Here is a 57,671-nt window from a genome sequence, read left to right as displayed (position 1 = left end):
GTCCGGGACACGAAGGAGCCGCGGGTTGCCCGCGGGCCGGGTGCTGCGTCCGGGTCCAGAAGATAGCCGCCCGGGACGCCGGGGCTGGCACCTGGCCCGGGGGAGGACCGCCGCGGGGGCCGGGCCGGCGGTGCGGGCAGCACCCGGGTGCGTTCTTCGGCGAGGAGCCCGGGTAGTGACTCGGGCGAGACCAGGGCATGCCGCAGCGCCACTTCGAGGTCCGCGGCGGACGGCCGGTCCAGGGGGTCCAGTGCTGTCATCGCCCGGATCAGCTTGGCCCATTCCACGGGCACGGTATCGGGGATGGCCGGGGCGCGGTGCAGTCTCGCGACGGCGGATTCCACAGCACTGCCGGGGTATTCGATCTCGCCCTTGATGCATTCGAGCAGGACCAGCCCCAAGGAATAGATGTCGCTGGCCGGGCCCAGGTCGGCGCCCCGGGACTGTTCCGGGCTCAAATACGCGGCGGTGCCCACCATGGTTCCTGTAGCCGTCAGCCGGGTCCCGTCCATGATGCGGGCGATCCCGAAATCGGTGAGTTTCGGCCGCAGCGGTTCCCCGGGGCGGACGGGGACAAGCAGGATGTTGGCCGGCTTGATGTCCCGGTGGACGATGCCGAGCGAGTGGACGTAGGCCAGGGCGTCGGACACGCCGGCGCCGATGACCGCGATCTCATCCAGCGGCAGCGGGCTGTGCCGGATCCGGGCCCGGAGGTCTTGCCCGTCGACCAGTTCCATGGTCAGGAACGGCCGGGGTTCCCCGGGGATCCGGGTGTCTGTGCCGGCATCGAAGAGGGTCACCAGGCTCGGATGGTTCAGGGTGGCGAGGAGTTCAATCTCGGCTTCCTGACGCCTGAGTTCGTCGGGGTCGGCGGACTGTGGGGCAAAAAGCTTGAGTGCGACGTCGCGGCCGAGGTTCGTGTCCTTGGCTGAATAGACGGAGGCCATGCCGCCCCGGCCGATCACTTCCCCCAGCCGGTAGCGGCCGCTCAAGAGCTCCACCGTGTCGCTATTGGGCGAACTGTCCACGCTTGTCCCCGTCCTTTTCCCCCGGCGCCACGGCGGCGCCTCTGAAGAATGATACCGGGACGGGTATTGGCTCCCCGCACTGCGGCCGCGGACCGACGGCCGCCGTGCGGGTAGATGCTGTACCGGAGCCTGCGTCGCCGTTGGATCCCCCAGCGGACCCAACGACTGAATGCTGTACCGGAGCCTGCGTCGCCGTTGGATCCCCCAGCGGACCCAACGACTTCACTCCGGCGTCACAAGACCTTTGCTTGGCGGCGGCGCCCCTAGGGTGGGCGCTCCTCGTGGTGCGGCATGGGTTTGCGGCGCGCCGGTGGTCCCGACGGCCGGGCCGCCGCAGGGCGCAGCGCCGCGGGCGCCGAAGGCGCGGGTCCCTTGACGGGTACGGCGACAGGGGAAAAGGGGGTGCCGGAACACCGGCGGCGGACGGTGGCGTCCATCGGGGATCTCCTGAATGACTGTTGGCGGGCGCTCAAGGCAGCCCGATTGGCCGTGCTCTGTGGAGGGCAGAGACGGCTAACTAGTCAGGAGAAGAACCGGGGTCAGCTGCGACGGCAGGGTGCACGTGCTGCAGCGGGCCACGGATTGGATCAGCACCGGCGGTGGGAATCACCAAATACGGGCTGGGAAGCCAGGCAGCCCCACCTGCGGGGCCACCGGACGAGAGGGTGTTTCCGGATCCGGAGCCGGGAGCTGCAGGCAGGGCATCGGGAGCGGGCAGACCTGTCCCGTTGGGCCACGGGTTGCGGTGGTCCTTGCCGCCGGGCGCTGCCGGTGCAGTGCCCCCGGAGGCAGAGCCTGCCGGAGGAGCGCTGCCGGTCTGCAGGGCGTCGGCTTTCGGGCGGACAGCGGTATCCAGGGCAGGGAGATACAGTGCGCCGCCAAAGACATCGGCGGCGGGCACGGGCGTGGCCTCCTGCAAGGCGGCAAGAACGGCGTCGGTGACGCGGCAGTCCGGGGGGACTCCGGATTCTGCGGCGATGACGGGGTCCGGAGGAACAGGACCCGGCCCAGGGAGCGCCCCGGCAGGGAGCGCCCCGTCAAGCAGGGCCAGGTCTGGAGCCGCTGGTTCGGCCGGCGGAACCGTGGCCGCGGGGTCCGCCGGCAACGGGTCCGCCACCACCGGGTCGGCAGGCGCCGGTGCCGGGAGCGCCGGATCGAGGACCGGCGCCGTGGGGTCCAGGACCGGGCCGGTTGCGGGCATCGTTGGCTCAGGCGCGACGACGGGTGGCGTGGAATCCGGGGCGGGAGCCGGGTAGGTCACTTCCGGGTCCGGAGCGGGCGACGGCGTAGGGTCCGGGCGGGTGGGTGTTGGAGACGGTGACGGTGCCGGGTTGGTGACCGGCTCGGGCGTGGGTTCCGCAGCGGGCGGAGGGGCCGGCACTGCTGTGGGCTCGGGCTCGGGCGCGGGCGCCGGAACCGCAACCGGCGGGGGAGCCGGCACAGCGGTGGGCTCGGGGGCAGGTTCGGGAGCCGGCGGGGGAACAGCAGCCGCGGGCGGGGGGACAGGAACACCGGGGCCGGGGGCCGGGCCCGCGGTAGGGTCAGGGACCGGAACAACGGACCAGGGCGTTCCCCCCGGCATGGAGCCCGTCCCGACAGCCGCCTCGACAGCCGCGGAAGCTGGCGGCGCTGCGGCAATGAGGGCTGGGACGGCGTCCGCGGGAACCGTGATGACAGTTGCGGCCGTGGCGCCGGCCGTCGGGCCGGGAGTGGCGGCGTCGTCCGCGCTGGCAGCTGCCGCGGAGAGGGCCAGCCAGGCGATTCCGGCGACGCCTCCCAGAATGACCCGCCGGAGTGGTCGGCGCGCGCGCAACGGGACTGATGCTGGGTCCACGCGCACACCCCATTTCCCCGGAAAGCTCGACGGTTGCCTATAGGGTAAGTCCGCGCGCGTGGGCGAGTCCAGAGTGAACCGTAAACTCGTGGGGTTCAGGAGGCGGAATCCCGGGTCACCGGGCGTCGTTCGGGTAGCTCACACCCAGTTGGGCGCGCACGCCGTCGAACAGCCGCATGGTGTTGAGGGAGTCTTCGAGCGGCATCACGGGGCTCTCGGTGAGTCCTTGCTGGATGCAGCGGGTCACCTCGCGCAGTTCATAGCTGTAGCCCCGTCCGACGACGTCGAAGGACTCGCTGCGGGGCTCGTCGAAGCCAACCCGAATGTGGAGTTCCTTGGGGTTGTTGATCGAACCGATGGCCTGCAGGAACCCCTGGCTGCCGGCCACGGTGGCGGTCCGGGGACCGTGCGCCAGGAGGGATGAGGTCAGTTGCGCCTGGGCGCCGTGGTGGTAGCCGAGGGTCAGCGCGTTCTGGGCGTCGACGCCATCGTCGTTCAGCCAGCCGGTGGCACTGACGGTCTGCGGGAAACCCAGGGTGCCGAGCGCCCAGAGCAGCGGGTAGACGGTGAGGTCCAGCAGGGCGCCGCCGCCGTCCTTCGGTGCCCAGAGGCGTGAGGTGGGCGAATACGGCGCCGGGAAGCCCAGGTCCGCCCCTACCCACTTGACCTCGCCGATCTCGCCGGAGGCAGCGATCTGGAAGGCGCGCTGCATGCTGGGCAGGAAGCGGCTCCACATGGCCTCCATGAGGAACAGGCCCTTGGCCCGGGCCAGGGACACGAGCTCGGCGGCCTCGCGCGCATTGACGGTAAGCGCCTTCTCGCACAGCACGTGCTTGCCGGCGGTCAGGGCCGCCAGCGCGATTTCGTGGTGGTGGGCGTGCGGCGTGGCGACGTAAACGACGTCGACGGCGTCATCGGCGAGCAGCCGTTCGTAGCCGCTCTGCCCGGCCAGGTCACCGTAGGCCCGGGCGAAGCCGAAATCGGCGGCGAACGCATCGGCTGCCGCCTGGGTGCGCGAGCTGACAGCGTAGAGCTCGGCGTCGGCCAGGAGCTCCAGGTCGCGGGTTACGGACGCCGCAATGCCTCCCGTGGCGATGACCCCCCAGCGCAGCCTGGCGCCGGTGGCAGTGCGGGGATCGGGGTCCGGCTGGCTGGACAACCAGGGCGTGGCGATGTGGGCGGTCATGGAGCCATCTTCTCACCCGGTTGAGGGAGCGTCGGGGTGTTGGCCGCGGAAGCCGGGGGCGGGTTGAGGAGGGAGCCCCCGGCTTCCGCGGCGTCTGTGGGGCGGGGCGCTACGCGGGGGACCCGGCCGCGACCCGGCCGCGCGCCGGCTCCGACGTCAGCCGGCCCTGCTGGAGCCGGAACCGCCGGTCGGTCTTATTGGCCAGCGGGCGGTCGTGGGTGACGACGAGGATGGTGGTGTTGTGGTCCCGGCTGAGCGAGCTGAGCAGTTCGATGATGTGCTCGCCGGTCTGTTCGTCGAGATTTCCCGTCGGCTCGTCGGCGAGGATCAGCTTGGGGGAATTGGCCAGCGCGCGGGCGATCGCCACCCGTTGCTGCTCGCCGCCGGAAAGCCGGTTGATCCGCCGCACATGCTTGTCCGGATCGAGCTGCACCTGCTCGAGCAACTCCCGGGCACGCTCCAGGCGGCCGGCTTTCCGGACCCCGGCAAACTCCATCGGCAGCATCACATTGTCCACTGCGGAGAGGTTCGGGATCAGGTTGAACTGCTGGAACACAAAGCCGATGTCCCGGCGCCGGTATTCGGTGAGCTTGCTGTCCGGCATGCCGGCCAGGCTCACCCCGTTGACGAGCACATCCCCGCTGGTTGGTTTGTCGAGGGCGCCGAGCAGGGACAGGAGGGTGCTTTTGCCGCTGCCGCTCTTGCCCACGATCGAGGCCAGGGTGCCCTGCTGGAGCTCGAAGCTGACGTCGTTGACCGGCTTGATCGTGCGGTCGCCGGATTTGAACGTTCGGACCAGGTTCTTGACTTCGATCATGGCTACTCTCCTCGGAGGACTTCGATGGGGCGGATGCGGGCGGTGAGCAGGGCCGGAACCAGCGCCCCGATGATGGCGACGCCGAACACGGCAGCGATGCCGGCGGCAATCACGCCGGGGGACGCGCTTGCGGTCACGGAGGTCAGCAGCTGGCTGGCCCCGCCGAGCGGGTTCCCGCCCGGGAAACCGGCACCCCCGGCCAGGCCCGCACCCGGGCCGCCGGGGACACCGCGCTGGCCGGCCACGGTGGCGGCGGTGGCGGTGTTGGAGCTGATCAGCGCGGAGGCTATACCGCCGCTGGCGAAGGACGCGACGGCGGCACCCACCACGCTGCCCATGGCCACAAGGACCAGCGCCTCCAGCACGAACTGCAGGCCGATGGTGCGGTTCGGGGCGCCGATCGCCTTCAGGACACCGATTTCCCGGCGGCGCTCGCGGACCAGCATGACCATGATCAGCAGGATGATCAGGCCCGCGGTGGCCAGGGCCGCCACGAAGGCAATGAAGGAGATGTTCTTGACGCTGCCGAGTGAGCTGACCGCGGTTTCAAGGTTGCGCTGGCCCTGGCTGACGTCGGCCTTGTCGGTGCCGAGCGCTGCCTGCAGCGCCGTCTTGGCGGCGTCGACGTTCTCCATGGAATTGACGGTGACGATCATGGTGGACAGTTCCCCAGGGAGTTCCGCAAGTGTCTGGGCCGTGGGGAGCGTGAGGTACAGGGCATTGTTGCCGAAGGCCGTGCCGGCGTCAAACAGTCCCGCCACGGTGAAGCTCTGGTCGTTGATGGTGAACGTGGAGCCGACGGTGAGGCCGTTCTTCTCGGCCAGAGTGGTGCCCAGCAGGGCACCGGTGGAGGCCGACGTGTAGTCGCCCAGCCCCGTGCCCGCGGTCAGCCCAAGCGCCTTGCCGGTGGTGTCCACCTCGGCACCGATCCCGGTGGCCGTGATGGGCACGGAGAACGCCGGTGCCGGCGCAGCGGTTCCGGAAGTGCCGGTGGCTCCCGTGCTGCCGGTCGCGGACTGGTTGCGGTTGCCGAGCGTGCCGGCGTCGACGGCGGCCGTGAGGCTCGTGGTCACAGTGGTGGCTGATTGGCCGCCGGGACCTCCTGGACCTCCCTGCGCGCCCGGTCCTCCCTGCGCGCCCGCTGCGGTCTGCGCTGCGGCCGCAGCGGCGTTGCGCAGCCGCAGTGCCTTGGTGCCGACGACGGTGCTCACATTGGGGACGGCGGCCGCCGTCGTGGCCTGGTCTGCGGTGAGCGGCTCGCCGCCGCCTTCAAAGCCCTGGCCGCCGGCGGGATTGACGGTGAGCACCGTGCCCACCGAGGCGTGCAGTTCCGCGACCTTCCCCGCGACAGCCTGGTTGGCCACCAGCATGGCCAGCGCGAGGCCGATGGCAACCGCCAGAACGGCCACCACGGCCGCTGTCCGGACCTTGTTTCTGAAGGCGTTGCCTATACTCCGGGCAAGGACGCTCACGTGACTCCTAGGGATCTCAGGCCGGCCGGAATGGCCGGCGGCTGACACCACACTGGTACGGGCTGCTGTGCGGACCGCTGTCCGGCCTTGCACGCCTCCTGGCGGGCAGCAAAAAGCCCCGGCCCGCCAGGAGGCGGAGCCGGGGCCCTTTGGTGTCTGGGACGAAGGAACTACTTGGTCAGCGGTCCGAGTACCGGATCGTTGACGTAGGCCGTCTTGACGTTTTCCTTGGTCACAATGACCGGCTCCAGCAGGTACGCCGGAACAACCTTGACGGTGTTGTTGTAGGACTTGTCATCGTTGATCTCAGGCTTCTTGTTGGCCTGGAGGTCCTTGACCATGGTGATGGCATGCTCCACGAGCTTGCTGGTGTCCTTGTTGATGGTGGAGTACTGCTCGCCGGCCATGATGGACTTGACGGACTCAACTTCGGAGTCCTGGCCGGTGATGACCGGAAGCGGCTTGCCGGCGGCCTTGACCGACGTCAGGACGGCGCGGGCCAGGGTGTCGTTCGGGGACAGCACACCATCGAGTGTTGCGCTGCCGTAGCTGCCGGTCAGCAGGGTGTCGGCACGACGCTGCGCGTTCTCTGCCTTCCAGCCCTGGGTCACGGCCTGTTCGAACGTCGTCTGGCCGGAGAGTACCTTGAGGGTGCCGTCGTCGATCTTCGGCTTCAGGATGCTCATGGCGCCGTCAAAGAAGACCTTCGCGTTGGCGTCATCGGGGGAACCGGCGAACAGTTCGATGTTGTACGGGCCGGACGGCTTCTTGGCCTTCATTCCGTCCAGCAGCGCCTGGCCCTGGAGTTCACCGACCTTGAAGTTGTCGTAAGCCACGTAGTAGTCCACGTTGGCGGTGTTCAGGAGCAGACGGTCATACGCGATGATCGTGGCGCCGGATTCCTTGGCCTGCTGCAGCTGGGTACCCAGCTGCGCACCGTCGATGGCGCCGACGATGATGACCTTGGCACCCTTGGTGATCATGGCGCTGATCTGGTTCTGCTGTTCCGACACGCCGCCGTTGGCGAACTGTACGTCCGGCTTGAAGCCGGCGGACTTGAGGCCGTCGTTGAAGAGTTTCTCCGCCAGGACCCAGTTTTCGCTGGTCTTCTGCGGGAGCGCGACGCCGATCATGGAGTCCTTCGGGAACGCTTCCCCGCCGGAGGAGGAACCGCCGGTGGTGCCGGTGTCGCTGCGGCCGCAGGCTGTCAGCGCCAGTGCCGCAATAGCAGCGATTGCTGCTGCCTTTCCTGCTTTACCAATCATTCGCATTGCTTGGTTCACTTTCTTTAGATGGAGCGGAAACTCGGAGAAATGAGGACAGGGAACGGATCAGGGAGCGAACTAGGCGCCCTTGGAGATGACCTCTTTGGTGGACGTGGTCTCGTCGGGCTTCAGCTCGCTGCTGCGGCCGAAGTTCTTGAACATCAGGCCAATAATCGATTTCTTGCCCTGAGTCTTGTTGTAGACGTCGAACGCGACGGCGATCAGGAGCACCAGGCCCTTGATGATCTGGGTGAGGTCGGCGCCGACGCCGAGGAGCTGCAGGCCGTTGTTCAGCACGGCCATCACCAGGCCGCCGACGATCGAGCCGATCACGGTGCCAACGCCGCCGGTGACGGCGGCGCCGCCGATGAACACGGCCGCGATGGCGTCCAGTTCCCAGCCGACGCCGTCGAACGGTCCTGACGCGGTGGAACGGCCGACGAAGATCATGCCGGCGAGGCCGGCCAGGACGGACATGTTCATCATGACCAGGAAGTTGACCTTCTTGGACTGGACGCCGGAGAGCTCTGCGGCGTGCCGGTTGCCGCCGACCGCGTAGATGTGGCGGCCGATGACGGTCTTGGAGGAGATGAAGCCGTAGATGAGCACGAGGGCTGCCAGGATCAGGCCCGGGATCGGGAAGGACGTCCCCGGCCGGCCGGTGGCGAACAGGTACGTCGCGTAGAGGATGGCGCCGCAGATCAGGACCAGCTTGGTGATGCTGACCCAGGCCTCAGGTACCTCTGCGCCCAGGGCCTTGGCGTTGCGGCGGGAACGGATCTCACTGAAGATCACGAACGCCGCGCCGAGCAGGCCCAGCAGCAGGGTGAGGTTGTTGTAGCCGGTGCTCGGGCCGATCTCAGGCAGGTAGCCGGAGCCGATCTTCTGGAAGTCGGCCGGTACCGGGATGGTGTTGGACTTGCCGACGTACTGGTTGGCGCCGCGGAAGATCAGCATGCCGGCCAGGGTGACAATGAACGCCGGGATGCCGACGTACGCCGTCCAGAACCCTTGCCAGGCGCCGATCAGGACGCCCAGCAGCAGCCCCAGCAGGACACCCAGGTACCAGGGGATGCCCCAGTCCCGGATGAAGAGGGCCACGCAGACGCCCACGAACGCCGCTACCGAGCCGACGGAGAGGTCGATGTGGCCGGCAATGATGACCAGGACCATGCCGATGGCGAGGATCAGGATGTAGGAGTTGCCGTTGAAGAGGTTGATGACGTTGCCCGGGGTGAGCGTGCGGCCATCGGTTGCAATCTGGAAGAAGATGATCAGTGCCACCAGGGCGAAGATCATGCCGAATTGGCGGGTATTGCCGCCAAAGAGCTTCTTGAGCGCGTTCATTGTTTCAGTCCTTGTTTCCGGAGTGTTCGGAGGGTTCGGAGTCTTCGGAGCAGCTGGCCCCAGCGGATCAGGCGGTCTTGCGTGCCGAGGTCATAAGCTTCATAAGGTTTTCCTGACTTGCTTCGTCCTTGTTGAGCACGCCGGTGATGGCGCCTTCGAAGATGGTGTAGATGCGGTCCGAGAGGCCCAGCAGCTCGGGCAGTTCCGAGGAGATGACGATGACGCCCTTCCCCTGGTTGGCCAGCTGCTGGATGATGCCGTAGATCTCGTACTTGGCGCCGACATCGATCCCGCGGGTGGGTTCGTCCAGGATCAGCAGCTCAGGGTCGGTGAACATCCACTTCGCCAGCACCACCTTCTGCTGGTTGCCGCCGGAAAGTTTGGCGACACCCTCCTCCACCGACGGGGCCTTGGTCCGCAGCGATTTGCGGTACTGCTCGGCGACGGTGAAGACCTTGTTGGCGTCGATCACGTTGTGTTTGCTGACCTTTTTGAGGTTGGCCGAGACCGTGGTGGCTTTGATGTCATCGAGCAGGTTCAGCCCCAGGGACTTGCGGTCCTCGGTGACGTAGCCCAGGCCCGCGTCGATGGCGTGCTTGACGCTCTTGAGCTCGATCTCCTTGCCGTTCATGTAAATCTGCCCGGAAAGGAACCGGCCGTAGGAGCGGCCGAAGACGGAGCGGGCAAGCTCGGTGCGTCCCGCGCCCATCAGCCCGGCGAAGCCGACGATCTCGCCGCGCCGGACGAAGAAGTTGGAGTTCTTGCAGACCAGGCGGTCCTGGACCTGCGGGTGCCCCACGTTCCAGTTCTTGACCTCGAAGAAGACCTCGCCGATCTTCGGCTCGTGGTCCGGGAAGCGGGATTCCAGGGTCCGGCCCACCATGCCCTTGATGATGCGGTCCTCGTCGACGCCGTCGGCCTTGACGTCCAGCGTCTCGATCGATTTGCCGTCGCGGATGATGGTGATGGAGTCCGCGATCTGCTCGATCTCGTTCAGCTTGTGGGAAATGATGATGGAGGTGATGCCGCGGCCCTTCAGGCCGAGCATCAGGTCCAGCAGGTGCTGGGAATCGGATTCGTTGAGGGCCGCCGTGGGCTCGTCGAGGATGAGCAGCTTCACCGACTTGTTCAGGGCCTTGGCGATTTCGACGAGCTGCTGCTTGCCAACGCCGATTTCCTTGATCGGGGTTTCCGGGTCCTCCCGGAGTCCGACCCGTGCCAGCAGTTCGGTGGAGCGGACCCGGGCCTCGGCCCAGTCGATCACCCCGCGCCTGGTGGGCTCGTTGCCCAGGAAGATGTTCTCCATGATGGACAGTTCGGGGATCAGCGCGAGTTCCTGGTGGATGATCACGATGCCGGCGTGCTCGCTGGCCCGGATGTCCTTGAATTGCTGGACTTCGCTTTGGTAGACGATGTCGCCGGTGTAGGTGCCGAAGGGGTAAACCCCGGAGAGCACCTTCATCAGGGTGGACTTGCCGGCGCCGTTCTCACCGCAGATCGCGTGGATCTCACCGGCCTTCACCCGCAGGTTCACCTCGGCCAATGCTTTAACGCCGGGGAATTCTTTGGTGATGGAGCGCATCTCGAGAATTATCGGATCGCTGTGCGTGTTGAGGGACGTCATCTGCCCTTACGCCTCCAATGCATGACTTCGTTGTCCGCCCCTGCAAACCGCAGGGCCGTCTGATGGAAAAGTAAACTGGATCACAGGCCTTGTCGTCAAGTCTTTAACGCAACGGGCCGATAACGAAAAACTCAGTCGCGCCTGATTCCGGCATGCTGGAAGACCAAAGCGGTGGCGCCGAGCGCCTCCGCGCGGTCCCCCAGGGAGGACATTGTGAGCGTTGTGGTCTCGCCGATCACGGGCACCGCGTGCCGGACGAGGCCCCGGCGGATCGGGTCCAGCAGCAGCTCCCCGAGATCCGCCAGCGGGCCTCCCACCACGATCACTTCGGGGTTGATCAGGTTCGCCACATTGCCGAGGGCGCGTCCGACGGCGAGTCCGGCGTCGTCCACCACGCGCAGGGTCGCGGAGTCCCGGGCGAGGGCCTTGCGGACGATGTCCTCCGGGGTCAGCGGCTTGTCCTCGCCGCGGCTCAGGAGCTCGATCATAGTGGTCGTCGAGGCGATGGTTTCCAGGCAGCCGCGGTTCCCGCAGCGGCAGACCAGCCCGTGCTCATGGATGGTCGCATGGCCGATTTCGCCGGTGATTCCCACGTTGCCGTAATAGGGCATGCCGTTCAGGATCAGGCCCGCGCCGATGCCGGAGCCGATCTTGAGGAACATCAGGTTGCTGATGCCGGTATGGGGCCCCCAGGTGACCTCGGACAGGGCGCCGAGGTTGGCGTCGTTGTCCACGAAAACCGGGAGATCCAGCGCTTCCTCGAGGCGTTGCAGGATGTTGATGCCTACCCATTCGGGCAGGATCGCTCCCTGCGCCACCGTCCCCGTGCGCCGGTCGATAGGGCCCGGGATGCCGACGCCGGCGCCGACCACCGCGCTGCGTTCCACGCCGCTGCCGGCCAGGAGCCGGTCCAGCAGTCCGACGGCGGCGCTGATCCCCTCCTCGGCGTGGTGGCCCAGGGGGAGCAGGACCGATTCCTCGGCGATGACGTGGTAGCTGAGGGAGGCCAGGACGACGCGCAGGTGCCGGCGGCCGAAGTCGATGCCGACGGCGACGGCCCCGTTGCTGTTGAGCCGGACGTTCAGGGCCCGCCGGCCGGAGCTGGTGATCGGTTCGGTGGAGGCCAGTCCGGCGTCCTGCATGATCTTGACGATGTTCGAGACCGTGGCCGTCGAGAGGCCGGTCTGCCGGGCGAGTTCCGCCTGCGTGGAAGGCCCGGCGAGAAGGCATTCAATGATCCGCTGCTGGTTCAGATGCCGGAGTGCGGATTGTGATCCGGGGTTCTTGGTTCGGCTCCTCGTTGAGCGCGTTGGTGAGGGCATGCAATGAAGAGTGCCCCATTCGCGTCTTGTAGTCAAGAAATTAACGCAACGTGGGTGGGGAAGTCCGCTGCCGGGCCCGGCGCGGGCCCGGCGCCGGCCCGGCCGCGGGGTCCGTGGGCGAGTCCTCGGGGGAGGGCGGGACATTCCGCCCTGCTGCGGCCACGGCCGGGCGGAAATGCACCGGGACGGCGTGGGTGCCGCGTGGCTAGGCTGGAGGGGCGGGAGTCCGCCGCCAAGGGCGGACCCTAAGGATGCTGAGGTGGTAATGGTGCTACTGGCCCTGATGCAGGCGAACGCCGTCGTGCTGGACATCGAAGCCAATTGCGGTGCGGTGGATGCCGCCGCTGCAACGGCTGCTGCAGCCGGTGCCCAGCTGCTCCTCACCCCGGAGCTCTTTCCGGTGGGGTATGCGCCCCTTCGGCTGCGGGCGGAGCTTGACCCGGCGGCGCTTGCCACGATCCGTCGGGCCCTGGCGGGTATTGCCCGCACGAACGGCATCGCCCTGGTCTACAGCCTCCCCGCCGTCACCGCAGCAGGGGAGTGGCAGATAACGGCCACCCTCGTCGACGAGCGCGGGGACGAGCTCCTCAGCTACGCCAAGGTTCACCTCTTCGGCCCGGAGGAACGCCAGGCGTTTGTCCCGGCCGTGGCCAGCCCCGGCGTGGTGGACTTCCACGGAGTCAGGACCTCCATGGTGATCTGCTACGACGTGGAGTTTCCCGAGTCAGTCCGCGCCGCCGCGCTGCGCGGCGCCGAACTGCTGCTCGTCCCGACTGCCCTCGGCGAGGGGTTTGAGGCCGTGCCGCAGGTGCTGGTCAGGGCGCGGGCGCTGGAGAACCACCTGACGGTGGCCTACGCCAACCACTCCGGGACCGAGGACGGCGGCGACTTCCTGGGCGGCAGCGTCGTTGCGGCCCCGGATGGCCGCCTCCTGGCCTCGGCTGGACCCGGGCCCGAGCTGTTGTTCGCCGAGCTGCCGGCGCCCGGGCCAGCCGGGCACGACGTGGCTTATCTGGAGGATCTCCGGCCGGAGATCTACCGCTCCTGGGGCAGCTGAACGGGCAACTGAACGGGCAGGAGGGTGCCGGAATCCGGGGACGCCGGAGCCGACGCCCGCATCCCGGGCAGCTCGTCCGTGTACTGCAAGGCAATCCAGAGCTCCGCCCGGGCCTGCGCCTGGTTGAGATCAAGCTCCAGCAGCTCCGCGAGGATGCCGATCTGCCGGCGGATGCTGTTGCGGTGCAGTCCCGTGGATTTGGCCGTCGCATCCCAGCTGCCGTTCTCGGCGAGCCAGGCGCGGAGGATGCCGAGCAGGGCGTCCCGCCGCTCCGGCTCCAGTGCCAGGACAGGGGCCAGCAGCCGGGCTGCCAGCATGGTGCCCGCGTCCTTGCCGAGCAGCCCGGCCACGGACCACGTCACCTCATCAACCCGGACGCTGCGCCCGGTGGCCACAACGCGGCCGCGAAGGGACCAAGCCCGCTGGTAGGCCTCCGCCAGGCCGGAGAGTTCGGTGGGGCTCCCGATGACGAGGCGCCAGCCGAGCCGTTCAACGCCGGCCAGCACGGCGTCGTCGACCTTCAGCCGGGTGATGGCGGCAAAACCGTCATCGGTGATCTCCACCAGCTTGGTATCAAACATCCGGCGCCATTCCAGCAGCTCCCGGACGGGACCGTCGCCGGTGCGGCCGGCGCGGCCCGGGGCTGCGGTGCCGGCAGGCGCAATGCTGCCGGCAGCGCCAGCTGGGGTCCCGGCAGCGTCGGGGCGGATGCCCAGGAGCACGCGCAGCTGCCCCGACCGGGTGGAGGAAACGCTCTGCGCCAGCAGGTCCTTGAGTCCGTTGAGATGACGGGTGCCCCCCGACACCAGGCTGTCCGGATGCAGCAACAGCGCGGTGGCGAGCTGGCTGGGCGCCAGTGAGCCGCTGGTCCGCTGCCGCACCAGCAGTTCCAGCAGTCCGACAGCGGTGGAGACGACACTGTTCTGTGCCGGGGTCAGCGGGGCATCGGTCCCAAGGATGAGGGCACCGAGGTTGGCGTCGCGGGTGCTGCGCAGGGGGTACCCGAAAACCAGTGCCGAACCTGCCGCGCCGAACGAGTCCATCTCCACGCGGGGGCCGCTGCCCGAGAGCAGCCTCGCCAGCAGGGGCTGCAGCGTTGCCAGGTCCACGCCCGGCATTGCGGGTTCCCCGGGGGCGCCGGCGGTTCCGCGGGCCCGCAGCCGTCCGTCGGCACCCACGAGCACCGCCCAGACCGGAACCCGCTGCGCGAGGGCGGCCAGGAGCTCGTGTTCGGGCCGCGCCGACAGCACGGCGCGCATCAGCTGCCTGCTCGTGTCCGCAAGCTGCCGGAACGTCGTGGCGTTGTCCGATTCCAGCAGCTGGGAGAACGCAAGGCCGACGGCGGCGAAGGGAACGGTTTTCGGGACGGCCACGAGCGTCAGGTTGTGCCGCCGGCAGGCCAGGACCACGGATTCCGGCACTGCGTCGAAGTAGGGTTCCAGCCCGAAGCCCAGTGCGGAGACACGCGCTGCGACGAGCCGCTGCACATAGGCATCCACGAACTCCTCGTGCCCGCCCGCGCCCAGGAACGGCAGGCCGGCCGTGAGCAGGAATTCGCCGTCGAGCAGGTACGGGGTGGGATCCTCCAGTTCGCTCGGCTCCACCCAACGCAGCCGTTCAGCCCCGTTGCCGCCGTCGTTCAGGACCGACAGTTCCGGCGGCAGCTGGCGCAGGAACTGCGCCAGGGTAACGAACCCCAGCCGTTCGGTGTCGTCAGCAGCCATGGCTGCCACGGGAGTCCAGAACCGGGGACCACAGTGCAATAAGTCTCATGGCTGAAGACTATAGGTCATTTTGCACAACCATGAGAGCTGGCTCACATGCCTAGGCTGGACGCGGGGAAAAGACCACTACTGAAGAACGGACGTCAACGATGACTGTGCCAACTCTTATTGGGGAACGGCCACCGGCCACCACGGACCGTCCCGGACTGACGGCGCAACTGCTTCGCCGCAAGCCGATCGGACAGCTCGTCAGCGAAGCCGAAACGGGCCACGGCGGCACGCGGCTGGTCCGCAGCTTCGGTGTGCTGCAGCTGACGATGATCAGTGTGGGCGCCACCCTCGGCACCGGCATCCTCGTGATCCTGGGCGAATCCGTGCCGCTGGCCGGACCGGCCATCTGGATCTCCTTCGCGATCGCCGGCCTCGCTGCGCTGCTCTCCGCTGTTTCCTACGCCGAAATGGCCGGGCTGGTGCCCGCAGCGGGATCGAGCTACTCCTACACGTACGCGACCATGGGCGAAGGCATGGCCTGGATCTGCGGCTGGTGCCTGGTGCTGGAATATGCCGTGTCGGTGGCCGCCGTCGCCGTCGGCGCCGGCCAGTACGTCAACGAAGCCCTCGCCGTCTTCGGCCTGGAACTCCCGGACGCCATTTCGCAGCCCCCCGGAGACGGCGGCGTGCTGAACGCGCCGGCAGTCGTGATCGTGGTCCTGGCCATGGCGCTGCTGGTCCGCGGCGCCAAGGAAAGCGCCGGGATCAACACCGCCATCGTGCTGGTCAAGGTCGGCATCCTGGTGTTCTTCTGCGCCGTGGCCTTCACCGCCTTCAACGCCGCACACTTCGAGCCGCTGATGCCGATGGGCGCTGCCGGCGTCTCGGCCGCAGCGTCCCGGGTGTTCTTCTCCTACATCGGATTCGACGCTGCCTCCACAGCAGGCGAGGAAGCCCGCAATCCGAAGCGCGACCTGCCCCGGGCCATCCTGCTCTCGATGCTGATCGTCACCACCATCTACGTGCTCGTCGCCGTCGCCGCGATCGGTGCGCGCCCGTGGGGCTGGTTCGACGGCACCGAAGCCGCCCTCGTGAAAATCCTGGAAGAGACGACCGGACAGCCCTGGATCGCCCTGGTGTTCGCCGTCGGCGCCGTGCTGGCCATCGCCAGCATCGTGCTGACGGTCCTCTACGGCCAGACCCGCATCCTGCTCTCCATGGCACGTGACGGAATGGTCCCCAGGATCTTCGGCCGCGTCTCGCCCCGCACCGGCACCCCGGTTGCCGGGACCCTGATTGTCGGCAGTGTGGTCGCACTCACCGCAGGCCTGGTCCCGCTCGGCGCGCTGGCCGACGCCACCAGCATCGGCACGCTGTTCGCCTTCGCCCTGGTCAACATCGCCGTCATCCACCTGCGGCGCAGCCGGCCGGAACTCAAGCGCAGCTTCCGCGTCCCGCTGTTTCCGCTGACGCCCATTCTCGGTGCCGCCATGTGCGGTTATCTCATGCTCAACCTTGGCGCCGACACGTGGGTGGTCTTCGGGCTGTGGATGCTGGTGGGCGGGGCCGTCTACTTCGGCTACGGCCGCAGGAACTCCCGGGTAGCGGCGCTCAGCCACGAGGAATACCGTGAACTATCCGCCGCAGCCCCCTCCGACACCACCCCGAGCCCCGAACCGATGAAGGCACACCACTCATGACAACCGCCACAGAACTCCCGGCCCCCGGACCGACGACGCCGGACTCCGGCGCCGGGGCGCCCATCACCATGCTGAATCCGGACTTCCCGTTCAGCTACGACCATTACCTGGCCCACCCCGACGGCCTCGGGGCGGTACCGCCCGAACTGTACGGGACGGAGGTCGCCGTCGTCGGTGCCGGGCTCTCCGGGCTGGTTGCGGCCTACGAGCTGATGAAACTGGGCCTGCGCCCGGTCATTTACGAGGCGGACCAGATCGGTGGCCGGCTGCGGACCGCAAGCTTCCCGTCCGCCGCCGGCGTGGTCGCCGACCTCGGCGGGATGCGCTTCCCGGTCTCGGGCAAGGCGTTCTACCACTACGTCGGGTTGCTCGGGCTGGAGACCGCGGAGTTCCCCAACCCGCTGGCGGCGGCGACCTCCAGCACGGTGATCGAGCTTGCCGGGCAGAAATACTACGCCCGCACCCCGGCGGACCTCCCGCCGTTCTTCCGGGAAGTCGCGGAGGCATGGAAGGCCGCCGTCAACGACGGGGCCAAGTTCACCGAGATGCAGGACGCCATCCGCGCCCGGGACACCGCCCGGATCAAGGAACTGTGGAACGGGCTCCTTCCCCTCCTGGATGAACAGACCTTCTACGGATTCATCGCCGGCAGCGACTCGTTCAGGCAGGCCGGCTTCGCCCACCGCGAGGCGTTCGGTCAGGTGGGCTTCGGTACGGGCGGCTGGGACACGGACTTCCCCAACTCCATCCTCGAGATCCTGCGTGTGGTCTACACCGACGCCGACGACGCGCATCGGCTCATTGAAGGCGGAGCGCAACGGCTCCCGGAAGCGCTCTGGCAGCACGCGCCGTCGGGCATGGTCCACTGGCCCGACGGAACGTCGCTGGCGTCGCTGCACGCCGGTGCGCCGCGGGGCGCCGTGGACAGGATCGCCCGGGACGGCAGCAGCGACTTCCGCATCCGGGAACGGTGGGGCCGCGAGGCGGCCTATCCCGCCGTCGTGACGACGTGCCAGTCGTGGCTCCTGTCGACGCGGATCCACACCGAAGAAACCTTGTTCCCGGCCGAACTGTGGACAGCGATCGAACGCTCGCACTACATGCAGTCGTCCAAGACCTTTGTGATGGTCGACCGGCCCTTCTGGAAAGACCTCGATCCCCGGACGGGCCGCGAGGTCATGTCCATGACGCTGACGGACCGGCTGAACCGGGCCACCTACCTCCTGGACAATGGTCCGGACAGGCCGGCGGTGATCCTGCTGTCCTACACATGGAATGACGACGCGCTGAAATGGCTGGCCCTGGACGCGGACCAGCGGGTGGAGCTTATGCTGCACTCGCTCGCGCAGATCTACCCGGACGTGGACATCGCCAGCCACATCGTCGGCCAGCCCATCACCGTCTCGTGGGAGGCGGACCCCAACTTCATGGGGGCCTTCAAGGCCAACCTGCCGGGGCACTACCGCTACCAGCAGCGGCTCTTCAGCCACTTCAAGCAGGACAAGCTCCCCGGCCGGCAGCGCGGCATCTTCCTGGCCGGCGACGACGTATCCTTCACCGCGGGATGGGCCGAAGGCGCGGTTACCACCGGGCTGAACGCGGTCTGGGGGGTCGTCAACCACCTTGGCGGGTCATCGGCCACCGGGAACCCGGGCCCGGGCGACGTGCTGGACGAGCTGGGCCCGATCTCCCTGGACTAGGCCCTCAGCCGTGCAGTTCGCGGTGGGCGCGGGCCAGGTCCTGGTAGTGCGCGGCGTTCTGCTGGACGCCGGCGAACTCCTCGTCGCTCAGTTCGCGGCGGACCTTGGCGGGAACCCCGGCCACCAGCGAGCGGGGCGGGATGACGGTGCCTTCCAGGACCACCGCGCCGGCGGCGATGAGCGAGCCGGCGCCGATCACGGCGCCGTTGAGGATGGTGGCGCTCATGCCGATCAGGCAGTCGTCCTCCACCGTGCAGCCGTGCACGACGGCGCTGTGGCCGACGCTGACCCGGGCGCCCACGGTGCAGGGGAAGCCCGGGTCCGCGTGCAGCACCACGTTGTCCTGCAGGTTGGTGCCGGCGCCGACGGTGATCGCGGCGGTGTCGGCCCGGACGGAGACGCCGTAGAAGGCACTGGAGTTCTCGGCGAGCGTTGCCTTGCCGATCACCGAGGCGCTCGGTGCGATGAAGGCGGATTCGTGGACAGCCGGGGTGTCGCCGGCGAAAGCGTAAATGGGAGCCATGCCTCCAGCCTAGGACACGTCTCCCGCCGCGTTGCGCTATCAGTTGTGGTCCTTATGGGGGCCGGATAACAGCCCCAACTGATAGCTCAACGGGAAAGAGGGGTCAGGCGGGGGAGCGGAGCACCGTGACGCCGGCGCGCTCTTCGGAAAGGACTTGTTTGGGGAGGTCGGGTTCGGGTTCGGGGACGTCGGGTTCGGGGAGGACGACGGCGATCGGCGCGCCGGGTGCCGCGACGCGCCCCAGCTCCCGGACGACGTCGTCCCATTCCTCCGGCGGCAGTCCCGCCAGTGCGTCCACCGCCCACACCGACGGGAACGCCGAGTCGGCAAAGGGCAGGGCCCCGGCCGCCGCAACCGAGGCTTCCAGGCCCCGGGCCCGTGCCGCGTGGATGTTCTCCTCGGACCGGTCCACGCCGGTGAAATGGATGCCGGACTGGACAAAACGCAGCCCGTCCGTGCCCCGGCCGCAGTCCAGGCCGAGCACACCCTTGCGGCCCTCAGCCTTGAGCAGGGCGACGAACTCGGTCAGCGGGTCTTCCGGGGAAAGTGCCATACCCCTATTCAATGACCGCCCTCAGCTGAAAACAACCGTGGTCAGCTGAAAACAACCGTGCGGTTCCCGTCCAGCAGGACCCGGTGCTCGGCATGCCACTGCACGGCCTGGGCCAGGGTGCGGCCCTCGACGTCGCGGCCCATCTGGACGAACTGCTCGGCAGTGCGCCGGTGGTCCACCCGGATGACCTCCTGCTCGATGATCGGACCCTCGTCCAGGGCGGCCGTCACATAGTGGGCGGTGGCGCCGATGAGCTTCACGCCGCGGGCGTGAGCCTGGTGGTAGGGCTTGGCGCCCTTGAAGGACGGCAGGAAGGAGTGGTGGATGTTGATGGCCTTGCCGGTCAGGTGCTGGCACAGCTCGTCGGAGATGATCTGCATGTAGCGGGCCAGGACCGTGAGCTCGATATCGTGCTCGGCCATCAGCGCCCGCAGCTGGTCTTCGGCCTGGGCCTTGGTGTCCGGGGTGACCGGGATGTGGTGGAAGGGGATGCCGTAGAACTCGGCCAGGCCCGCCAGGTCCCGGTGGTTGGACACGATGGCCGGGATCTCGATGGGCAGGGTGCCGGATCGCTGCAGGAACAGCAGGTCGTTGAGGCAGTGCGCGGACGTGCTGGCCATCAACAGGGTCCGGATCTTCCGGCCGGCCGGGTTGAGGCTCCACTGCATCCCGAAGGCCTGGGCCACGGGCTCCAGGGCGGCCTGAAGCTCCAGCTGGGAGTTCGCCGTCGTGGCCTCCACGCGCATGAAGAAGGTGCCGGTGCCCTGGCTGCCGTACTGCTGCGAGTCGGTGATGTTGCAGCCCGCAACGAGCAGGGCGCCCGCGACGGCGTGCACGATCCCGGGGCGGTCCGGGCAGGAGAGGGTCAGGATATAGGAAGCAGTCCGCTGGTCATCAGTCACGGAAGACAGCCTACCCGCGGTCACTCAGGGGCTCGGTCCGGGCCGCCGGCCTGGGGTATTCTGGAACGGTCGCAACTGGCGTTGGGTGGTTAACCACCAGGGAGCGGCACTCACGAAGACCACGGATCGTACGCCTGGGCCGAGGGTCATGTTTTCCGGTTGGCAGCGCCTTGCTGCCGGCCCGCCGTCGGCACCCTCAACGGGCGCCGGTCCCTTGGCACGCCTGCTCTTCCGGGGCCGTAATCTAGGGGCGCCGCCGCGGGCCAGCCGGTAACCTGACCTTAAGCAGTGCCCGTTGCCTAGCCAGGAGTTCCCCCGTGACCACCTCTCTTAGCCTTTCTTCCGCCGCCGTGAGCAACCAGCCACTGGCCGAACTTGACCCCGAAATCGCCGCAGTCCTCGCCCAGGAGCTTGGCCGCCAGCGCGGCACCCTGGAGATGATCGCCTCCGAGAACTTCGCCCCGCGCGCCGTGATGGAAGCCCAGGGTTCGGTACTGACCAACAAGTACGCCGAGGGTTACCCGGGCCGCCGCTACTACGGCGGCTGCGAATACGTCGACATCGCCGAGCAGCTCGCGATCGACCGGGTCAAGGAGCTCTTCGGCGCCGAATACGCCAACGTCCAGCCGCACTCCGGCGCCCAGGCCAACGCCGCGGCGCTCTCGGCCATGATCACCCCGGGGGACAAAATCCTCGGCCTGTCCCTGGCCCACGGCGGCCACCTGACGCACGGCATGAAGCTCAACTTCTCCGGCAAGCTCTACCAGGTTGCCGCGTACCAGGTCGAGGAAGACAACTTCCGCATCGACATGGACAAGCTCCGCGAGCAGGCCATCGCCGAGAAGCCCCAGGTCATCATCGCCGGCTGGTCCGCCTACCCGCGGCACCTGGACTTCGAGGCCTTCCGCTCGATCGCCGATGAGGTCGGGGCGCTGCTCTGGACCGACATGGCGCACTTCGCCGGCCTTGTGGCCGCCGGCCTGCACCCGAGCCCGGTCCCGTACTCCGACGTCGTCACCTCCACTGTGCACAAGACCCTCGCCGGCCCCCGCTCCGGCGTGATCCTGGCCAAGAAGGAGTGGGCCAAAAAGATCAACTCCAATGTCTTCCCGGGCCAGCAGGGCGGACCGCTCATGCACGTCATCGCCGCCAAGGCCGTCGCGTTCAAGATTGCCGGCACGGAGGAATTCAAGGAGCGCCAGGAGCGCGTCCTGGAAGGCGCCCGGATCATCGCCGACCGCCTGAACCAGGCCGATGTGTCCGATGCCGGCGTCTCCGTCCTCACCGGCGGCACCGACGTGCACCTGGTCCTGGTGGACCTGCGGAACTCCCAGCTCGACGGCCAGCAGGCGGAAGACCTCCTGCACTCGGTAGGCATCACGGTCAACCGCAACGCCGTGCCGTTCGACCCGCGCCCGCCGATGGTCACCTCCGGCCTGCGCATCGGCACCCCGGCCCTGGCCACCCGCGGCTTCGGCGCCGGGGAGTTCACGGAGGTCGCCGAGATCATCGCCACCGCCCTGAAGTCCGGCTCCGTCACCGACATCGAGGCGCTCCAGTCCCGCGTGGACAAGCTCGCCGCCGACTTCCCGCTGTACCCGCAGCACGAGCAGTGGTAGGCCATGACTTCTGCAGAGACTGCACAAACAGCTGAACGGGCACAGATCCTCGACGGCAAAGCCACAGCCGCCACCATCAAGGCCGAACTGACCGAACGCGTAGCCGCGCTCAAGACCCGGGGGATCGTGCCCGGACTGGGCACCATCCTGGTGGGTTCCGACCCTGGCAGCACCTGGTACGTCGGCGGCAAGCACAAGGACTGCGCCGAAGTGGGCATCACGTCCATCCGGCGTGACCTGCCGGCGGAAACCACCCAGGAGGAGCTCCTGGCCGTGGTCCGGGAGCTCAACGGGAACCCGGAATGCACCGGCTACATCGTCCAGCTCCCGCTGCCCAGGCACATCGACCAGGACGTCATCCTGGAGGCCATGGACCCGGACAAGGATGCCGACGGCCTGCACCCGATGAACCTCGGCCGGCTTGTGGCCAACGTCAGCGGCCCCATGAGGTCCCCGCTGCCGTGCACCCCCAAAGGCTGCGTGGAGCTGCTCACCCGGCACGGCATCAGCCTCAGCGGCAAGCGCGTGCTCGTGGTGGGCCGAGGCGTCACGATCGGCCGCCCGGTGGGGCTGCTGCTCACCCGCAAGGACGTCAACGCCACTGTTATCCTGGCCCACACCGGCACCGTGGACCTGCCCGCCGAACTCCGGCAGGCCGACGTCGTGATTGCCGCCGCCGGCCAGCCGCACATGATCAAGGCGGCGGACCTCAAGCCGGGCGCCATCGTGCTCGACGTCGGCGTGAGCCGGGTCGATGACGGCTCCGGAAAGGCCGTGGTCACCGGGGACGTCGAGCCGGCGGCGGCCGACGTCGCCGCCTGGCTGTCCCCGAACCCCGGGGGAGTGGGCCCGATGACCCGCGCCATGCTGCTGGCCAACGTGGTGGAAACCGCGGAACGCCACCTGGCGGAGGCGGACGCGCCGGCCCGCGACTGAGCCTGCACACGCAGGGCGCCCCTCCTCCCGGAGGCGGCGCCCTGCGGCGTTTAAGCCGCCGGCGCGGGTGCCGGCATAACGAATGGCAAACGTCTGGATTTTTTACGAAAAGACTCTTTCATAGTTCGGCGGTTTCCACTACCGTGAGTCGGGTGCCTGAACTCGACTCGAAAGAATCCTCACCCAAGGAAGCCCGCGTGAGCCCCGCCGAATCCGGCCCGCCGCAGTATGTGATCACGGCCGAAAACCTGACGAAGCGCTACGGCGATGTGGTCGCCGTCGACGGTATCTCCTTCTCCGTGCCCGCCGGCGAGGCCTTCGGCCTGCTCGGCCCCAACGGTGCGGGCAAGTCCACCACCATGAAGATGATCGGCGGGGTGTCCCAGCGGACCTCCGGGAGCCTGAGCATCATGGGCCTGGACCCGGACCAGAACGGTCCGGAGGTGCGTGCGCACCTGGGCGTCGTCCCGCAGCAGGACAACCTCGACGAGGAACTCAAGGTCCGGGACAACCTCCTGGTCTACGGCCGCTACTTCGGCCTGCCGATGAGCTACCTCAAGCCCAAAGCCGATGAACTGCTCGAGTTCGCCCAGCTCACCGACAAGGCCAAGTCCAAGGTGGATGCGCTCTCCGGCGGCATGAAGCGCCGGCTGACGATCGCGCGCTCCCTCATCAACGAACCCCGGATCCTGCTCCTGGATGAACCCACCACCGGGCTGGACCCGCAGGCGCGGCACATCCTCTGGGACCGGCTGTTCCGGCTCAAGGAGCAGGGCGTCACCCTGATCCTCACGACCCACTATATGGACGAGGCCGAGCAGCTCTGCGACCGCCTGATCGTGGTGGACAAGGGCAGGATCATGGCCGAAGGCTCGCCCGCAAGCCTGATCCGCGAATACTCGACCCGCGAGGTCCTGGAACTGCGCTTCGGCTCGGAACGCAACGCCACCATCGGTGCCGAACTCGAAGGCATCGGCGAACGGCTCGAAACCCTGCCGGACCGCGTCCTGATCTACGCCCACGACGGCGAGGCCGCCCTCGAAGAGGTCTCCGCCCGCGGGCTGCGGCCGGTGACGTCGCTGGTGCGCCGGTCCTCGCTTGAGGATGTTTTCCTGCGCCTGACCGGCAGGAGCCTCGTTGAGTAGGTCGGAGACGACGCCGGCCCCCGGACTGCGCGCCCACTCGCCGGAGGTCTCGGCCGCCCGCGCCCGGCGCTGGGGCTCGCTCTACTTCGCCGAGCACGTCCTCCGGGTGATGAAGAGCTACGGCTGGACCATCGTCATGTACGGCGTCGGGCAGCCGGTCGCCTACCTCTTCGCCATGGGCGTGGGGCTCGCAAGCCTCGTAGACACCAGCAGCACGCCAATCTTCGGCGGCGTCAGCTACTTGGTCTTCATTGCTCCGGCCCTGCTGGTCTCGGCCGCGGTCATGACGGCCGCCAGCGAATTGACCTTCCCGATTATGGACGGTTTCAAGTGGCGCCGCGTCTTCTACGGGCCGCACGCCTCGCCGTTGACGCCGGAGCAGATTGCCCTCGGACAGATCATCGCCGTCACTGTGCGTTTCCTGCTGCAGTCCGCGATCTACTTCGCCGTCGTCGCGCTGTTCGGGGCGTCCCCGAGCGGCTGGGGCTGGGTCTCGATCCTGGTAGCCACCCTCGCGGGTTTGGCTTTTGGATTGCCGCTGATGGCCTACGCGGCCTCGATCAAGCAGGACAAAGGCCAGTTCGCCATGGTCATGCGGTTTATCGTGATGCCGCTGTTCCTGTTTTCCGGCACCTTCTTCCCGCTGGACTCGCTGCCCCTCGCCGTGCGCTGGATCGGCTGGATCTCACCGATCTGGCACGGCACCGAACTGGGCCGGGTCTTCAGCTACGGCTACCCGGAGGCCCCGTTGCTGACCATCGCGCACGTCGTCTTCCTGCTGGCCCTCACGGTGCTCGGCTGGGTCCTGACAAAACGCCAGTTCATCAGGAGGATGGCCGGATGAGCGCCGTCACCACCAGCCACAGCGCCACCGAGGCCGCACGCAACCGGAAGTTCGGGCCCCTATACTCCCGGAACGTCCGGGCCGTCGTCGCCCGCGGGCTGATGGCCACCAAGAGCAGCAACTGGATGGTCATGCTCTCCGGCTTCTTCGAGCCCGTGCTGTACCTGATTGCCATGGGAGTGGGCCTGGGGCCGATCGTCGGCTCGGTGCAGGGGCCCGGCGGCGGGGAGATCTCCTATGCCGCCTACATCGCGCCGGCGCTGCTGGCCGTGTCCGCGATGAACGGTGCCGTCTACGACTCCACGTGGAACGTCTTCTTCAAAATGAACTTCGCCAAGCTGTACCAGGGCATGCTCTACACCTCGCTGGGCCCGCTGGACGTCGCCATGGGGGAGATCTTCCTGGCCCTGCTGCGCGGCCTGATGTACGCCACCGGGTTCACCGCCGTCATGGGCCTCATGGGGCTGATCACGACGCCGTGGGCCATCCTCATGGTCCCGGCCGCAGTCCTGATCGCCTTCGGCTTCGCGAGCTTCGGGATGGGCATCACAAGCTTCATGAAGACGTTCCAGCAGATGGACTGGATCAACTTCGTCATGTTGCCGATGTTCCTGTTCAGCGCCACCTTCTACCCGCTCAGCGTCTACCCGCAGTACATCCAGTGGCTCATCCAGGCGATGCCGCTGTGGCACGGCGTGGAACTGCTCCGGCAGATCAGCGTGGGAGCCTTCACCCCGGCAACAGCGGTCCACATCGGCTACTACCTTGTGATGATCGCCTTCGGCCTGCTGCTGACCACCGGACGGCTGCGCCGGCTGTTCCTCAAATAGCCGACCCAAACTAACTGGCAGCAGGGGCCGTTATGAGCGCTCAAAACGGCCCCTGCTGCCAGCTAGTTGGGATGGACCGACGGCGGCCGGGTACGCAGGCGCACGTTCGCCCGGGGTGGAAGCGGCCCGGGGTGCTGCGGGGGTTTGCGATAATAGGCTCATGCAACCTCTGGGCAACCCCGCGTCTTCCAAGCCGTCCACGAACGGCGCCAAATTCTCCATGTTCCGCATCAGCGGTCCCGGGATGATGGTGTTCATCATCGCGTTCGTCGTCGCGGTCATCTTTGCTGCGAACCAGAACGACGTCGTCGGCTGGATCGTGGCGATCATCGCCGGCTTCTGGCTCGCCCTGGCCTCCTTCGTGGTCTTCAGCATCCAGAAGGCAGCCAAGAAGGCCGGAGCCAAGATCACGGAAGCGCAGAACGCCTTCAACGCGGCGGCCGGCCGGTCGCCGTCGTCGGGCAGTGTTGACCATGGCAGCACCCGGCTGGTGGAGGTCCGCCGCGAAACCGACGAAGTGCGGGACCTGAAACTCGACCACTCGTTCAAGATCGTGCAGGTGCAGGTCCGCGTCGTCGAGCAGGAACGGGCGAAAGGCGCAGCCTCGGACCAGGACACGATCCGCCGGGCGCTCGAAACCATCGAGATCACCGCCACCAACGCCCGGGACATGATCAAGTCCTCCGGCGGCACGGACGAACCCGTCTCCGGAACCATTGTCGACTAGAGTGGATCGGGTGATATCGGCATTGAAGAAGGACAACCTTCGCATCGCAACAGTGAACGTCAATGGACTCCGCGCCGCGTATAAGAAGGGCATGGCCGGGTGGCTTGAGCCGCGCGAAGTGGACATTCTCTGCCTGCAGGAGGTCCGCGCGCCTGACGCGATCGTCCACGAGCTGCTCGGCGAGGGCTGGTACGTCCTGCACGCGGAAGCCGAAGCCAAAGGCCGCGCCGGCGTTGCCATCGCGTCCCGCACCGAACCCCTGCAGACCCGGACTGGCATCGGCGACGACTACTTCGCCACGACGGGCCGCTGGGTCGAAGCCGACTACTCCGTCCGCAACGCGAAGGGCGAGGCCTCACAGCTGACCGTTGCCAGCGCCTACGTCCACTCCGGCGAGGCGGGCACCCCGAAACAGGACGACAAATTCCGTTTCCTCGACGTGATGGCCAACCGGCTCCCCGAGCTGGCCAAACACAGCGACCACGCCCTCGTGGTGGGCGACCTCAACGTTGGCCACACGGAGCTGGACATCAGGAACTGGAAGGGCAACGTCAAACGTGCCGGCTTCCTTCCCGAGGAGCGGGCGTACTTCGACCGTTTCTTCGGCGAGGACATCGGCTGGAAGGATGTTCACAGGGGCCTGGCGGGCAACGTCGACGGCCCCTACACTTGGTGGTCGCAACGGGGACAGGCCTTCGACAACGACACAGGCTGGCGCATTGATTACCACATGGCCACGCCCGCTCTCGCTGCTGCCGCAGTGTCAGCCGTTGTCGACAGGGCACCGTCCTGGGACACCCGCTTCTCCGACCACGCCCCGCTGGTAGTGGACTACCGGCTCTAAGTCCGAAGGTTTTTATCAAGATGACTAGTTCAACCGCCGCTGCACCCAAGAAACGCATCCTCTCCGGTGCCAAGCCCACCGCGGATTCCCTGCACCTGGGCAACTACATCGGTGCCGTCCGCAACTGGGTGGACATGCAGTCCGAGTACGACGCAGTGTTCTTCATCCCCGACCTGCACGCCATTACCGTCGACTTCGAGCCTTCCGAACTGGCCAAGCGAACGCGCGTCGTGGCCGCCCAGTACATTGCGGCCGGGATTGATCCGGACAAATCCATCTTCTTCGTGCAGTCGCATGTTCCTGAACATGCACAGCTGGCGTGGGCGCTGAACTGCATCACGGGGTTCGGCGAAGCATCCCGCATGACACAGTTCAAGGACAAGACCCAGAAGTCCGGAGCGGAGGCCGCGACCCTGGGCCTCTTCGCGTATCCGACCCTGATGGCCGCCGACATCCTGCTCTACCAGACGGATCTGGTGCCGGTGGGCGAGGACCAGCGCCAGCACCTGGAGCTGACGCGCAACCTGGCGCAGCGCTTCAACACCCGCTTCGGGGAGACCTTCACGGTGCCCGAGGCGACCATCCTCAAGGCCAGCGCGAAGATCTACGACCTCCAGAACCCCGCAGCCAAGATGTCCAAGACCGGCGAGTCGCCCAACGGATCCATCCAGCTGCTCGAGGATCCCAAAGTCGCCGCCAAGCGCATCAAGTCCGCCGTGACGGATGCCGGTACGGAGATCCGCTTCGACCCGGAAGGCAAGCCGGGCGTCTCCAACCTGCTGACCATCTTTTCGACGCTGACCGGCAAGCCCGTGGCAGAGCTGGAAGCCGAGTACCAGGGCAAGATGTACGGCCACCTGAAGACGGACCTGGCCGAGGTGATGGTGGACTTCATCACGCCGCTGCGGAACCGCACCAACGAACTGATGGCCGATCCTGCCGAGCTGGACAGGCTGCTGGCCCAGGGCGCGGAGCGTGCCCGCGAAATTGCCTCCGTCACGCTGGCCCGGGTCTACGAGCGCATGGGGTTCCTGCCCTCGCTCAGCTTGGCCGGGGTCCGCTAGCGCGATGTCCTCCGTCAGCAAAGTCACCGCTCACGAGCCGAAACGCGGCACCCCGCGCGCCGGCAGCAGCACGGCTCCAGAGATCCGGGACGCCGAGGGCAATGGACAGCGCAGCGAAGGCATCAGCATCGGCGTGATCCTGGGATTTCCGGTGGAGATCGCCGAGGAACTCCAGCGCTGGCGCGCCTCCTTCGGCGACCCCATGGCGGGCGTCATCCCTGCCCACATCACGCTCGTGACGACCACCATGACCCAGGACTGGGACGCGACGCGGAACCACGTGCGTGACGTCGCAAGCAAGCAGGAGCCTTTCAACGTCACCATCGCCGGCACCGGTTCCTTCCGGCCGGTGTCCCCGGTGGTCTTCCTCAACGTTGAGGACGGGTTCGGCGACTGCGTGAGCCTGCACCAGCAGCTCCAGACCGGACCGCTGGAGCGGGAGCTGCCGTTCGCGTACCACCCGCACGTCACCGTCGCCCACGACGTCGCGCCGGAAAGCCTCGATGAGGCCGAAACGGCGCTCAAGGATTACAGGGCCACGTTCCCGGTGGCTAGCATGGGACTTTACGAACACGACGACAACGGCATTTGGCAGCTACGGGAAGAGCTTGACTTTGGGACCGAACGTGACAGCGACCGAGGCGAGGACGGTGCCGCAGGCGCCCGCTAAGCCACCCCTTCCCACTGATCTGGCCGGGCTGAAGCTGGAAGTCATCCGGAAGAGGCTCGACTGGGGCAGGGTCCGGCGCTCCGGCGGCGGGGGGATGGCGTCGCTGATGGCGATGGTGCCGTGGCTGCTTGCCCGGCTGAACACCTTGCGACCACTCCGCGCCTTCCAGCACTACAACCTCCAGCACGGCCCGCTGATGAGCGCCGGCATCGGCTTCAGGATGTTCTTTTCCATCACCGGCCTGCTGGCCACCGGATTCTCCCTCGCCGGCCTGTTCCTGCGCGGACAGCCCGCGCTGCTGGACCAGATCATCAAGAGCGTCGCCACCGCGGCGCCCGGCCTCCTGCAGGTCGACGGCGGCGAGGGCCTGGTTGATCCCGACCAGCTGCTGAACCCTGCCAACCTCGGCTGGACCGCCGTGATCGCTGCCGTGGTGACGGTGTTCACCGCGCTGGGGTGGATGAGCGGCATCCGCGACGGTGTGCGGGGCATGATGCAGCTCGGCCCGCGGGGGATGAACCCGGTCCTGCAGATCCTGCGCGACGCCGGAACCCTCCTTCTGCTCGGAGTCGCCCTGGTGATCAGCTCGGCAGCCTCGCTGGTCTTCGGGACGGCGGCGGACTGGGTGGCCGGACAGCTGAGCCTCGATCCGCTGCTCGCCGGGCCCCTGACGGCCGCCGTGACGATCCTGGTGCCGCTGTTCCTCGCCTGGGGGACCGCCCTGATCATGTTCCGGGTGGCCGCAGGGCTGAAGCTGGCCCGGCGCTCACTCCTGGAAGGGACCCTCCTCGCCGCGGTGGGCACCACCGTGCTGCAGATCTTCAGCACCCAGCTGCTGGCCAGTGCGGGGAAAAACCCCATCCTGGCGCCCTTCGCCATCATCATCGGCCTGCTGATCTGGTTCAACCTGGTCAGCCAGGTGTACGTGGTCTGCGCCGCGTGGGTGGCGGTCCGGGAGCGGGACCTCAGCCTGCAGCCGGCCACCAAAAAGACCGGGTGGGGCGCCCGCCGGGTCCAGCCGGGCAAGACGCCCGTGGAGTCCGGCGAGGGCCACCGCCCGGCCGTGGCTATGCGGTGGCGTCGAGGTACTGGTCGGCCCAGGCTGAAATAATCTTCGCGGCGCGCGCCGCCTGGCCCTTGCCGGTCAGGAGGTGGTCGGAGCCCTCCAGCGAGACGAAGCTGCGCGGATGGCGTGCGGTCTGGAAGATGGTGCTGGCGTTCTCGATGCCCACGGTGTTGTCAGTGGGGGAGTGCAGCACCAGCAGCGGTTTGTGCAGCTGCCGGATGCAGTCCGTCAGGTCCGCGTGTTCCAGGTCCTCCACGAAATGCCGGCGGATCTCCAACCGCTTGCCGCCCAGGTCCACCTCGGCGCTTCCCTCGCTCAGGATCCGGTCCAGCGCGGCGTCAAAGACGTGGGCCACGTGTTGGGGTGAGAACGGGGCGCCCACGGTTGCCACGGCGTCGAGCTCCGGGATCTCCCGTGCGGCCGCCAGCACCGCGGCCCCGCCAAAGGAATGACCCACGAGCAGGGAAACCGGCCGGCCCGAGTCACGCATGAAGTCGGCCGCCTTCACGGTGTCCGCCACCTTGTGGCTGAAGGAGCCCTCCGACCACAGCCCGGCCGATTCGCCCAGGCCCAGGTTGTCGAAGCGGAGCATGCCCACCCCGTTGTCCGCCAGAGCCTTGCAGATCCGCGAGGCCGAGGGGCTGTCCTTGCCCAGCGTGAAGCCGTGCGAGAAGACGCCCCAGCCTTTCACCGGCCCCTCGGGGACATCGACGATGCCGGAGAGGACTTCCCCGGTGGAACCCTGGAAGGAGACTTTTTCGGAGCGGGACACGTGGACCTTTCGATAAGGGGGCCGACGACGACAACGGCGCCCCCACCGGGAAGGTGGGAGGCGCCGTCGTCGTGCTGTTGTCTAAGTTCTGGCGAACCAGTTGCTAGATCTTGCGGGACAGAATGGCCTGCTTGACCTCAGCGATGGCCTGCGTGACCTGGATGCCGCGCGGGCATGCCTCGGTGCAGTTGAAGGTAGTGCGGCAGCGCCACACGCCTTCCTTGTCGTTGAGGATCTCCAGGCGCATGTCGCCGGCATCATCACGGGAATCGAAGATGAAGCGGTGCGCGTTCACGATGGCCGCCGGGCCGAAGTACTGGCCGTCGGTCCAGAACACCGGGCAGGACGACGTGCACGCGGCGCAGAGGATGCACTTGGTGGTGTCGTCGAACCGCTCGCGGTCTTCGGCCGACTGCAGGCGTTCCTTGGTGGGCTCGTGGCCGCGGTTGATCAGGAATGGCATGACTTCGCGGAAGGACTGGAAGAACGGTTCCATGTCCACGATCAGGTCCTTCTCCACCGGCAGGCCCTTGATCGGCTCGACCGTGATGGGCTTGGACGTGTCCAGGTCCTTCAGCAGGGTCTTGCAGGCGAGTCGGTTGCGGCCGTTGATGCGCATGGCATCGGAACCGCAGACACCGTGCGCACAGGAACGGCGGAAGGAGACGCTGCCGTCGATTTCCCACTTGATCTTGTGCAGGGCGTCAAGGACACGGTCGGTGCCGTACATGGTCACGTGGAAGTCGTCCCAGGTGGACTCGTCGGAGACCTCGGGGTTGTAGCGGCGCACCCGCAGGTGGACGTCGAAGGAGGGGATGTCCCCGCCGCCCCCGATGTGGGCGGGCAGTTCGATCTTGGAGGCTGGCTCAGCAAGTTCAGCGGTCATCTTAGTACTTCCTCACCATCGGCTCGTAACGCGTAAAGACCACCGGTTTGGTGGCCAGCCGGATGCCCGCAATGGCCTCCGCGGAACCATCCGCCGGAGCATGCTCATCCTTGTACGCCATGGAGTGCTTCATGAATTTTTCGTCGTCGCGCTCGGGGAAGTCCTCGCGGAAGTGGCCGCCACGGGATTCCTCGCGGTGCAGGGCCGCCACCGTCATGACCTTGGCGAGCTCCAGCAGGAAGCCCAGCTCCACGGCCTCGAGCAGATCCAGGTTAAAGCGCTTGCCCTTGTCCTGGACGCTGATGCGCTGGTACCGCTCCTCGAAGGACGCGATGTCCGTCAGGACCTGGTTCAGCGTGTCGGCGGTGCGGAACACCTGCATGTTGGCATCCATCGTGTCCTGCAGTTCCTTGCGGATCGCAGCGACCTTCTCGGTGCCGTCAGAGGTGCGGACGTGGTTCAGGAGGTCCAGGGTGTAGGCCTCCGGGTCAACCGGGAGATCCACGAACTCGGCGGTCTTGGCGTACTCCGCGGCGGCGATGCCGGCGCGCTTGCCGAAGACGTTGATGTCCAGGAGCGAGTTGGTGCCCAGGCGGTTGGAGCCGTGCACGGAGACGCAGGCAACCTCACCGGCGGCGTAGAGTCCCGGGACCACGGTGTCGTTGTCCTGGAGCACCTCGGCGCTGATGTTGGTGGGGATGCCGCCCATGGCGTAGTGCGCCGTCGGGAAGACCGGCACCGGCTCCGTGTACGGCTCGACACCCAGGTAGGTGCGGGCGAACTCGGTGATGTCCGGCAGCTTGGCGTCGATGTGTGCCGGCTCAAGGTGCGTCAGGTCCAGCAGGACGTAGTCCTTGTTCGGGCCGCAGCCGCGTCCCTCCCTGACCTCGTTGGCCATGGAGCGGGCCACAATGTCGCGGGGGGCGAGGTCCTTGATGGTGGGGGCGTAGCGCTCCATGAAGCGTTCACCCTCGGAGTTTCGCAGGATCGCGCCTTCGCCGCGGGCGGCCTCGGAGAGCAGGATGCCCAGGCCGGCGAGGCCTGTCGGGTGGAACTGGAAGAATTCCATGTCCTCCAGGGGGATACCGCGGCGGAACGCGATGCCCATGCCGTCACCGGTCAGGGTGTGGGCGTTGGACGTGGTCTTGAAGACCTTGCCCGCGCCGCCGGAGGCGAACACCACGGACTTGGCCTGGAAGACGTGCAGCTCGCCGGAGGCGAGGTCATAGGACACGACGCCGGCAACTCGCTTCTGCTTGTACGGCGTGCCGTCCTCGCGGACAGCGTCCTCCTCGACCGTGAGCAGGTCAAGGACGTAGTACTCGTTGTAGAACTCAACGTTGTGCTTGACGCAGTTTTGGTACAGGGTCTGCAGGATCATGTGGCCGGTGCGGTCGGCGGCGTAGCACGCACGGCGGACCGGGGCCTTGCCGTGGTCGCGGGTGTGGCCGCCGAAGCGACGCTGGTCAATCCGGCCTTCGGGCGTGCGGTTGAACGGCAGGCCCATCTTTTCCAGGTCCAGGACGGCGTCGATCGCTTCCTTCGCCATGACCTCGGCGGCGTCCTGGTCAACCAGGTAGTCGCCGCCCTTGATGGTGTCGAAGGTGTGCCACTCCCAGTTGTCCTCTTCGACGTTGGCCAGGGCTGCGCACATGCCGCCCTGCGCCGCGCCGGTGTGGGAGCGGGTGGGGTACAGCTTGGTCAGTACTGCTGTTTTGGCGCGCTGACCTGATTCGATCGCCGCGCGCATCCCGGCGCCACCGGCACCGACGATGACGACGTCGTACTTATGGACCTGCATACCAGACGCTCTTTCTCTCAAAATTCGCTAACAACACCGGCCGGCGGAGCAGGCCCGGTGAAACCTCGTGGAAATCCCGTGCCTGCACTGGCAGGCAATGTTCGGGTGCCGCTGGGGCTGCGCCGCTACGGCGCGGGGCAGAAGCCGCCGGGCAGCTGGACACCGTTGACCACGGGGCACGGGTCAAAGGTGAAGATGACCATCGTGCCGAGGATGATGATGGCGGTGGTGGCCGCGTACAGCACGATCTTCAGCCACAGGCGGGTCGCGTCCTTCTCGGCGTAATCGTTGATGATGGTGCGCACACCGTTGGTGCCGTGCAGCATGGCCAGCCACAGCATGGCGAGGTCCCAGATCTGCCAGAACGGGTCGGCCCACTTGCCGGCCACAAAGCCGAAGTCGATGGCGTGGATGCCCTCGCCCACCAGCAGGTTGACGGCCAGGTGCCCGAAGATCAGGACAACGAGGACCACACCGGAAAGCCGCATGAAGAGCCATGCGAGCATTTCGAAGTTCCCCTTGGAACCACCGTGGCGGCGGTACTGCGGCGCAATGCGGTTGCTGCCGATCTTTGCGGCACTGCGTGGGCTCTGAATTTCAGTTGCACTCATGGCTAGTGACCTCCAAGGGCGAGGGAAAGGTGGCGGATGGAGAAGCCCACCATGACGACTACCCAAAGAATGAGCACCGTCCACAGCATCTGGCGCTGGTACTTCGCACCCTTCTTCCAGAAGTCGACGGCGATGATCCGCAGGCCGTTGAAGGCGTGGAACACAATCGCTGCAACAAGGCCCGTTTCACCCAGGGCCATCAGGGGGTTCTTGTAGGCACCAATCACGGCGGTGTAGGCCTCGGGGGACACACGCACCAGTGAGGTGTCCAGCACATGGACCAACAAGAAGAAAAAGATCACTACACCGGTAATGCGGTGTCCAACCCAGGACCACATGCCTTCACGGCCGCGGTACAAGGTGCCAGCTGGTTTTGTCGGCACTGAATAAACCTCCCTGCAACACAGCGGCGCTGGCATGGGATCCACGCGGGGGGAACGCCTGCTGCGAGAGCACTCATAAACTCAAGACTAAATCTAGGCTTCGCTCACAGCATATTCAATTCAGCCACCCGTTGGTGACGACGCCCGGCAGGCTTTTCGATTCCTTTTGAGACGAACACCACATTCGCTGGACTGCGCGGGGGCGCCGCCGTTGCTTAACGATGGGAGTCCGGGAGGGCTGTGCCGTGCCCCTCCGACACGGCATCCAGGGCCGGCACGGCACCTTCGGCTAAAGTAGCGGTGATGACTACAGACAAAGTGACAAGCCAGGACACGCTGCAGGGTTCGGCGCAGGGCTCGGCCCTGAGCCGATTTATTGCGGTGATTCCGGCAGGCGGAGTGGGGACCCGCCTCTGGCCCCTGTCGCGAGCAGCAGCCCCCAAGTTCCTCCACGACCTCACGGGCTCGGGCAGTACCCTCCTGAGGTCCACCTACGACCGGCTCGAGCCGCTCGCCGGCAAGCACATGCTCGTGGTGACCGGAATGGCCCACCGGGACGCGGTCTGCCGCCAGCTCCCCGAGATTGACGACGCCGACCTCGTGCTCGAGAGCGAGCCCAAAGACTCCGGCGCCGCCATCGGTTTGGCCGCCGCCATCCTGCACGAGCGCGATCCTGACACCATCATGGGCTCCTTCGCCGCAGACCAGGTGATCAGCCCCGACGAGCTGTTCCACGAGGCCGTCAGGGAGGCCATCCACGCGGCTGCGGCCGGCAAGATCGTCACGATCGGCATCAAGCCCACCCACGCCTCCACCGGCTTCGGCTACATCCGGGCCGGAAAGAACCTCGGCGTGGACGGGGCGCCCAGCGCCCAGGCCGTCGTCGAGTTTGTGGAGAAGCCCAGCGAAGAGGTCGCCCAGGAGTACCTCGACAGCGGCGAATACGTCTGGAATGCCGGCATGTTCGTGGCCCCGGTCGCGCTGATGCTCAAGCACCTCGAAGCCAACCAGCCCGAGCTCTTCGCCGGTGTGCAGGAAATCGCCAAGGCCTGGGACACCCCTCAGCGCGACGAGGTCAAGGCCCGCGTGTGGCCCACCCTGCCCAAGATTGCGATTGACTACGCTGTGGCCGAACCTGCCGCCGCCGCCGGCGACGTCGCCGTCGTACCCGGTACCTTCCGCTGGGACGACGTCGGGGACTTTGCCTCGGTGGGCCGGCTCAACAGCGCCAAGGAAGTCAAGGACGTCACCGTGATCGGTGAGGGTGCCCGTGTCTTCACGGAGGATGCCAGCGGTGTGGTGGTCTCCGATACCAAGCGTGTGATCGCGCTGATCGGGATCAAGGACGTGGTGGTGGTGGATACCCCTGACGCCTTGCTCGTGATGCACAAGGAACACTCGCAGCGCGTGAAGCAGGCCGTGGACGCCCTGAAGGCCAGTGGCGACACCGACGTCCTCTAGTTGGCCGGGCCGTAACGCGCCGTACCCGATGACGCTATTAATTGTTCGCTCGCTAGAGTTATTCCGTGCGTAACTACTCTACTGAAGCTGAGCCCACCACACTGGTGGGGCCGTGGCTCGAGCCTCTCCTGCCGGAGCTGATTGCCTTCCGCCGGGACTTGCATGCGCACCCGGAGCTCTCCTTCAAGGAGTTCCGCACCACGGACAAGCTCGCAAAGCGACTCGAGGAAGCGGGCCTCAAGCCCCGGCGCCTCGCAGGGACGGGCCTGACGGTGGACATCGGGGAGGGCCCGATCGCCACCGCCCTCCGCGGCGACATTGACGCCCTGCCCATCATCGAGGAGACGGGCCTTCCGTTCGCGTCGAAGAACCACGGCGTCACCCACGCCTGCGGCCACGACGTCCATACCGCCACCATGCTCGGCGCGGCCCTGGTCCTGCAGCGGATGCACGAGGAGTCGCCGCTGCGCGGTACCGTGCGGATCATCTTCCAGCCGGCCGAGGAGACCATGCCCGGCGGGGCCCAGAGCTGCATCGAGCAGGGTGTCCTCGAGGGCGTTCCCCGGATCTTCGCGCTGCACTGCGATCCCCGGATCGAGGTGGGCAAAATCGGCACCCGGATCGGCGCCATCACCTCCGCCTCGGACACGATCAAGATCGAACTGACCGGCCGCGGCGGCCACACCTCTCGCCCGCACCTGACCGAAGAGCTCGTCTTTGCCCTGGCGCAGATCGCGGTCAGCGTTCCGGCCGTGCTCTCCCGCCGCGTTGACGTCCGCAGCGGCGTATCCGTGGTCTGGGGCCACATTTCCGCCGGCTCCGCGCCCAACGCAATCCCGGCCAGCGGCTACATGGCCGGCACCATGCGCTGCCTGGACCGCGACGCCTGGCACAGCGCCGGTGAAATCCTCGACCAGGTCATCCAGCAGATCGCGGCACCGTACGGCGTCGACGTCCACCTGGAGCACACCCGCGGCGTGCCTCCCGTGGTGAACTCCGAACATGAGACCGCCCTGATCGAGGCAGCGGCGCGCGCCGAGATCGGCGAAGGCGCCGTCGTCCTGACCCCCCAGTCCATGGGCGGGGAGGACTTCGCCTGGTTCCTGGCCGACCTCCCCGGCGCCATGATGCGCCTCGGCACCAAGACCCCCGGCGGCGAGGAGTACGACCTGCACCGCGGCGACTACATCCTGGACGAACGCGCCCTCGGCCTGGGCATCCAGGTCCTCACCGCCGCAGCACTGCGCACCCTCCGCGACCTCTAGCGCAACAAACCCTCCGGCCGCTCGCTGCGGCCGTCGAGGTGAGACTTCGCGCCCATCGTTGGGTACTCCATGGGCGCGAACTCTCACCTCGGCGAGGGGGGCGGCCTGTCGCTCCGCTGGGGAAGGTTCGGCGGCGGTCTGCTCACGTTGGCGGCGTTCCACACCCAACTGCCCGTGCGGCCGTCGAGGTGAGACTTCGCGCCCATCGTTGGGTACTCCATGGGCGCGAACTCTGACCTCGGCGGTACGGTCCGGCCGTTTTGAGTTGTGCACAATTTAATTGTGGACTATCGTATAGTCATGCCCGATACTCCCCGCCTCAACGCCCCCCGCCTGGACCGGCAGCTGTGCTTCGCCATGTACTCGGCGTCGCGGGCCGCCACAGCGGCGTACCGGCCGATGCTCGAGGAGCTGGGCCTTACCTATCCGCAGTACCTCGTCATGCTGGTGCTGTGGGAAGAGGAACCGCGCAGCGTCCGCGGGCTGGGGGAGGAGCTGGGCCTCGACTCCGGCACTCTGTCCCCGCTGCTCAAGCGGCTCGAGTCCCTGGGCCTCGTGGAGCGGCGCCGGTCGGCCGCGGACGAGCGCCGGGTTGAAGTCTTCCTGACCGACGCCGGCTCCGCCCTCAGCGCCCGGGCCACCGGCATCCCGCAGCGGCTCGCCGCCGCGGCCGGACTCTCGCCTGCTGAACTTGACCAGCTCCGCGAAACGCTGAGCCGACTGGCCGCCGCCCTGCACGGCTCCCACTGACTTCCTTCCACCGCAAACAGATTGGATCTCCCATGAAGACCCTCTATACAGCCGAGGCCCTGGCCTCGGGCGAAGGCCGCGACGGCACCGCCGTCACCAAGGACGGCAAGCTCAGCGTAGCCCTGGCCAGCCCCGTGGAACTCGGCGGCAACGGCGAGGGCACCAACCCGGAGCAGCTCTTCGCCGCCGGATACGCGGCCTGCTTCCACTCCGCGCTGCGCCTTGTCGGCCGCCAGCAGAAAGCCGACCTGACGGATTCCGCCGTCGCCGCCAGGATCCACCTGGGCGCGCTCGGCGACGGATCCGGTTACGGCATCTCCGCGGAACTCGAAATCGCACTGCCCGCCGTGGACCGGGCAACGGCTGAGGCCCTCGTGGCCAAGGCTCACGAAGTCTGCCCCTACTCCAATGCCACCCGTGGCAACATCACTGTCGACATCACCATCCTGGAGGTCGCCGCATGAGCACCGAAACCACCACCCTGCCCGTCACCACGCGGGAAATCCAGCTGGCATCCCGGCCGCACGGCCGTCCCGTGCCGGAGAACTTCCGCCTTGCCGAGGCGGCGCTGCCCGAACTCCTGGACGGCCAGGTCCTGGTCCGCAACCTGTTCATGTCCGTGGACCCCTACATGCGCGGCCGGATGAACGACGTCAAGTCCTACTCGGCGCCGTTTGCCCTGGACACCGCGCTCGACGGCGGCGCCGTTGGCGAGGTCATCGCGTCCCGTTCTGCGGACCGCGCGGTGGGCGACGTCGTCGTCCATTCACTGGGGTGGCGGGAATATGCCGTGCTCGACGCCGGTGCCACCACGCCGGCGCGCACCGATCTGGCCCCCGCCCCGGCGTTCCTCGGAGTGCTGGGAATGACAGGCCTGACGGCGTACGCCGGCCTGGTCAAGGTTGCCGGCTTCAAGGCCGGAGAGGTCGTCTTCGTCTCGGGCGCCGCGGGTGCCGTCGGCTCGCTCGTGGGCCAGATTGCCAAGGCCATGGGCGCGTCCCGCGTCATCGGCAGCGCTGGCTCCCCGGAAAAGGTGGCACGGCTGCTGGAGCTCGGCTTCGACGCGGCCTTCAACTACCACGACGGCCCGGTCGCCGGGCAGCTCGCCGCGGCCGCGGGCGACCGCGGGATCGACGTGTATTTCGACAACGTTGGCGGGGAACACCTCGAAGCCGCGCTGTCGGCGCTGACCGTTGGTGGCCGTGTGGCCATGTGCGGCGCCATTTCGCAGTACAACTCGACCGAGCCCACCCCGGCTCCGCGGAACCTCGCGCAGGCCATCGGCAAGCAGCTGACCCTCAAGGGATTCCTGGTCGGCGGCTACTGGCAGCACATGGCCGAGTTCGTTGAGAAGATGTCCGGCTGGCTCGCGGACGGCACCGTGCGGTACGACGAGACCATCGTGGACGGGCTGGAGAACGCCCCGCAGGCCTTTATGGACCTGCTGGACGGCGCCAACACCGGCAAGATGCTGGTCCGGCTCTAGGCGCGAGTTCCAGGCAGCCCGCCAGCCCCGCAGATTGCACGCCCCGTACCGGAGATGACCGGTGCGGGGCTTTCTGTCTCTACCGCTTGGTAACAAGTTCTCAACAATCTGTGGAATCGCTGTGAACTGTGCTACTTGGACGTGTCGCAGGACACTAAAGTGGCTTCCATCAGTGCGCCTCGGCGCAGTGCTGCGAAATCCATCAGTGAAAACAGCGTTTCAGCGGCAACACCGCCAACAGACACTCATTGAGCTCCGTCGTAGCGCCTACTCTTTCTTCCTGGAGGAAAATTGAAGAACTCTCTGCGTGCAACCTTCAAGCGCGGTTCAATGGCAGGAGTCGCCACCGCCGGTGCGGCTGCACTTCTGCTGACCGGTTGCGGGGCCGCCCCGACAGCCAGCAGCAGCGCCACCCCGTCGGCCAGCAACTACACCGGTTGCATCGTTTCCGACTCCGGTGGATTCGACGACCAGTCATTCAACCAGTCCTCCTACGAGGGGCTGAAGAAGGCTGAGAAGGACCTGGGCATCAAGGTCAACCAGGCCGAGTCCAAGACGAACAACGACTTCGAGCCCAACCTGCGCGCGATGGTCACTGCCGGCTGTAACCTGACCGTCACGGTCGGCTTCCTTCTGGGTGACGCCACCAAGGCCCAGGCCACGGCGAATCCGGACAAGCACTTCGCGATCATCGACTTCGGCTACGAGACCCCGATCAGCAACGTCAAGCCGATCATCTACGACACGGCCCAGGCGGCTTTCCTGGCGGGCTACCTCGCAGCCGGCACTACCAAGACCGGAACGGTCGCCACCTTCGGCGGCATCAAGATCCCCACGGTCACCATCTTCATGGACGGCTACGCCGACGGCGTCAAGTACTACAACGAGAAGAACGGCAAGGACGTCAAGGTTCTTGGCTGGGACAAGGCCAAGCAGGACGGTTCCTTCACCGGTGACTTCGAAAAGCAGGACAAGGGCAAGCAGTTCACCCAGAACTTCCTGGACCAGGGCGCGGACATCGTCATGCCCGTCGCCGGTCCTGTCGGCAAGGGTGCGGGCGCGGCCCTGAAGGAAGCCAAGGCAGCAGGCAAGGACGTCAAGCTCATCTGGGTTGACTCCGACGGCTTCCTCACGGCACCGGATTACAAGGACATCATGCTCTCCTCCGTCATGAAGCAGATGGGCGAGGCCGTCGAGACCGTTGTGAAGGAAGACAAGGACGGCAAGTTCTCCAACACGCCGTACGTTGGCACCCTCGCGAACGACGGCGTGCAGCTGGCTCCGTTCCACGACATGGACTCCAAGGTTCCCGCCGAACTGAAGACGCAGCTGGACCAGATCAAGAAGGACATCGCCGACGGCAAGCTGAAGGTTGAATCCGCAGCCAGCCCGAAGGTCTAACTTCCGCCGCTAAGCGCCACGGCCCGTCCGGTCATTCACCGCACGGGCTGTGGCGCTTTTCGTTGAGCGGACAGACTCCGCTTCCGGCTGCAGGCACTAGGCTGATCCTGCAGCCCCATCATCCGTCCGGCCCAGACGCCCGGACACTTCGAGATTGGTCAGAGTTTTGAAACTTGAACTCAAGGGGATCACCAAACGCTTCGGCTCCCTGGTAGCCAACGATCACATTGATGTGGTGGTTGAACCCGGGCAGATTCACTGTCTGCTCGGCGAAAACGGCGCGGGCAAGTCCACGCTGATGAACGTCCTGTACGGACTGTACGAGCCCACCGAGGGCCAGATCCTCGTTGACGACAAACCCGTCATCTTCCGCGGCCCGGGCGACGCCATGGCCGCCGGCATCGGCATGGTGCACCAGCACTTTATGCTGGTCCCCGTTTTCACTGTTGCCGAAAACGTCGCGCTGGGAGCGGAAACCACCAAGGCGGGCGGATTCCTGAACCTGGATGACACCCGGCGCAAAATCCAGGAGATCTCGGACCGGTACGGCTTCGACGTCGATCCGGATGCGATGATCGAGGACCTCCCGGTGGGCGTGCAGCAGCGCGTCGAAATCATCAAGGCGCTCGTCCGCGACGCCAAGGTGCTCATCCTGGACGAGCCCACGGCCGTGCTGACCCCGCAGGACACCGATGAGCTGCTGGACATCATGCGCCAGCTCAAGAGCCACGGCACCTCGATCGTGTTCATCTCGCACAAGCTGCGCGAGGTCAAAGCTGTCTCAGACACCATCACGGTGATCCGCCGCGGCAAGGTGGTCGGCACCGCCGATCCCAGCGCCTCGACGACGGAACTGGCGTCCATGATGGTGGGCCGTGCCGTAAACCTGACCCTGGACAAGGCCCCGGCCAATCCCCAGGAGACCACCTTCCAGGTCAAGGACCTCACCGTGATCGCGCCCAGCGGCCAGCACGTGGTGGACGGCATCAGCTTCGATATCGCCCGCGGCGAGATCCTCGCCGTCGCCGGCGTCCAGGGCAACGGCCAGACGGAACTGACCGAGGCCATCCTGGGCCTCCAGGACCGCGTCCACGGCTCCATTCTGCTCGACGGCGAAGAACTCGTCGGCCGCAGCGTCAAGGAGGTCCTCAACGCGGGCGTCGGGTTCGTGCCGGAAGACCGCTCCGTCGACGGCCTGATCGGCACCTTCTCGATCGCCGAAAACCTGATTCTGGACCGCTACGACCAGGCGCCGTTCGCGAAGGGCATCAGCATGAGCCCGGCCAAGGTCCTGGAGAACGCCCAGACCCGGATCGACGAGTTCGACGTGCGGACGCCCTCAGGTTCACTCGCGGCCGGCACGCTGTCCGGCGGCAACCAGCAGAAGTTGGTCATGGCCCGGGAGCTCTCCCGGCCGCTGCGGCTCTTCATCGCATCCCAGCCCACCCGCGGCGTGGACGTCGGATCCATCGAGTTCCTGCACAAGCGCATCGTGGCCGAACGCGACCACGGCACCCCCGTGATGATCATCTCCACCGAACTGGACGAGGTGATCGAGCTCGCCGACCGGATCGCCGTGCTCTACAAGGGCAAACTGGTCGGCATTGTCCCGGCAGGCACCCGTCGTGACGTTCTTGGCCTGATGATGGCAGGGCTGTCCCCGGAGGACGCCCACGCCGACACCGCGAGCAAGCACGCGGCCCGGCAACCCGGGGAAGTGCCCGCGGAAAACTCCGCCGAACCCCAAGCAATGAACCAGGCGCCCGCCGCCCAGCCCGTGCAGGAGTCCAGCTCCGGCGCCGTAGGAGACGACCATGAGTGAGAACAACGAGCCGCGACGCTCGGCTGCACCGGATCCGGACCGGAGTCCGGACACGCTGCCCCCTGAAACACCGCAGGCACCGGCGCCCGACGCGGAGTCGGGGGCTCCCGTAAACGACGCCGCCCTGATCACCTCCCTGGACACAGCCGGCGGGGCGATGCGGCCGTCGGCCGTTCCCGTCTCGGCCCAGAGCGGCTCCCTCCCCGGCGCCGACGATTCGGACTCGGTCCTGCGCAAGATCTTCACCGGCAACGGCATCGTGACCATCCTGGCCGTCCTCCTCGCCCTGATCCTTGGCGGACTCCTCATCGCCAGCACGGACAAGGTGGTCGCCGCGACGTCGAGCTACTTCTTTGCCCGGCCGACCGACTTCCTCGCCGCCGTCTGGTCGGCCGCGACGAGCTCCTACGTCGCGCTCTTCCAGGGCTCGGTCTTCAACCCGCGGGGGAGCGGCGTGGGCGGACAGTTCGCCCCGCTCATGGAGACCCTCACCATCGCCACCCCGCTGATCACAGCCGGTCTCGGCGTAGCCCTGGCTTTCCGCGCGGGCCTGTTCAACATCGGCGCGCAGGGCCAGATCATCATGGCCGGCATCCTCGCCGCCTGGGTGGGCTTCGCGCTGGATCTGCCGGTGGGCCTCCACCTGCTGCTCGTCCTGATCGCAGGCGTCATCGGCGGCGCCGTCTGGGGCGGCATCGTGGGCGTGCTCAAGGCGAGAACCGGAGCCCATGAGGTCATCGTGACCATCATGTTCAACTACATCGCCCTGTACCTGGTGCGCTACCTCCTGGACACGCCGGCGTTCCAGCGGCCCGGGGAGACCACCCCGATTTCCCCGATCCTGGACCCGTCCGCAGTGTACCCGCAGATCTTCGGCAGCCAGTATCGGCTGCACATCGGCTTCCTGCTGGCCATCGCGGCGACTGTATTTGTGTCGTGGCTGCTGAACCGCTCCACCATCGGCTTCGAGTTCCGCGCAGTGGGGGCCAACCCCAAGGCAGCCCTCACCGCCGGCATCAACGTCCCCCGCACCACCATCCTGGTGATGACCATCGCCGGTGGCCTGGCCGGGCTGGCCGGCGTCGCGCAGGTGGCGGGCACCGAAAAGGTCCTCACCGACGGTGTCGCAGCCACGTACGGCTTTGACGCCATCACCGTCGCACTGCTGGGACGCTCGACGCCGTGGGGCACCTTCGCCGCCGGTGTGCTGTTTGGCGCCTTCCGCGCCGGAGCTGTCCAGATGCAGATCCAGACCGGAACCCCCATCGACATCGTGTTGGTGGTCCAGTCGCTCATTGTGCTGTTCATCGCGGCGCCGCCCTTGGTCCGGGCGATCTTCGGACTCAACCCGCGCAAGAAGAAAGCCGCATCCGCCGGCAAGTCCCAGAAGGCAGCAGCCACCGGAGGTGCAGCATGAGCACAACAGCAACCTCGCCCGTCCCGGGAAACCCCCAGGAGCCACAGCAGGGACGCCCGCACCCGGCAAAAAACCACAAGCCGACAGTGTCCGCCAAGCCTGTCACCTGGAAGCTGCCGGCGACGCTGCTGGTGCTCGCCGCCGTTGCGTTCATCTTCTTTGGCCTGCTGGGCCCGCACGCGACCGCGAAGTTCGGCATCTCCTCCGGCGGTGACTTCTTCCAGCTCCCCGCCGTCGAGGTTCCCGCCTTCCTGGCCGGGATTGTGCTCTCCGTGATCATGCTGGGCCTCGCCGGCTACGCCATCTTCCTGAAGACCCGGAACGTCCGGCCCCCGCGCTGGCTGCCGGTCCTGTTCACGGTCCTGTTCGTCGTGGCCTTCCTGATCTGGGTGGTCGGCGGCGCCAGGACGCCCAGCATCTCGCTGGCCGGTCTCATCGCCGGGTCCGTGACCCTCGCCGTGCCGATCGTTTTTGGCTCCCTGTCCGGTGTCCTGTGCGAACGCGCCGGCGTCGTGAACATCGCCATTGAGGGCCAGCTCCTGGGCGGCGCCTTCACGGCCGCGATCGTCGCCAGCATGACCAACAACCCGTACCTGGGCCTGCTCGCGGCGGCCGTCGCCGGCGCCCTCGTCTCGATGGTGCTGGCGGTCTTCAGCATCAAGTACGTGGTCAACCAGATCATCGTCGGCGTGGTGCTCAACGTCCTCATCTCGGGCCTCACAGGTTTCCTGTTCAGCACCGTGATGCAGGCGAACAAGGAATTGTTCAACTCGCCGGGCCGGCTTCCGATCATCGAAATCCCGGTCCTGTCCAGCATCCCGGTTCTCGGCCCCATCCTCTTCAAGCAGTCCGTGGTGGGCTACCTGATGTACGTGGCCGTGATTGTGGTGTGGATCGGGCTGTTCAAGACGAAGTGGGGCCTGCGCGTCCGCGCTGTGGGCGAGCACCCGCAGGCTGCCGACACCCTGGGCATCAAGGTCAACGCGACCCGGTTCTGGAACGTCACGCTGGGCGGCGCCGTCGCAGGGATCGGCGGGTCGTTCTTCACCCTTGTCGCGATCGACAGTTTCACGAAGGAGATCTCCGGTGGCCGCGGCTTCATCGCCCTCGCCGCAATGATCCTGGGACGCTGGAATCCGATCGGGGCGTTCTTCGCCGCGCTGCTGTTCGGCTTCGCCGACAACCTGCAGAGCATTGTGACGATCATTGGCACCCCGGTGCCGAGCCAGTTCATGGCAATGCTGCCCTACCTCGTGACCGTGTTTGCCGTCGCCGGACTCGTCGGCCGGTCCCGGCCCCCGGCCGCCGACGGCATACCGTACGTCAAGGGTTGACGATGGACAGCATCGACGTCGACTGGGCTGCCCTGGAGGCCGCCGCGGTGGCCGCCATGGGGAACGCCTATGCGCCGTATTCGAAGTTCGCGGTGGGGGCAGCAGCCCTCACCGCGGACGGCCGGATCGTGAGCGGCTGCAATGTCGAAAACGCCAGCTACGGCCTCACCCTGTGCGCCGAGTGCGCCCTCGTCGGCAACCTGCACATGACCGGAGGCGGCCTGCTCCGCGCTTTCTACTGCGTCGACGCCGCCGGCAACGTCCTCATGCCGTGCGGGCGCTGCCGGCAGCTGCTCTACGAATTCAGGGCTCCCGACATGGAGCTCATGACCACCCAGGGAATCAAGACCATGGAACAGGTCCTTCCCGATGCCTTTGGCCCCCAACACCTGGAGGAACCCCGGTGACACACATAACGCAGACCAACAGCCGCTCCGAATCGTTCGACGCCGTCGACATCATCCGCATCAAACGCGACAAGGGCGTGCTCAGCCCCGCCCAGATCGACTGGACGATCGACGCGTATACCCGCGGCGCGATCGCCGACGAACAGATGGCCGCCCTGAACATGGCCATCCTGCTCAACGGCATGGACCGGGCCGAGATCTCCCGCTGGACCGCGGCAATGATCGCCTCCGGCGAGCGGATGGACTTCTCCAGCCTGCGCCGCCCCGACGGCAGCGTGAAGCCCACGTCCGACAAGCACTCCACCGGCGGCGTCGGGGACAAAATCACCCTGCCGCTGGCACCCCTGGTGGCGGTCTTCGGCGTTGCCGTGCCGCAGCTCTCCGGCCGCGGCCTGGGCCACACCGGCGGCACCCTGGACAAGCTCGAGGCGATCCCGGGCTGGCGCGCCGCGCTCAGCAACGAGGAAATGCTGGCCCAGCTCCAGGACGTCGGCGCAGTCATCTGCGCCGCCGGCGCCGGGCTGGCCCCGGCCGACAAGAAGCTCTACGCCCTGCGCGACGTCACCGGCACCGTCGAGGCCATCCCGCTGATCGCGTCCTCGATCATGAGCAAGAAGATCGCGGAAGGCACCGGTTCGCTGGTGCTGGACGTCAAGGTCGGCAGCGGCGCGTTTATGAAGGACGAGGCCCGCGCCCGCGAACTCGCCGAGACCATGGTGGCACTGGGCAAGGACGCCGGCGTCAACACGGTGGCCCTGCTGACCAACATGAACACGCCGCTGGGCCTCACCGCGGGCAACGCGATCGAGGTCGAGGAATCGGTGGAGGTCCTCGCCGGGGGCGGTCCGGAAGACGTCGTCGAGCTCACGGTCCGGCTCGCGGAGGAAATGCTCGCCTGCGCGGGCGTCCACGACGCCGATCCGCGCGCCGCCCTCCGGGACGGCCGGGCCATGGACGTCTGGAACCGCATGATCGAGGCGCAGGGCGGCGACCCGCGGGCCAAGCTCCCGGTCGCCCGGGAATCCGAAGTGATCTACGCGCCGGCCGACGGCGTGCTGGTGGAACTCGACGCGATGGCCGTCGGCGTCGCCGCCTGGCGCCTCGGCGCCGGACGCGCACGCAAGGAGGACCAGGTCCAGGCCGGTGCCGGGGTGCGGATGCACGCCAAACCGGGCGCCATGGTCAAGGCTGGCGAACCGCTCATGACGCTCCTGACAGACACCCCGGAGAAGTTCGACCGGGCCAAGGAGGCCCTCCAGCACGCCGTGGTGATTGCGCCGGAAGGCTCCCGGCCGGCGCAGCAGCTCATCATCGACCGCATCGCCTAGCTGCCGGCGTGCCCTCTCACTTGTGGTCCCCAACCAGTTGACTTTGCCCGGGGCCCAGCCGCCACACGGGATAAGGGCAAGCTGGGGCGCGGGCCCGCAGGTACACTGGCACGACAGCCGTACCCCCGTTGTTTGGTAGGAAACCGTGCAGGCAATCAACGACTTCATCCTGGCCGCAGCAGGGCAACCCTGGGTGCTCTTCCTTGTGTTCGCGTGCTGCGTGATTGACGGCTTCTTCCCGCCCATCCCGAGCGAATCCGTGGTCGTTGGACTCGCCGCGGTGGCCGCCGGCGCCGGCATCCCCAATGTGGTGCTCCTGGCCGCGACCGCCGCCGCGGGTGCCTTCCTCGGCGACAACATCGCCTACCTGATCGGCCGCAACACCGGAACGCAGCGCTGGGCCTGGATGCGCGGCTACCGCATGCAGCGGGCCTTCCGGTGGGCCGGCACGGAGCTGCGCAAACGGCCCGCGTCGCTGATCCTCGTGGCGCGGTTCGTGCCGATCGGCCGGGTGGCGGTCAACCTGACGGCCGGCGCCACCCATTTCCCGCGGCCACGCTTCGTCGGTCTGACAGTCCTCTCCGCGGTGCTCTGGGCCGCCTACTCCGTCGCAATCGGACTGTTCTTCGGCCAATGGTTCGAAGACAACCACCTGCTCGCCGTCATCGTCGCCGTCATCTGCGCGATCGGCCTGGGCATCCTGGTGGACGTCGTGATCAGCAGGCTGCGCGGGACCCCTCCCGAGGACGTCGAACAGCCCGTCCCGCCAGTGGAGCCCTCCTGACGAAGCAGCCCATCGTTAAGGGAGATTTATCCGGACGGAACGTAGCGCATCCTTGTCCGTCATGGGACACTGAAGAGCGCTTTTCATCACTTTCCTAGGAGCAACGCCCGCGTGGAATTTATCAATGAGGCAATTCTCCATGCCGCGGGACAATGGTGGATTTATCCGATTCTCACGATCTTCTGCTTCATCGACGGATTCGTTCCGATTCTGCCGAGTGAAACCCTGATCGTCGCCTTGGGTGCCCTGTCCGTCACGTCCGGCCAGCCGAACATGTGGTTCGTTATGGCGGCCGCTGCCCTCGGGGCTATCGCCGGCGACAACATGGCCTACCTGCTGGGCCGCCATGTCGGCGTCGAGCGCTTCCGCTGGATGCGCAAACCCAAGGTCCAGCGCGCCCTGAACTGGGCACGCTATGAGTTGGACAAGCGCGGCGCCATGCTGATCTTCACGGCCCGCTACATCCCGGTGGGACGAGTGGCCGTCAACTGGATCGCCGGCACCACCGCGTACCCGCGCCGGCGCTTCGTCATCCTGGACATCTTCGCCTCCATCACCTGGGTGGCCTACTCCGCCGGCGTCGGCATCCTCGCCGGCAACTGGGTCCACGAACACCCGCTGCTGGGGGTCGGCATCGCCATCGCCTTCGCCATCGTGCTGGGCATCGTGATCGACCACCTGCTGACCTGGCTGCACCGCTGGCGCGACACCAAGGGCGCTGCCGCGGCGGCCAGCCGCGCCGCTTCAATGGCGGCCGAGGCCAGGGCCGCCCACGCCCCGTCCGGCAACCCGCCCGCGGCCGGACACGCCTCCGGCGCCACGCCAACGCCGCCGCAACTGGCAGCACCGGCCGACGTCGAGGCCTGATTCCGCCCGGCTGGTGTTGCCGGGCCTCCGACCCTAAGGTTGGAACGTGACTGAGATAATTCTTGACGCTGCCCCTGACCTCGACTTCGACCTGAAGGGCCTCCCCAAGGTTTCCCTTCACGACCACCTGGACGGCGGACTCCGGCCGGCCACCATCATTGAACTTGCCGAGGCCGTGGGACACACCCTGCCCTCCACCGACCCCGTCGCCCTGGGGGAGTGGTTCCGCGAATCCGCCGATTCCGGCTCGCTGGTCCGCTACCTCGAGACCTTCGACCACACCATCGCCGTGATGCAGACCAAAGACGGACTCTTCCGCGTCGCCAAGGAATTCGTCGAAGACCTTGCCGACGACGGCGTTGTCTACGGTGAAGTGCGCTGGGCGCCGGAGCAGCACCTCCAGCAGGGCCTGAGCCTGGACGACGTCGTGGACGCCGTGCAGGCGGGCCTCGAGGCCGGCGTCGACTCCGTCGCCGAGACCGGCCGCGACATCCAGGTCGGCCAGCTCATCACCGCCATGCGCCATGCCGACCGCGGCCAGGAAATCGCGGAACTGGCGGTCCGCCACCGCAACAACGGCGCCGTCGGCTTCGACATTGCCGGTGCCGAGGACGGCTTCCTGCCGTCCCGGTTCAGGGACGCCTTCACCTACCTGGCCCAGCACAACTTCCCGGCCACGGTGCACGCCGGGGAAGCTGCCGGACTCGAAAGCATCCAGTCCGCCCTGGTCGACGGACGCGCCCTGCGCCTGGGCCACGGCGTCCGGATCGCCGAGGACATCACCGTCGAATTCGACGACGAAGACGGCGGCGCCGAATTCAACGACAGCAGCGACGAGGCCAACGACAACATCGGCATGGTCACCCTGGGCGATCTCGCCAGCTGGGTCCGCGACCGCGGCATCGCCCTGGAGATCTGCCCGTCCTCCAACCTGCAGACCGGCGCCATCGCCGGCTTCGGCGAGGGAATCGAAAGCCACCCGCTGGACATGCTCTACCAGCTCGGCTTCAACGTCACCATCAACACGGACAACCGGCTCATGAGCGGCGTGACCCTCACGGACGAGTTCGAACTGATGGTCGAGACCTTCGATTACGACCTCGATGACCTGCTGGAGCTGACGCTCAACGCGGCCGAAGCTGCTTTCCTGCCGCTCGAAGAGAAGGAAGCCCTCGTTGAATACATCAACGAGTTCTACGACGAGCTTGGCTAAAGAGAACATTCCACCCGTCCGGGGGCAGCTGGCAGAGCTGATCGAAACGATTGCCGCCCTGCGCGAGCACTGCCCCTGGATGGGTGCCCTCACCCATGAATCCCTCGTTGAGTACCTCCTCGAGGAGGCCTACGAGGTGGCCGAGACCATCGAGACGGCCGGCGGCGACGCCGAGCTGAAGGCCGAACTTGGAGATGTCCTGCTCCAGGTGGTCCTCCACGCCCGGCTCGCCCAGGAGCGCGGCGCCTTCGACCTCCACGACGTCGCCCGCGGCCTCACCGCCAAAATGGTCCGGCGCAACCCGCACGTGTTCCGTCCGGACGGATCCCTGCAGGAGTCCTTCCCGGCGACGGTGGAGGAAATCGTCCAGACGTGGGACGCGGTCAAGCGCTCGGAGCAGGGCCTGCACTCCGGGGCCGCCGAGCCCGGCACTGAACCCTCCCGCGCTGATCCTTCCCGGCTGGGGGCGCTCGGGGGTGTCCCCGCCGCCCTTCCGGCCCTGGCGCGGGCGCAGAAACTCCAGGACCGCGCCGAACGGGCCGGACTCCCGGCCTCCACCCGGCCGGTGGACGTCCCGTCCGCGGAAGAGGACCTCGGGGACCTTCTCTTCGCCATCGCCGCCGCAGCCCGGGACCGGGGGCTCGACGCCGAGCGTGCCCTCCGCGGCGCGAACCGCCGCTTCCAGGAGGGCACGCCCCCGCCGCCATCCCCATAATCGGCCAAAATGACGTCCGGGTGCTGGATAGGTTTCTGTAACTCATCCCACTCTCGACTACGCTGGGTAGCGACGAGGACGTCTGTTTTTCAGCGTGATTCCCAGCTTGATTTCCCATCAGATTCCCAGCAGATCGCTTCACCCAAAGGAGCCTATCCATGGCGCTTATCGATGCCATCCACGCCCGCGAGATCCTCGATTCCCGTGGCAACCCCACCGTAGAAGTTGAAGTCCTGCTCTCGGACGGCCAGATCGGCCGCGCGGCCGTTCCCTCCGGAGCCTCCACCGGCGAGCACGAAGCCGTTGAGCTCCGCGACGGCGACAAGGGCCGGTACCTCGGCAAGGGCGTCCAGAAGGCCGTTGACGCGGTCATCGACCAGATCGCCCCGGCCCTGATCGGCTTCGACGCCACCGACCAGCGCAGCATCGACCAGTCGATGATCGACCTGGACGGCACCGCCAACAAGAGCAAACTCGGCGCCAACGCCATCCTGGGCGTGTCCCTGGCCGTCGCCAACGCGGCCGCGGCCTCCGCCGACCTGCCGCTCTACAAGTACCTCGGCGGACCGAACGCACACGTCCTGCCCGTACCGCTGATGAACATCCTCAACGGCGGCTCACACGCCGACTCCGACGTCGACATCCAGGAATTCATGGTTGTCCCGCTCGGTGCCGAGACCTTCTCCGAGGGCCTGCGCTGGGGCGTCGAGGTCTACCACGCACTCAAGGCGGTCCTGCAGGCCAAGGGCCTGTCCACCGGCCTCGGCGATGAAGGCGGCTTCGCGCCGAACCTGCCGTCCAACCGCGCCGCCCTGGACCTCATCCAGGAAGCCATCCGGAACGCCGGCTACACCCCGGGACAGGACATCGCCCTCGCCCTGGACGTCGCCTCGTCCGAGTTCTTCAAGGACGGCGCCTACCAGTTCGAAGGCAAGTCCCTCAGCTCCACCGAGATGAGCGCCTACTACGCCGAACTCGTCGCCGACTACCCGCTGGTGTCCATCGAGGACCCGCTGGACGAAAACGACTGGGAGGGCTGGAAGACCCTCACCGACGCCATCGGCGACAAGGTCCAGATCGTTGGTGACGACCTCTTCGTCACGAACCCCGAGCGCCTGCAGACCGGCATCGATTCGAAGACCGCCAACTCGCTCCTGGTCAAGGTCAACCAGATCGGTTCCCTGACCGAAACCCTGGATGCTGTCTCCCTCGCCCAGCGCGCCGGTTACACCACCATCACCTCGCACCGCTCCGGCGAGACCGAGGACACCACCATCGCCGACATCGCCGTTGCCACCAACGCGGGCCAGATCAAAACCGGTGCCCCGGCCCGCTCCGAGCGCGTTGCCAAGTACAACCAGCTGCTGCGCATCGAAGAGGAACTCGACGACGCCGCACGCTACGCCGGACGCAGCGCCTTCCCGCGTTTCAAGGGCTAGTAACCGCAGGAACTGCCGACCGGTGGCTATGGTTGAAAGACCATGGCCACCGGTTCTTTTTTGGCACCTTCCTTGTGGCGCCGCGCTGTCGGCTCCGTGTCGGCGCCCGGCCCAGGCCACGGGGATCAGCACTGAACAGCACTGAACCAGCAAGCCGCAAGCCAGCCGGGGGAGAACCTGGCATTACAGGAGTGACATGGTTACCCGCCGACCCAAGGTTCCCCGGGCTACGCCTGCGGCCCCCAAGTCTCCGGACACCGACGACGACGGCGGTGACGTCATCCAGGCTGATTTCGGCGGTTCCCGCGGAGCCCCGGGCCACACAGCCGGCAACCCGGCATCCACACCGGGCGGATCCCGGTCGGGCGCCGCCCAGAACAATGCCGCGCAGCACAATGCCGCCCAGAACAATGCCGCCCAGCACAACGTTGCGCGGCAGAGCGCTGCAAAGCCGAATGCTGCGAAACCAGGTACGAACACCCAGGGCACCGCCAAGCCCAGCACCAAACAGCCCCGGGACGGTGCAGTGCCGGCGGGGGAGAACCTCGACCCCGTTCCCGCCAAGGCCTTCTCCGGCCGCATGCTGGCACTGTTCGTCGTCATGATTGCGATCACCATCATGCTGGCGCCCACGGTCAAGATCTTCTTCGAGAAAAGGGCCGAAATTGCCGCCCTGCAGGCGGATATCTCCGCCAAGCAGTCCCAGCAAAACGAGCTCAGGCGCCAGGTCTCCCGGTGGCAGGATCCGAACTACGTGAAGCAACAGGCCCGCGACCGCATTAACATGGTTATGCCCGGCGAGACGGGCTACTGGGTCTTCGGCAGTGATCTTCCTGCCGGAACGTCCAGTGGCGCGGCCGGTGCAGGATCACAACAGGACCCGGCCGATCTGCCCTGGGTGGACTCCCTCTGGGACTCCATCCGGCGTTCGGCAACAGACTAAGAAGCGGCGCCCGCCGCAGGATTGTCCGCCGGACAAACCAGACAGGGCAGGAAGGTGCCGCGCCCGTGGACGAGAACCGAGTGGACGAGAGCCTCACGGCAGAGAACCCGATGGCAGTGACGCCGGGAACACCGGAGACGGCCAGTTCCGTGGAGGAATCCCGCCGGCCCTCGCCCCGGGACCTCGATGTCCTGAGCCGGCAACTGGGACGCCCGGTGCGCGATGTCGTGGAGATCCCGGCCCGCTGCGTCTGCGGCAACCCGCTGGTGGCGGCCACCTCCCCGCGGCTGAGCAACGGCACACCCTTCCCCACGACGTTCTACCTCACCCACCCGGTGATCACGTCCGCTGTGTCGCGGCTTGAGGCGGCCGGACTGATGAACGAGATGAACGACAGGCTCGGCGAAAACGAGGCGCTGGCAGCGGACTACCGGGCCGCGCACGAGGCCTATCTCGCGTCCCGGGCAGAGATCGGCGCCCGGTCCGGAATCGGCGCCGTCCCCGAAATCGACGGCATCTCCGCCGGCGGCATGCCCACCCGCGTCAAATGCCTGCACGTCCTGGTGGGCCATGCACTCGCTGCCGGACCGGGCGTGAACCCGCTCGGCGACGAGGCCATCGCCGCCATCGGCGAATGGTGGACCAAAGACCGCTGCTATTGCGACGGCGCCTGGGACACCGGCGGCGAGGCCCCCTCGCAGGACCTCAGCCGGCACGGCCCGCAGGGGCTCCCGGAGATCGTGGGCCGCCCGGCACCGGTCCGCAAGGCACGCGCCCAGGACGCCGGCAGCAGCACCGACGCCGGAGACGCCGACACCAGCGGAGCGGACAAGTGACCCGCGTCGCCGCCGTCGACTGCGGCACCAACTCGATCCGCCTGCTCATCGCCGACGTGGAAACGGACGGTGCGGCGCCCCGGCTGAACGACGTCGTCCGCGAGATGCGCGTCGTCCGGCTCGGCCAGGGCGTGGACGCCACCGGCGAACTCGCCCAGGAGGCCCTCGACCGGACCTTCGCCGCCGCCGCGGACTACGCCGGGCAGATCCGCCACCACGGTGCCAGCAAGGTGCGCTTCGTCGCGACCTCCGCCACCCGCGACGCCCGCAACCGGCAGGTCTTCGTCGACGGCATCCGCGAGCTCCTCGGCGTCGAACCCGAGGTCATCACCGGGGACAGCGAGGCCGCACTGTCCTTCGCCGGCGCCAGCAGCGTCCTGCCCTCCCGCGGCGAGGACCCCGTCCTTGTCGTGGACCTCGGCGGCGGCAGCACGGAGTTCGTGCTGGGCAACGCGGACGGCGTCATCGCCGCCAGGAGCGTCGACATTGGCTGTGTCCGGCTGACCGAACGCCACCTGCGCAGCGACCCGCCCACGGCAGAACAGATCGCCGCCGCGGAAGCCGACGTCGACGCGGCCATCGACGAGGCGGCCCGGACGGTCCCGCTGGACCGCGCCGCCGCCGTCGTCGGGGTGGCCGGTTCCATCACCACCATCACTGCCCACGCCCTCGCGCTGACGGAGTACTCCGCCGCGGCGATCCACGGCACGGAACTCTCACTCGACGCCGTGCGCCGGGCCTGCACCGAACTGCTGGAGATGTCCCACGCGGAACGGGCCGCGCTGCCTTACATGCACCCGGGCCGGGTGGACGTGATCGGAGCGGGCGCGCTCGTCTGGCGGCGCGTCATGGAGCGGCTGTCCGAGGCGACGGACGGCAGGGTCGGCACGGCCGTCACCAGCGAACACGATATTCTTGACGGAATTGCCTTGAGTATCAGCTAGGCGGCAGCCCGGCTGGACTGCGTCAGCCAGACGCCCGCCAGCCGGCACCCGGACTCCAGCTCCCCGCCCAGGGCCCTCCCGGCGTTCCGCAGCGCCACCAAAACGCATCACGCCCCGTTTCCCCAGCACCCTGGTGCCCCGCCGATCGGACCCGAATGACCAGAGCAACAGCCCGGCGCCGCCGGACCGCCTCCGCGATGATGGCCTTGGCCCTTGCGGGAAGCACTTTGGCGGCCGCCCTGACCGCCGCCCCCGCCGCCCACGCCGACGCCTGGCGCGACAAGGAATACTGGCTCGCCGAATCAGGCATCACCAAGGCCTGGGAAGTCTCCAAGGGCGCCAACGTCAAGGTCGCCGTGATCGACAGCGGTGTGGACGGCAAACACCCTGACCTCGCCGGCGTGCTGGCCGGCGGCGTCGACATCTCCGGCGCCGGGGCCCCGGACGGCCAGAAGAGCATCGGCGCGAAACCCGAACACGGAACCCTCGTCGCCACCCTGCTGGCAGGCCGCGGCCACCAGCCCGCCGATTCCACGGCCAAGCCCACCCCCGGCGCCGGCCCGTCCGTCGGCCCGGACGGAATCGTGGGCGTGGCCCCCGAGGCGCAGCTGCTGTCCGTCTCCACGTGGCTCGGATCGGCTAACCCCGGCGGCAAGACCGACCAGGACCAGATCCCGCAGGCCGTCCGCTGGGCCGTCGACAACGGAGCCCGCGTCATCAACATCTCGCTCGGCAGCACCTCGCCGGAGTGGCCGCAAAGCTGGGACGCAGCCTTCCTTTACGCCGAGCAGAAGGACGTGGTGATCGTCGCTGCCGCGGGCAACCGCGGGGGAGGCAACGTCCAGGTCGGCGCTCCGGCCACCATCCCCGGCGTCCTGACCGTCGCCGGGCTGGACCGCAAGGGAACAGCCAGTATCGATTCCTCATCCCAGGGCATCAGCATCGGCGTCGCGGCACCGGCGGAGAATCTGATCGGCGGCCTCCCCGGCGGCGGCTACGCGGAATGGGCGGGCACCTCGGGCGCCACCCCGATCGTGGCCGGCGTCGCGGCCCTGATCCGCTCCAAATGGCCGGACATGACCGCCAGCCAGGTCATCAACCGAATCGTCAGCACCGCGAAGGACGCCGGCGCGCCGGGGAAGGACCCCCTGTACGGTTTCGGGGTCCTCAACGCCGAGGCGGCCCTCAAGGCCGACGTGCCCGAAACCCGGATCAATCCACTGGGCTCCATTTCGGACTGGATCCGCGTCCACCGGCGGGGCAACCTGGCCACCTCGCCCGCGCCCGCCTCGGCGCCCCCCTCCAGTGCCGCCCTCACCCTCCCGGAGGCCACCGTGCCCGTCGCGGAGCCTCCATCCGAGCTGGACAGCGCCGTACCGGCCATGGTGGTGCTCGGCTTCGGCGGACTGTTCCTGTGCATCGTGGGGGCCGCCGTCTTCCAGCTCCGCCGTACCGCGCGGACTTCCCCGGCCGCAGGCCCCGACGGGCTTCCGGAAAACCCGGACACCGGCGTGCTCGATTCCGTGGATTCCACCGGGAAACAGTAGTTAGTGAAGTTTTTCACAAAGTACGGTATTCTTGGGGAATGGCATCCTCCCCTCAGCTCCAGGACCGTCCCAGGGTACTCGTCGTCGGCGGCGGGTACGTCGGCCTGTACGTAGCCCTCAAACTGCAGAAGAAGATCGCGAATGCCGGTGGCATCGTCACCGTCGTTGATCCCCTGCCTTACATGACCTACCAGCCCTTCCTCCCCGAAGTTGCCGGCGGCAACATCGAGGCACGCCACGCCGTGGTCTCGCACCGCCAGCACCTCAAGCAGACCGAGCTCATCCAGGGCCGCGTCACCTCGATCGACCACGTAAACCGCACCGCCGTGGTTGCCCCGGCTGACGGCGGCGACAACTTCGAGGTTCCCTACTTCGACGTCGTGGTCGCCGCAGGCGCGATCACCCGGACCTTCCCGATCAAGGGACTCGCGGACAAGGGCATCGGCCTCAAAACCATCGAGGAAGCCGTTGCGCTGCGCAACAAGGTCCTCGACCGCATCGAAGCCGGCTCGCTGATGACCGACCCGGCCGAACGCGCCCGCGCCCTGACCTTCGTGGTTGTCGGCGGCGGCTTCGCCGGCATCGAGTGCATCACCGAAATGGAAGACCTCGCCCGGGCCGCAGTCAAGAACAACCCCCGCGTCAAGCAGGAGGAAGTCCGCTTCGTCCTGGTTGAGGCGATGGGACGCATCATGCCCGAGGTCACCGCCAGCCAGGCCGAGTGGGTCGTCGAGCACCTGCGCAGCCGCGGCATCGAAGTCCTGCTCAACACCTCGCTGGACAGCGCCGAGGGCAGCCTGAAGCTCATCAACCTCCCGGACAAGACTGCCGCCCAGGAATTCCAGGCGGACACCCTGGTCTGGACTGCCGGCGTGCAGGCCAACCCGATGGTCCGTTCCACCGATTTCCCGCTCGAGCCCCGCGGCCGCGTCCGTGTCCTTGCGGACCTGCGCATCGCCGGCGACGAGGGCATCATCGAGAACGCCTGGGCCGCCGGCGACGTCGCTGCCGTGCCGGACCTCACGGGCAACGGCCTGCCGGACGGTACCTGTGTCCCGAACGCCCAGCACGCGCTCCGCCAGGCCAAGCGCCTCGCCAAGAACCTGTGGGCCACCCGCTGGGGCAAGGAGCTCAAGGACTACAAGCACAAGAACCTCGGCGCCGTCGCCGGTTTCGGCGAATGGAAGGGTGTTGCCAACATCAACCTTCTGGGCCGCATCGGGCTCAAGGGCCCGCTGGCCTGGCTGGCGCACCGCGGCTACCACGGCCTGGCGATGCCGACCATGGAACGCAAGATCCGCGTCATCTTCGGCTGGATCCTCGCCTTCTTTATGGGCCGCGACACGACCCAGCTGATGGACCTTGACAACCCGCGCGGCGCTTTCGTGGCCGCTGCGACGCCGGCGCCCAAGCCGGCCGCGGCACCCGCCGCACCCGCCGCACCCGCCGCTCCCGCCGCTGAAAAGCCG

The 57,671-nt window shown here is 67.4% G+C and carries 52 protein-coding genes and 1 riboswitch (2 of these 53 cut by a window edge); of the genes, 34 read left to right on the top strand and 18 right to left on the bottom strand.

Annotated features, from left to right (window positions below; all coding sequences use genetic code 11):
• The 9 genes from ACZY0Y_RS01965 to ACZY0Y_RS01925 all read right to left on the bottom strand — a co-directional run.
• Positions 1-1,028 carry the 5' portion of a serine/threonine-protein kinase gene (locus ACZY0Y_RS01965; protein WP_463882808.1) on the bottom strand. It extends 196 nt beyond the left edge of the window, so only the first 1,028 of its 1,224 coding nucleotides appear in the window; it begins with the start codon at positions 1,026-1,028; its stop codon lies beyond the left edge, outside the window.
• Between the two features lie 517 nt (positions 1,029-1,545).
• Positions 1,546-2,862 carry a hypothetical protein gene (locus ACZY0Y_RS01960; RefSeq protein WP_463956590.1) on the bottom strand — a complete coding sequence of 439 codons (1,317 nt, stop codon included), beginning with the start codon at positions 2,860-2,862 and terminating at the stop codon, positions 1,546-1,548.
• Between the two features lie 115 nt (positions 2,863-2,977).
• Positions 2,978-4,048, bottom strand: a complete 1,071-nt coding sequence (locus tag ACZY0Y_RS01955; protein ID WP_463956589.1) for a Gfo/Idh/MocA family protein — start codon at positions 4,046-4,048, stop codon at positions 2,978-2,980.
• Positions 4,049-4,157: 109 nt separating this feature from the next.
• On the bottom strand, positions 4,158-4,865 hold the full coding sequence (locus ACZY0Y_RS01950) for an ABC transporter ATP-binding protein (protein WP_463956588.1): 708 nt from the start codon (positions 4,863-4,865) through the stop codon (positions 4,158-4,160).
• A gap of 2 nt (positions 4,866-4,867) precedes the next feature.
• Positions 4,868-6,337 (bottom strand): ABC transporter permease, encoded by a 1,470-nt coding sequence (locus tag ACZY0Y_RS01945; RefSeq protein WP_463956586.1) that lies wholly within the window; start codon positions 6,335-6,337, stop codon positions 4,868-4,870.
• A gap of 170 nt (positions 6,338-6,507) precedes the next feature.
• Positions 6,508-7,608, bottom strand: coding sequence for a substrate-binding domain-containing protein (locus ACZY0Y_RS01940; protein ID WP_035738731.1), 1,101 nt, complete (start codon positions 7,606-7,608; stop codon positions 6,508-6,510).
• 72 nt (positions 7,609-7,680) lie between these two features.
• Positions 7,681-8,949: a multiple monosaccharide ABC transporter permease gene (gene mmsB / locus ACZY0Y_RS01935; protein WP_463956584.1), complete on the bottom strand. Its 1,269-nt coding sequence runs from the start codon at positions 8,947-8,949 to the stop codon at positions 7,681-7,683.
• 67 nt (positions 8,950-9,016) lie between these two features.
• Positions 9,017-10,573, bottom strand: a complete 1,557-nt coding sequence (mmsA, locus tag ACZY0Y_RS01930) for a multiple monosaccharide ABC transporter ATP-binding protein (protein WP_463882796.1) — start codon at positions 10,571-10,573, stop codon at positions 9,017-9,019.
• A gap of 131 nt (positions 10,574-10,704) precedes the next feature.
• Entirely contained in the window at positions 10,705-11,895 is a 1,191-nt protein-coding gene (locus ACZY0Y_RS01925) for an ROK family transcriptional regulator (RefSeq protein ID WP_463956583.1), read from the bottom strand.
• A 265-nt stretch (positions 11,896-12,160) separates the two neighbouring features.
• On the opposite strand from ACZY0Y_RS01925, the gene ACZY0Y_RS01920 reads away from it, so the two are divergent.
• Positions 12,161-12,952 carry a nitrilase-related carbon-nitrogen hydrolase gene (locus ACZY0Y_RS01920; RefSeq protein ID WP_463882793.1) on the top strand — a complete coding sequence of 264 codons (792 nt, stop codon included), beginning with the start codon at positions 12,161-12,163 and terminating at the stop codon, positions 12,950-12,952.
• Here the strand turns inward: ACZY0Y_RS01920 and ACZY0Y_RS01915 are convergent.
• Positions 12,931-14,676, bottom strand: coding sequence for a PucR family transcriptional regulator (locus ACZY0Y_RS01915; RefSeq protein WP_463882790.1), 1,746 nt, complete (start codon positions 14,674-14,676; stop codon positions 12,931-12,933). The genes ACZY0Y_RS01920 and ACZY0Y_RS01915 overlap by 22 nt on opposite strands.
• 149 nt (positions 14,677-14,825) lie before the next feature.
• Here ACZY0Y_RS01915 and ACZY0Y_RS01910 point away from each other — a divergent pair, with 149 nt between their 5' ends.
• Entirely contained in the window at positions 14,826-16,367 is a 1,542-nt protein-coding gene (locus ACZY0Y_RS01910; protein ID WP_463956582.1) for an amino acid permease, read from the top strand.
• The gene (locus tag ACZY0Y_RS01905) at positions 16,364-18,067 is read left to right on the top strand and encodes a flavin monoamine oxidase family protein (RefSeq protein WP_463956581.1); all 1,704 of its coding nucleotides are present in this window, start codon (positions 16,364-16,366) and stop codon (positions 18,065-18,067) included. The genes ACZY0Y_RS01910 and ACZY0Y_RS01905 overlap by 4 nt, the downstream gene beginning before the upstream one ends.
• Positions 18,068-18,071: 4 nt before the next feature.
• Here ACZY0Y_RS01905 and ACZY0Y_RS01900 read toward each other — a convergent pair whose 3' ends face one another.
• From ACZY0Y_RS01900 to purU, 3 genes are all read right to left on the bottom strand, one after another.
• Positions 18,072-18,590, bottom strand: coding sequence for a gamma carbonic anhydrase family protein (locus ACZY0Y_RS01900; protein WP_463882786.1), 519 nt, complete (start codon positions 18,588-18,590; stop codon positions 18,072-18,074).
• A gap of 103 nt (positions 18,591-18,693) precedes the next feature.
• Positions 18,694-19,143 carry a class I SAM-dependent methyltransferase gene (locus ACZY0Y_RS01895; RefSeq protein ID WP_463956580.1) on the bottom strand — a complete coding sequence of 150 codons (450 nt, stop codon included), beginning with the start codon at positions 19,141-19,143 and terminating at the stop codon, positions 18,694-18,696.
• Between the two features lie 41 nt (positions 19,144-19,184).
• Complete coding sequence (gene purU / locus ACZY0Y_RS01890) at positions 19,185-20,045, bottom strand: formyltetrahydrofolate deformylase (RefSeq protein WP_463956578.1); 861 nt, start codon at positions 20,043-20,045, stop codon at positions 19,185-19,187.
• Positions 20,046-20,106: 61 nt separating this feature from the next.
• A riboswitch (ZMP/ZTP riboswitch) is annotated at positions 20,107-20,192 on the top strand.
• A gap of 170 nt (positions 20,193-20,362) precedes the next feature.
• On the opposite strand from purU, the gene glyA reads away from it, so the two are divergent.
• The 10 genes from glyA (at position 20,363) to ACZY0Y_RS01840 (ending at position 29,835) form a co-directional block, all read left to right on the top strand.
• The gene (gene glyA, locus ACZY0Y_RS01885; protein ID WP_463956577.1) at positions 20,363-21,664 is read left to right on the top strand and encodes a serine hydroxymethyltransferase; all 1,302 of its coding nucleotides are present in this window, start codon (positions 20,363-20,365) and stop codon (positions 21,662-21,664) included.
• Between the two features lie 3 nt (positions 21,665-21,667).
• Positions 21,668-22,600, top strand: coding sequence for a bifunctional methylenetetrahydrofolate dehydrogenase/methenyltetrahydrofolate cyclohydrolase (locus tag ACZY0Y_RS01880; protein ID WP_463956576.1), 933 nt, complete (start codon positions 21,668-21,670; stop codon positions 22,598-22,600).
• A 197-nt stretch (positions 22,601-22,797) separates the two neighbouring features.
• Complete coding sequence (locus ACZY0Y_RS01875) at positions 22,798-23,745, top strand: ABC transporter ATP-binding protein (RefSeq protein ID WP_202129212.1); 948 nt, start codon at positions 22,798-22,800, stop codon at positions 23,743-23,745.
• Positions 23,738-24,589 carry an ABC transporter permease gene (locus ACZY0Y_RS01870; RefSeq protein WP_463882772.1) on the top strand — a complete coding sequence of 284 codons (852 nt, stop codon included), beginning with the start codon at positions 23,738-23,740 and terminating at the stop codon, positions 24,587-24,589. Before ACZY0Y_RS01875 ends, ACZY0Y_RS01870 begins: the two co-directional genes overlap by 8 nt.
• Positions 24,586-25,419 carry an ABC transporter permease gene (locus tag ACZY0Y_RS01865; protein WP_463956575.1) on the top strand — a complete coding sequence of 278 codons (834 nt, stop codon included), beginning with the start codon at positions 24,586-24,588 and terminating at the stop codon, positions 25,417-25,419. Before ACZY0Y_RS01870 ends, ACZY0Y_RS01865 begins: the two co-directional genes overlap by 4 nt.
• Before the next feature lie 160 nt (positions 25,420-25,579).
• Positions 25,580-26,146 carry a hypothetical protein gene (locus ACZY0Y_RS01860; RefSeq protein ID WP_463882770.1) on the top strand — a complete coding sequence of 189 codons (567 nt, stop codon included), beginning with the start codon at positions 25,580-25,582 and terminating at the stop codon, positions 26,144-26,146.
• 10 nt (positions 26,147-26,156) lie between these two features.
• The gene (locus ACZY0Y_RS01855) at positions 26,157-26,990 is read left to right on the top strand and encodes an exodeoxyribonuclease III (protein WP_463882768.1); all 834 of its coding nucleotides are present in this window, start codon (positions 26,157-26,159) and stop codon (positions 26,988-26,990) included.
• A gap of 20 nt (positions 26,991-27,010) precedes the next feature.
• Positions 27,011-28,054: a tryptophan--tRNA ligase gene (gene trpS, locus ACZY0Y_RS01850; protein ID WP_463956574.1), complete on the top strand. Its 1,044-nt coding sequence runs from the start codon at positions 27,011-27,013 to the stop codon at positions 28,052-28,054.
• Between the two features lie 4 nt (positions 28,055-28,058).
• Positions 28,059-28,724: a 2'-5' RNA ligase family protein gene (locus ACZY0Y_RS01845; RefSeq protein ID WP_463882765.1), complete on the top strand. Its 666-nt coding sequence runs from the start codon at positions 28,059-28,061 to the stop codon at positions 28,722-28,724.
• Positions 28,725-28,830: 106 nt separating this feature from the next.
• The gene (locus ACZY0Y_RS01840) at positions 28,831-29,835 is read left to right on the top strand and encodes a YihY/virulence factor BrkB family protein (RefSeq protein WP_463882881.1); all 1,005 of its coding nucleotides are present in this window, start codon (positions 28,831-28,833) and stop codon (positions 29,833-29,835) included.
• Here ACZY0Y_RS01840 and ACZY0Y_RS01835 read toward each other — a convergent pair.
• The 5 genes from ACZY0Y_RS01835 to sdhC all read right to left on the bottom strand — a co-directional run bounded on the left by ACZY0Y_RS01835 (position 29,792) and on the right by sdhC (position 34,243).
• Positions 29,792-30,562, bottom strand: a complete 771-nt coding sequence (locus ACZY0Y_RS01835) for an alpha/beta hydrolase family protein (RefSeq protein ID WP_463882762.1) — start codon at positions 30,560-30,562, stop codon at positions 29,792-29,794. The genes ACZY0Y_RS01840 and ACZY0Y_RS01835 overlap by 44 nt on opposite strands.
• 103 nt (positions 30,563-30,665) lie before the next feature.
• The gene (locus tag ACZY0Y_RS01830) at positions 30,666-31,448 is read right to left on the bottom strand and encodes a succinate dehydrogenase iron-sulfur subunit (RefSeq protein ID WP_024365819.1); all 783 of its coding nucleotides are present in this window, start codon (positions 31,446-31,448) and stop codon (positions 30,666-30,668) included.
• 1 nt (position 31,449) lies between these two features.
• Positions 31,450-33,249, bottom strand: a complete 1,800-nt coding sequence (gene sdhA / locus ACZY0Y_RS01825) for a succinate dehydrogenase flavoprotein subunit (protein WP_463956573.1) — start codon at positions 33,247-33,249, stop codon at positions 31,450-31,452.
• Positions 33,250-33,374: 125 nt separating this feature from the next.
• On the bottom strand, positions 33,375-33,860 hold the full coding sequence (locus ACZY0Y_RS01820; protein WP_024365821.1) for a succinate dehydrogenase hydrophobic membrane anchor subunit: 486 nt from the start codon (positions 33,858-33,860) through the stop codon (positions 33,375-33,377).
• A gap of 2 nt (positions 33,861-33,862) precedes the next feature.
• On the bottom strand, positions 33,863-34,243 hold the full coding sequence (gene sdhC / locus ACZY0Y_RS01815; protein ID WP_084507261.1) for a succinate dehydrogenase, cytochrome b556 subunit: 381 nt from the start codon (positions 34,241-34,243) through the stop codon (positions 33,863-33,865).
• Between the two features lie 303 nt (positions 34,244-34,546).
• Here sdhC and ACZY0Y_RS01810 point away from each other — a divergent pair, with 303 nt between their 5' ends.
• The 21 genes from ACZY0Y_RS01810 to ACZY0Y_RS01710 form a co-directional block, all read left to right on the top strand.
• Positions 34,547-35,704 carry a mannose-1-phosphate guanylyltransferase gene (locus ACZY0Y_RS01810; protein ID WP_463882758.1) on the top strand — a complete coding sequence of 386 codons (1,158 nt, stop codon included), beginning with the start codon at positions 34,547-34,549 and terminating at the stop codon, positions 35,702-35,704.
• Positions 35,705-35,769: 65 nt separating this feature from the next.
• Positions 35,770-36,969 (top strand): amidohydrolase, encoded by a 1,200-nt coding sequence (locus ACZY0Y_RS01805; protein WP_463882755.1) that lies wholly within the window; start codon positions 35,770-35,772, stop codon positions 36,967-36,969.
• Between the two features lie 300 nt (positions 36,970-37,269).
• Positions 37,270-37,719 (top strand): MarR family winged helix-turn-helix transcriptional regulator, encoded by a 450-nt coding sequence (locus tag ACZY0Y_RS01800; protein ID WP_463882754.1) that lies wholly within the window; start codon positions 37,270-37,272, stop codon positions 37,717-37,719.
• Between the two features lie 32 nt (positions 37,720-37,751).
• Entirely contained in the window at positions 37,752-38,183 is a 432-nt protein-coding gene (locus tag ACZY0Y_RS01795) for an organic hydroperoxide resistance protein (protein ID WP_463956572.1), read from the top strand.
• The gene (locus ACZY0Y_RS01790) at positions 38,180-39,205 is read left to right on the top strand and encodes an NADP-dependent oxidoreductase (RefSeq protein WP_463882751.1); all 1,026 of its coding nucleotides are present in this window, start codon (positions 38,180-38,182) and stop codon (positions 39,203-39,205) included. The genes ACZY0Y_RS01795 and ACZY0Y_RS01790 overlap by 4 nt, the downstream gene beginning before the upstream one ends.
• 291 nt (positions 39,206-39,496) lie before the next feature.
• Positions 39,497-40,606, top strand: coding sequence for a BMP family lipoprotein (locus ACZY0Y_RS01785; RefSeq protein WP_463882749.1), 1,110 nt, complete (start codon positions 39,497-39,499; stop codon positions 40,604-40,606).
• A 166-nt stretch (positions 40,607-40,772) separates the two neighbouring features.
• Positions 40,773-42,428, top strand: a complete 1,656-nt coding sequence (locus ACZY0Y_RS01780; protein ID WP_463882746.1) for an ABC transporter ATP-binding protein — start codon at positions 40,773-40,775, stop codon at positions 42,426-42,428.
• A complete protein-coding gene (locus tag ACZY0Y_RS01775) occupies positions 42,421-43,845 on the top strand; it encodes an ABC transporter permease (RefSeq protein WP_463956571.1) in 1,425 nt (474 codons plus the stop codon). Before ACZY0Y_RS01780 ends, ACZY0Y_RS01775 begins: the two co-directional genes overlap by 8 nt.
• Entirely contained in the window at positions 43,842-45,179 is a 1,338-nt protein-coding gene (locus ACZY0Y_RS01770; protein WP_463956569.1) for an ABC transporter permease, read from the top strand. The genes ACZY0Y_RS01775 and ACZY0Y_RS01770 overlap by 4 nt, the downstream gene beginning before the upstream one ends.
• 2 nt (positions 45,180-45,181) lie before the next feature.
• Positions 45,182-45,586, top strand: a complete 405-nt coding sequence (locus ACZY0Y_RS01765) for a cytidine deaminase (protein ID WP_463956567.1) — start codon at positions 45,182-45,184, stop codon at positions 45,584-45,586.
• 5 nt (positions 45,587-45,591) lie between these two features.
• Complete coding sequence (locus tag ACZY0Y_RS01760; RefSeq protein WP_463882879.1) at positions 45,592-46,914, top strand: thymidine phosphorylase; 1,323 nt, start codon at positions 45,592-45,594, stop codon at positions 46,912-46,914.
• A 145-nt stretch (positions 46,915-47,059) separates the two neighbouring features.
• Positions 47,060-47,698: a DedA family protein gene (locus tag ACZY0Y_RS01755; RefSeq protein WP_463882737.1), complete on the top strand. Its 639-nt coding sequence runs from the start codon at positions 47,060-47,062 to the stop codon at positions 47,696-47,698.
• Between the two features lie 111 nt (positions 47,699-47,809).
• Complete coding sequence (locus ACZY0Y_RS01750; RefSeq protein WP_463882735.1) at positions 47,810-48,565, top strand: DedA family protein; 756 nt, start codon at positions 47,810-47,812, stop codon at positions 48,563-48,565.
• A 46-nt stretch (positions 48,566-48,611) separates the two neighbouring features.
• Positions 48,612-49,778 (top strand): adenosine deaminase, encoded by a 1,167-nt coding sequence (locus ACZY0Y_RS01745; RefSeq protein ID WP_463956566.1) that lies wholly within the window; start codon positions 48,612-48,614, stop codon positions 49,776-49,778.
• A 79-nt stretch (positions 49,779-49,857) separates the two neighbouring features.
• Positions 49,858-50,493, top strand: coding sequence for a MazG nucleotide pyrophosphohydrolase domain-containing protein (locus ACZY0Y_RS01740; protein WP_463956629.1), 636 nt, complete (start codon positions 49,858-49,860; stop codon positions 50,491-50,493).
• A gap of 158 nt (positions 50,494-50,651) precedes the next feature.
• On the top strand, positions 50,652-51,932 hold the full coding sequence (gene eno / locus ACZY0Y_RS01735) for a phosphopyruvate hydratase (protein ID WP_160667174.1): 1,281 nt from the start codon (positions 50,652-50,654) through the stop codon (positions 51,930-51,932).
• 196 nt (positions 51,933-52,128) lie between these two features.
• A complete protein-coding gene (locus ACZY0Y_RS01730) occupies positions 52,129-52,875 on the top strand; it encodes an FtsB family cell division protein (protein ID WP_463956565.1) in 747 nt (248 codons plus the stop codon).
• A 110-nt stretch (positions 52,876-52,985) separates the two neighbouring features.
• Entirely contained in the window at positions 52,986-53,711 is a 726-nt protein-coding gene (locus tag ACZY0Y_RS01725) for a DUF501 domain-containing protein (protein ID WP_463956628.1), read from the top strand.
• The gene (locus tag ACZY0Y_RS01720; protein WP_463882727.1) at positions 53,708-54,655 is read left to right on the top strand and encodes a Ppx/GppA phosphatase family protein; all 948 of its coding nucleotides are present in this window, start codon (positions 53,708-53,710) and stop codon (positions 54,653-54,655) included. The genes ACZY0Y_RS01725 and ACZY0Y_RS01720 overlap by 4 nt, the downstream gene beginning before the upstream one ends.
• Positions 54,656-54,810: 155 nt before the next feature.
• On the top strand, positions 54,811-56,202 hold the full coding sequence (locus tag ACZY0Y_RS01715; RefSeq protein ID WP_463882725.1) for a S8 family serine peptidase: 1,392 nt from the start codon (positions 54,811-54,813) through the stop codon (positions 56,200-56,202).
• A gap of 38 nt (positions 56,203-56,240) precedes the next feature.
• On the top strand, positions 56,241-57,671 hold the 5' portion of the coding sequence (locus ACZY0Y_RS01710; RefSeq protein ID WP_463882722.1) for an NAD(P)/FAD-dependent oxidoreductase. It continues 57 nt past the right edge of the window; the window shows 1,431 of its 1,488 coding nt (coding positions 1-1,431); the start codon lies at positions 56,241-56,243; its stop codon lies beyond the right edge, outside the window.

The organism is Pseudarthrobacter kochi, from assembly GCF_055412805.1.
Note: the sequence above shows the minus strand (reverse complement) of the source record. Positions and strands in the feature narration are given on the sequence as shown.

Excerpts from the sequence above, each read along its gene's own strand:
- ACZY0Y_RS01955 (WP_463956589.1), bottom strand. The coding sequence starts at position 4,048 with ATGACCGCCCACATCGCCACGCCCTGGTTGTCCAGCCAGCCGGACCCC.
- ACZY0Y_RS01950 (WP_463956588.1), bottom strand. The coding sequence starts at position 4,865 with ATGATCGAAGTCAAGAACCTGGTCCGAACGTTCAAATCCGGCGACCGC.
- ACZY0Y_RS01940 (WP_035738731.1), bottom strand. The coding sequence starts at position 7,608 with ATGCGAATGATTGGTAAAGCAGGAAAGGCAGCAGCAATCGCTGCTATT.
- mmsB (WP_463956584.1), bottom strand. The coding sequence starts at position 8,949 with ATGAACGCGCTCAAGAAGCTCTTTGGCGGCAATACCCGCCAATTCGGC.
- mmsA (WP_463882796.1), bottom strand. The coding sequence starts at position 10,573 with ATGACGTCCCTCAACACGCACAGCGATCCGATAATTCTCGAGATGCGC.
- ACZY0Y_RS01925 (WP_463956583.1), bottom strand. The coding sequence starts at position 11,895 with ATGCCCTCACCAACGCGCTCAACGAGGAGCCGAACCAAGAACCCCGGA.
- ACZY0Y_RS01920 (WP_463882793.1), top strand. The coding sequence starts at position 12,161 with ATGGTGCTACTGGCCCTGATGCAGGCGAACGCCGTCGTGCTGGACATC.
- ACZY0Y_RS01915 (WP_463882790.1), bottom strand. The coding sequence starts at position 14,676 with ATGGCTGCTGACGACACCGAACGGCTGGGGTTCGTTACCCTGGCGCAG.
- ACZY0Y_RS01910 (WP_463956582.1), top strand. The coding sequence starts at position 14,826 with ATGACTGTGCCAACTCTTATTGGGGAACGGCCACCGGCCACCACGGAC.
- ACZY0Y_RS01905 (WP_463956581.1), top strand. The coding sequence starts at position 16,364 with ATGACAACCGCCACAGAACTCCCGGCCCCCGGACCGACGACGCCGGAC.
- ACZY0Y_RS01900 (WP_463882786.1), bottom strand. The coding sequence starts at position 18,590 with ATGGCTCCCATTTACGCTTTCGCCGGCGACACCCCGGCTGTCCACGAA.
- ACZY0Y_RS01895 (WP_463956580.1), bottom strand. The coding sequence starts at position 19,143 with ATGGCACTTTCCCCGGAAGACCCGCTGACCGAGTTCGTCGCCCTGCTC.
- ACZY0Y_RS01880 (WP_463956576.1), top strand. The coding sequence starts at position 21,668 with ATGACTTCTGCAGAGACTGCACAAACAGCTGAACGGGCACAGATCCTC.
- ACZY0Y_RS01865 (WP_463956575.1), top strand. The coding sequence starts at position 24,586 with ATGAGCGCCGTCACCACCAGCCACAGCGCCACCGAGGCCGCACGCAAC.
- ACZY0Y_RS01860 (WP_463882770.1), top strand. The coding sequence starts at position 25,580 with ATGCAACCTCTGGGCAACCCCGCGTCTTCCAAGCCGTCCACGAACGGC.
- trpS (WP_463956574.1), top strand. The coding sequence starts at position 27,011 with ATGACTAGTTCAACCGCCGCTGCACCCAAGAAACGCATCCTCTCCGGT.
- ACZY0Y_RS01845 (WP_463882765.1), top strand. The coding sequence starts at position 28,059 with ATGTCCTCCGTCAGCAAAGTCACCGCTCACGAGCCGAAACGCGGCACC.
- ACZY0Y_RS01840 (WP_463882881.1), top strand. The coding sequence starts at position 28,831 with ATGGCGATGGTGCCGTGGCTGCTTGCCCGGCTGAACACCTTGCGACCA.
- ACZY0Y_RS01830 (WP_024365819.1), bottom strand. The coding sequence starts at position 31,448 with ATGACCGCTGAACTTGCTGAGCCAGCCTCCAAGATCGAACTGCCCGCC.
- sdhA (WP_463956573.1), bottom strand. The coding sequence starts at position 33,249 with ATGCAGGTCCATAAGTACGACGTCGTCATCGTCGGTGCCGGTGGCGCC.
- ACZY0Y_RS01820 (WP_024365821.1), bottom strand. The coding sequence starts at position 33,860 with ATGAGTGCAACTGAAATTCAGAGCCCACGCAGTGCCGCAAAGATCGGC.
- ACZY0Y_RS01810 (WP_463882758.1), top strand. The coding sequence starts at position 34,547 with ATGACTACAGACAAAGTGACAAGCCAGGACACGCTGCAGGGTTCGGCG.
- ACZY0Y_RS01800 (WP_463882754.1), top strand. The coding sequence starts at position 37,270 with ATGCCCGATACTCCCCGCCTCAACGCCCCCCGCCTGGACCGGCAGCTG.
- ACZY0Y_RS01795 (WP_463956572.1), top strand. The coding sequence starts at position 37,752 with ATGAAGACCCTCTATACAGCCGAGGCCCTGGCCTCGGGCGAAGGCCGC.
- ACZY0Y_RS01790 (WP_463882751.1), top strand. The coding sequence starts at position 38,180 with ATGAGCACCGAAACCACCACCCTGCCCGTCACCACGCGGGAAATCCAG.
- ACZY0Y_RS01775 (WP_463956571.1), top strand. The coding sequence starts at position 42,421 with ATGAGTGAGAACAACGAGCCGCGACGCTCGGCTGCACCGGATCCGGAC.
- ACZY0Y_RS01770 (WP_463956569.1), top strand. The coding sequence starts at position 43,842 with ATGAGCACAACAGCAACCTCGCCCGTCCCGGGAAACCCCCAGGAGCCA.
- ACZY0Y_RS01765 (WP_463956567.1), top strand. The coding sequence starts at position 45,182 with ATGGACAGCATCGACGTCGACTGGGCTGCCCTGGAGGCCGCCGCGGTG.
- ACZY0Y_RS01740 (WP_463956629.1), top strand. The coding sequence starts at position 49,858 with ATGGGTGCCCTCACCCATGAATCCCTCGTTGAGTACCTCCTCGAGGAG.
- eno (WP_160667174.1), top strand. The coding sequence starts at position 50,652 with ATGGCGCTTATCGATGCCATCCACGCCCGCGAGATCCTCGATTCCCGT.
- ACZY0Y_RS01730 (WP_463956565.1), top strand. The coding sequence starts at position 52,129 with ATGGTTACCCGCCGACCCAAGGTTCCCCGGGCTACGCCTGCGGCCCCC.
- ACZY0Y_RS01725 (WP_463956628.1), top strand. The coding sequence starts at position 52,986 with ATGGCAGTGACGCCGGGAACACCGGAGACGGCCAGTTCCGTGGAGGAA.
- ACZY0Y_RS01715 (WP_463882725.1), top strand. The coding sequence starts at position 54,811 with ATGACCAGAGCAACAGCCCGGCGCCGCCGGACCGCCTCCGCGATGATG.